This window comes from Polaribacter sp. Asnod1-A03 (genome assembly GCF_045063585.1).
In the GTDB taxonomy this organism is placed as follows: domain Bacteria; phylum Bacteroidota; class Bacteroidia; order Flavobacteriales; family Flavobacteriaceae; genus Polaribacter.
Map to the genome: position 1 here is coordinate 1 of NZ_JBEFOE010000008.1, position 57,671 is coordinate 57,671.

The 57,671-nt window shown below is 32.7% G+C and carries 35 protein-coding genes (1 of these 35 running past the window's edge); 1 reads left to right on the forward strand and 34 read right to left on the reverse strand.

Going from position 1 to position 57,671, the window contains the following annotated elements; genetic code table 11:
• The first annotated feature begins 186 nt into the window (after positions 1–186).
• On the forward strand, positions 187–1,086 hold the full coding sequence (locus ACJJVY_RS00120) for a helix-turn-helix domain-containing protein (RefSeq protein WP_405603898.1): 900 nt from the start codon (positions 187–189) through the stop codon (positions 1,084–1,086).
• A gap of 223 nt (positions 1,087–1,309) precedes the next feature.
• Here ACJJVY_RS00120 and ACJJVY_RS00125 read toward each other — a convergent pair whose 3' ends face one another.
• The 34 genes from ACJJVY_RS00125 to ACJJVY_RS00290 all read right to left on the reverse strand — a co-directional run.
• Positions 1,310–1,468 carry a hypothetical protein gene (locus ACJJVY_RS00125; RefSeq protein WP_405603900.1) on the reverse strand — a complete coding sequence of 53 codons (159 nt, stop codon included), beginning with the start codon at positions 1,466–1,468 and terminating at the stop codon, positions 1,310–1,312.
• A gap of 96 nt (positions 1,469–1,564) precedes the next feature.
• Positions 1,565–2,605, reverse strand: a complete 1,041-nt coding sequence (locus ACJJVY_RS00130; protein ID WP_405603902.1) for a family 43 glycosylhydrolase — start codon at positions 2,603–2,605, stop codon at positions 1,565–1,567.
• A 32-nt stretch (positions 2,606–2,637) separates the two neighbouring features.
• Positions 2,638–4,110 (reverse strand): sulfatase, encoded by a 1,473-nt coding sequence (locus tag ACJJVY_RS00135; RefSeq protein WP_405603904.1) that lies wholly within the window; start codon positions 4,108–4,110, stop codon positions 2,638–2,640.
• Between the two features lie 34 nt (positions 4,111–4,144).
• Positions 4,145–5,350: a DUF6786 family protein gene (locus ACJJVY_RS00140; RefSeq protein ID WP_405603906.1), complete on the reverse strand. Its 1,206-nt coding sequence runs from the start codon at positions 5,348–5,350 to the stop codon at positions 4,145–4,147.
• A gap of 125 nt (positions 5,351–5,475) precedes the next feature.
• Entirely contained in the window at positions 5,476–7,794 is a 2,319-nt protein-coding gene (locus ACJJVY_RS00145) for a sialate O-acetylesterase (RefSeq protein WP_405603908.1), read from the reverse strand.
• A 43-nt stretch (positions 7,795–7,837) separates the two neighbouring features.
• Complete coding sequence (locus ACJJVY_RS00150; RefSeq protein WP_405603910.1) at positions 7,838–9,745, reverse strand: glycoside hydrolase family 97 catalytic domain-containing protein; 1,908 nt, start codon at positions 9,743–9,745, stop codon at positions 7,838–7,840.
• A gap of 31 nt (positions 9,746–9,776) precedes the next feature.
• Entirely contained in the window at positions 9,777–12,275 is a 2,499-nt protein-coding gene (locus tag ACJJVY_RS00155; protein ID WP_405603912.1) for a glycosyl hydrolase family 95 catalytic domain-containing protein, read from the reverse strand.
• Between the two features lie 16 nt (positions 12,276–12,291).
• Complete coding sequence (locus ACJJVY_RS00160; protein WP_405603914.1) at positions 12,292–14,211, reverse strand: glycoside hydrolase family 97 catalytic domain-containing protein; 1,920 nt, start codon at positions 14,209–14,211, stop codon at positions 12,292–12,294.
• Between the two features lie 23 nt (positions 14,212–14,234).
• A complete protein-coding gene (locus ACJJVY_RS00165) occupies positions 14,235–15,824 on the reverse strand; it encodes a sulfatase (RefSeq protein ID WP_405603916.1) in 1,590 nt (529 codons plus the stop codon).
• 2 nt (positions 15,825–15,826) lie between these two features.
• Positions 15,827–17,875, reverse strand: coding sequence for an alpha-galactosidase (locus tag ACJJVY_RS00170; RefSeq protein WP_405603918.1), 2,049 nt, complete (start codon positions 17,873–17,875; stop codon positions 15,827–15,829).
• 303 nt (positions 17,876–18,178) lie between these two features.
• The gene (locus ACJJVY_RS00175; protein ID WP_405603920.1) at positions 18,179–20,371 is read right to left on the reverse strand and encodes a right-handed parallel beta-helix repeat-containing protein; all 2,193 of its coding nucleotides are present in this window, start codon (positions 20,369–20,371) and stop codon (positions 18,179–18,181) included.
• Positions 20,372–20,416: 45 nt separating this feature from the next.
• Positions 20,417–22,285, reverse strand: a complete 1,869-nt coding sequence (locus ACJJVY_RS00180) for an alpha-L-fucosidase (protein WP_405603922.1) — start codon at positions 22,283–22,285, stop codon at positions 20,417–20,419.
• An 11-nt stretch (positions 22,286–22,296) separates the two neighbouring features.
• Entirely contained in the window at positions 22,297–23,265 is a 969-nt protein-coding gene (locus tag ACJJVY_RS00185; RefSeq protein WP_405603924.1) for a Kelch repeat-containing protein, read from the reverse strand.
• A gap of 32 nt (positions 23,266–23,297) precedes the next feature.
• On the reverse strand, positions 23,298–24,170 hold the full coding sequence (locus ACJJVY_RS00190) for a hypothetical protein (protein ID WP_405603926.1): 873 nt from the start codon (positions 24,168–24,170) through the stop codon (positions 23,298–23,300).
• A 28-nt stretch (positions 24,171–24,198) separates the two neighbouring features.
• Positions 24,199–25,830, reverse strand: a complete 1,632-nt coding sequence (locus tag ACJJVY_RS00195; RefSeq protein ID WP_405603928.1) for a family 43 glycosylhydrolase — start codon at positions 25,828–25,830, stop codon at positions 24,199–24,201.
• Positions 25,831–25,838: 8 nt separating this feature from the next.
• The gene (locus ACJJVY_RS00200; RefSeq protein ID WP_405603930.1) at positions 25,839–27,464 is read right to left on the reverse strand and encodes a family 43 glycosylhydrolase; all 1,626 of its coding nucleotides are present in this window, start codon (positions 27,462–27,464) and stop codon (positions 25,839–25,841) included.
• Between the two features lie 27 nt (positions 27,465–27,491).
• Positions 27,492–29,861 carry a PDZ domain-containing protein gene (locus ACJJVY_RS00205; protein ID WP_405603932.1) on the reverse strand — a complete coding sequence of 790 codons (2,370 nt, stop codon included), beginning with the start codon at positions 29,859–29,861 and terminating at the stop codon, positions 27,492–27,494.
• Between the two features lie 2 nt (positions 29,862–29,863).
• Positions 29,864–31,372: a sulfatase-like hydrolase/transferase gene (locus ACJJVY_RS00210; RefSeq protein ID WP_405603934.1), complete on the reverse strand. Its 1,509-nt coding sequence runs from the start codon at positions 31,370–31,372 to the stop codon at positions 29,864–29,866.
• Between the two features lie 64 nt (positions 31,373–31,436).
• Positions 31,437–32,921, reverse strand: coding sequence for an arylsulfatase (locus tag ACJJVY_RS00215; RefSeq protein ID WP_405603936.1), 1,485 nt, complete (start codon positions 32,919–32,921; stop codon positions 31,437–31,439).
• Between the two features lie 39 nt (positions 32,922–32,960).
• Positions 32,961–34,589 carry a glycoside hydrolase family 172 protein gene (locus tag ACJJVY_RS00220; RefSeq protein WP_405603938.1) on the reverse strand — a complete coding sequence of 543 codons (1,629 nt, stop codon included), beginning with the start codon at positions 34,587–34,589 and terminating at the stop codon, positions 32,961–32,963.
• Positions 34,590–34,642: 53 nt separating this feature from the next.
• Entirely contained in the window at positions 34,643–36,169 is a 1,527-nt protein-coding gene (locus ACJJVY_RS00225) for an arylsulfatase (protein WP_405603940.1), read from the reverse strand.
• Positions 36,170–36,210: 41 nt separating this feature from the next.
• Entirely contained in the window at positions 36,211–37,809 is a 1,599-nt protein-coding gene (locus ACJJVY_RS00230) for an alpha-L-fucosidase (protein ID WP_405603942.1), read from the reverse strand.
• A gap of 80 nt (positions 37,810–37,889) precedes the next feature.
• Positions 37,890–39,458: an arylsulfatase gene (locus tag ACJJVY_RS00235; RefSeq protein ID WP_405603944.1), complete on the reverse strand. Its 1,569-nt coding sequence runs from the start codon at positions 39,456–39,458 to the stop codon at positions 37,890–37,892.
• 225 nt (positions 39,459–39,683) lie between these two features.
• Positions 39,684–41,891: a right-handed parallel beta-helix repeat-containing protein gene (locus tag ACJJVY_RS00240; RefSeq protein WP_405603946.1), complete on the reverse strand. Its 2,208-nt coding sequence runs from the start codon at positions 41,889–41,891 to the stop codon at positions 39,684–39,686.
• Between the two features lie 3 nt (positions 41,892–41,894).
• Complete coding sequence (locus tag ACJJVY_RS00245) at positions 41,895–43,013, reverse strand: alpha-L-fucosidase (RefSeq protein ID WP_405603948.1); 1,119 nt, start codon at positions 43,011–43,013, stop codon at positions 41,895–41,897.
• A 17-nt stretch (positions 43,014–43,030) separates the two neighbouring features.
• Positions 43,031–45,682, reverse strand: coding sequence for a glycosyl hydrolase family 95 catalytic domain-containing protein (locus tag ACJJVY_RS00250; protein WP_405603950.1), 2,652 nt, complete (start codon positions 45,680–45,682; stop codon positions 43,031–43,033).
• 37 nt (positions 45,683–45,719) lie between these two features.
• The gene (locus ACJJVY_RS00255) at positions 45,720–46,889 is read right to left on the reverse strand and encodes a putative glycoside hydrolase (RefSeq protein WP_405603952.1); all 1,170 of its coding nucleotides are present in this window, start codon (positions 46,887–46,889) and stop codon (positions 45,720–45,722) included.
• Between the two features lie 31 nt (positions 46,890–46,920).
• Positions 46,921–48,513, reverse strand: a complete 1,593-nt coding sequence (locus ACJJVY_RS00260; RefSeq protein ID WP_405603954.1) for an alpha-L-fucosidase — start codon at positions 48,511–48,513, stop codon at positions 46,921–46,923.
• A gap of 73 nt (positions 48,514–48,586) precedes the next feature.
• Positions 48,587–50,152, reverse strand: coding sequence for an arylsulfatase (locus ACJJVY_RS00265; RefSeq protein WP_405603956.1), 1,566 nt, complete (start codon positions 50,150–50,152; stop codon positions 48,587–48,589).
• Between the two features lie 14 nt (positions 50,153–50,166).
• Positions 50,167–51,219, reverse strand: a complete 1,053-nt coding sequence (locus ACJJVY_RS00270) for a glycoside hydrolase family protein (protein WP_405603958.1) — start codon at positions 51,217–51,219, stop codon at positions 50,167–50,169.
• Positions 51,220–51,348: 129 nt separating this feature from the next.
• Positions 51,349–53,127, reverse strand: a complete 1,779-nt coding sequence (locus tag ACJJVY_RS00275) for an arylsulfatase (protein ID WP_405603960.1) — start codon at positions 53,125–53,127, stop codon at positions 51,349–51,351.
• Between the two features lie 39 nt (positions 53,128–53,166).
• The gene (locus tag ACJJVY_RS00280) at positions 53,167–54,591 is read right to left on the reverse strand and encodes a family 43 glycosylhydrolase (RefSeq protein WP_405603962.1); all 1,425 of its coding nucleotides are present in this window, start codon (positions 54,589–54,591) and stop codon (positions 53,167–53,169) included.
• Between the two features lie 44 nt (positions 54,592–54,635).
• On the reverse strand, positions 54,636–56,462 hold the full coding sequence (locus ACJJVY_RS00285; RefSeq protein WP_405603964.1) for an alpha-L-fucosidase: 1,827 nt from the start codon (positions 56,460–56,462) through the stop codon (positions 54,636–54,638).
• A gap of 11 nt (positions 56,463–56,473) precedes the next feature.
• Positions 56,474–57,671: the 3' portion of an arylsulfatase gene (locus ACJJVY_RS00290; RefSeq protein WP_405603966.1), read on the reverse strand. It continues 545 nt past the right edge of the window; 1,198 of the gene's 1,743 nt are visible here — the last part of the coding sequence; the start codon falls outside the window, past its right edge; its stop codon occupies positions 56,474–56,476.

The following is a 57,671-nucleotide window of genomic DNA, read 5'->3' on the forward strand; positions in this document are numbered from 1 at the left end:
ATTCACGTTGCCATAAATAACCTGCAACTTTAGATACTTTATTTAATTCTTCTGTTACTTGTAAAGGAAGATTTAGTGTTTTCATAATATTTAAGTAAATTTGATGTAACAAAGATATTAGTGATTTAAACGATTAAAAATATTTAAAATCCGTATTTTTGTATCTAATTTAAACATTATACCTTTTTGACATTTTCTAAAAACATAGCATTAGGAGACCCTTCTTCTAACTTTCAAAATTTTATAGATTTAAAATTAAAGTTGTTATGTTGTAGGTATTGGTTATTGAATTTATGGGATTGTCATGATATGGTTTTTCCGTTTTGGAGAATATATTGGAATCGAAATGAAGGTGGAGAACTGATTCATTTAGACGAAGTTTACAAAATGACGCCTGATACTTTATATATAATACCACCTTTTACTTCCTTCTCTTCTCGTTTTTCTAATACACACACATACGATTCGGGCATTCATGTTTCTGGAAGACATTTAACAAGTGATTATGATGAAAATGATTATTTAGACTCTTCTTTAATCCATTTCTTTATTCATTTTAACTTAGGTGTTCCTTTTGATAATGTTTACCCTGGTATTTTAAAAATAAAAGTAACTGATTATTTAAAAGATCGATTAGAATATTTAACAGGAAGGTTAAAAATAGAAAACACAGATTTTAAATTGACCTTCAATTTAAAGCTACAGGCATTTATTAAAGAAGCGCTTACCACTATTGGTCCAGAACTTTGGAAAGCGATAAATATTGATCAGCGTATTTTAAAAGTAATCCGTTATATAGAAACCAATATCAATAAAAAATTAAGTAATGCCGAAATTGCTGCTGTGGTAAATATGGCGCCTAATTCTTTTGCGCGTTTATTTAAAGATGAAATGCATATTACAGTTCATAATTTTATCCAGAATAGAAAAATAGCTAGGTCTTGTGAACTTTTTGAACACACCAACAAAACAATAGAAGATGTTGCCTTTCATTTAGGGTTTTCCGACAGATACCACTTCTCTAGAGTGTTTAAATTAATTACAGGGTTAACTCCCGGTAACTATAAATCTGGAAAATATACATAAATATCAAAAAAATGCCTTTTTTGAAAAATACTTCTCTCATTAATAACAAAAGACTAAACAACATTTTAAAAAACGAATGTAACTGAATTAAATCTGTATTATTTCCTTGCATATAAAGGATTTCTGCAATCGCTCTTCGCTCTTGTTTTATCAATGATTTTGAATAGACATTTATTACGTTTCTCTTTAACTTTAACTTTGACCTCCAATTCATACCTACCCGTTAAAATTCCATAACGAATTGATGTGTACATACAACTGATGAAGTATGAGCATCTGTAAATTTTACACCTTTTATAACAATTTGATCTAAATTGGGCGTTGCTATTTTCCCATCAAGGTTATAATTTTGTACATCACCAGAACCTAAATCATCTGCCAAATATAGATAGCATTTGGTTGTTGTTTTGTCTAAAATATTTGTTGTGAGCAGGTTTTGTAAGCTGTAGCAACCAATACTTATGCTATTAAGTTAATTTTAATTCATTTCAAATCTTACTAAATAAGCTTCTCCTTTTTTTACTTTCATGGCAATACCCCAACCAGGAGTTTCTAAGTTTAAATTATCGTCTTCTAAATCTGGTCTATATAATCCTGGAGCTTTAGGTATTTTTGATAAATTATCAACCAAAGTCGAAAAATGAACACCATCTTCTGCGTAATTTATAGATTTACTTATAGAAGCTAATGATGCAACTCCTTTGCCCTTTTTCCAAATTAATACTTCGTGACTTTTTTTTAATAGCGGGCCTTTATGTTTGGTATAAGGACCTTCTGGTTGATCTGAATAAGCAACACTCATTTCTGTTAATTTGGGTCCTTTTTTTCCATGCACAATTGACCTTCCTTTATAATACAACCAAATTTTATTGTCTTTAACTAATAAACTTGCATCATCTATTCTATAGCTATCAAAATTTTCTGGAGTTTTACTGTTTTCTAAAACAGGATTATTAGCAACTCTTTTAAAAGGACCATCTGGACTATCTGAAACAGCTAAACCTATGGCCGTAAAATCTGTTGTATGATTGCCTTCAAATTTTCCTTTTGTATTTCCTGGAGTGGGTTGTACACCTGTATAATACAAGTAATATTTCCCTTTAAAAGCCAATATATTTGGAGTAAATACTGAATGACTGTCAAAATTTCCTTGTTTTCCTAAACCAAGTGCTTCTCCTTGTTCTTGCCAAGTATGTCCTTCATCTTCTGAAGTAGCGTACCAAATAGTTGCCCAATATCCTGATGTTATTGGGCTATCCATTCTAGAATACCAAACATAATAAGTATCGCCTACTTTTATAATATCGCTATTATCTCTTCTGTTATAAATACTATCTTTTCCTATTCCTGATATTTCTTGATAAGTAAACGTTGGAGTAATCCCATTACTTATATGAACATTATTAGCAGTTACTTTGAGTTTTACTTTGTTTATAAAACTAAAGTTTGTTAAAAACACAAATATGATTAACAAATAAAAAATTGTAATAAATCTATTTTGCCTACTTATTAATTTCATAATTTTTGTCATCTATTTATGTAATGGGATTCTTAAAATTCTAATATTGATGATTTTGGAAGTGGCACTTTGTTATTTTTTCTCCAAGTAAGAAGTTCCGCCAATAATTCTGAACCTTTTTCAGGATTTTTATCAATTAAATTTTGACTTTCCTTTAAGTCTTCTTCTAAATTGTATAATTCAACTTTTCCATCATTTAAAAACTGAATCAATTTCCATTTCCCTTTTCTGATGACAGAACAAGGCGGATTTCTATACCTACTTGCCAAATGCCAAAAAAGTGGTCGTTCTTTAAAAGGTTTGTTTTTTAATAGAGGAACTATACTTTTGCCATCTAAAATTCCATCGTAATTTTTAACTTTTGCCAAGTCTAAAAAAGTTGGAAAATAATCCATCCCAGAAATAGGTACATCAGAGTTTCCATGTTTAATTTGTCCTTTCCAATTTACAAATGCAGGTACTCTAATACCACCTTCATAAACCATTCCTTTTGCACCTCTTAAAGCGTTCGATTTACTAGTTAATCCATTAAAACCATTGTCTGATGTAAATATTACAATGGTATTTTCACGCAATCCTAATTTATCCAACTCATCAAAAATTCGTTTTATATTCTTATCAATAGAAGCAATCATACTTGCATAACCTGCAGCTTCACCTTTGTTTTTAATACCTTGACCTGTAATGGTATCAGCTGGTTTCTTCATAAATTTTTGATATGCTTCATCTGTCCTTGCTACAATTGGACGATGAGGCGCATAATAATGAAGATTTACAAAAAATGGTTGTTTTTTATTTTGTTTGATAAAATCAATTGCATCAGTAGTTAATCTATCCGTTAGCCATTCATCCTCTTTTTTATCTTCAATAAAAGGGTTTTTAAAAGGTGCTTTATAACCTCCGCTTTCAGATTTATACCCTTTTGTATAACCTCTTGCAGGATCTCCCCACCAAGTGCCACCAACATTTTTATCAAACCCTTTTCCTATGGGATAATATTGTTGAATTTCTGCTGATTGATGATTTGCTAGCCAATTTAAAGTTCCGTTTGCTGGTTGTTTTAAATGATTTTTAAAAGGATAATTTTTTTCTTCTTGAGGATTTGGGCCAACAACGTGCCATTTCCCTAAATGAATGGATGTGTAACCCGCCTTTTTTAGCGGTTCTGCATACATTTTATGTTCTAAACCAACTGTCCAACGTGAAAATATATTGTCTTGATTATTTCCTCTTTCTAAAACAGGTACATTATAAACACCTGTTCTAAAAGACTGTTTACCTGTTAACAAAGCTGCTCTTGATGGTGAACACGTTGGATACATATAAGCATCACTAAAAACAAAACTTTCTTTTGCAAATGCATCTAAATTTGGTGTTTCAAACCACTTACTACCCATAAAACCAACATCTTGCCAACCTAAATCGTCTGCCAGAATAAAAATAATATTTGGTTTTTTTTGTTCTTTTTGTTGACTATTACAAGCCAAAACTTTAAAAAGAACCATAACAATACATATGATTTTAGAAAGTTTTATCATATTATTTTAAAGCAGATTTAATTTTATCAATTGTTGTTCCAAAAAGTTGCTTTATAATAGGGTTCAATGTTGCTTCATCACCTTCAATATGGAAAGTTATTTGGATATGTGTTCCACTTTCTCCAGATTTTAAATCCATAGCTGGTGATGATGATTCTAATTCATAAAAAGGACCTAAAGGCTTAGCTCCTGGTTCTGGTGAACCATCATTGTAAGCATTCACAACATCACCTTTAAAAGGTTCATCTTGAATTTCCCACATAGAATTTACATAATCTGTAGTGTTTTCTGGCTTGTTATATTTTAAAATTGTTAACACACCGTTTTTAGAATCGTAAGAACCTGCAATATTTTTTGCTCTTTGTGGAGATAATCCTATTTTACTTCTATATTCTCCATCACCTTTAAAATAGATTACACCTTCTTTTACGACCAAACGATCTGAAGGTACTTTTCCAAAATATGCATCGTTAACAATAGCGCCTAACTGAGCTTCATCACCTTGAACATAAGGAACCATAATCGTTGTATTTGGCGAATGATTGTACATACCTAACATCCAAATAGATAATAATCCATTCTCTTTTTCCCAGTCTATTTCCCCAACATTGGTTACTATATTTTTAGTTTGATAAGCCACCGTTTTTAATTCATCAGGCAAGTTTGCTAAACCTAATTCTTTTTGAATATCATTTTTAGAAAGAATGGAAACTTCACGTTCTATGCCTAAATCGAATTGAAAACCTGAAAAGTTTTTTAACGAAGCCGTTTTTGTAAATACTACTTTATTACTTGTTTTATTTTTTACATCAAAAGGTTCTAAATCTATTAATTTTGGTGTGTACCAATCCTCTAAAGTGAATTCAGTTCCTTTTTTAAAGAAGATAGAATATTGTCCTCCTTCTGGACCTAACCAAAAACGTTCTTCGCCACCAAATACATTAATGTGTTCTAGCGTGTCTTTTGACTCAAATAATTCTTTGTTAATCCACCCGTAACTTCTTCCTTTATCACCATAAGCACTACTTGTCATAATTCTACCTTGTAGCGCTGCTGAAATTGCTACTTTTGAGTTGTTTGATGCGTCTGTAAGTTGAATTACTTTGATATAATCCTCCATAAAACGAACATCATCTGCATATGTATTTATGCTTTCATTTTTATGATTATCAGTTATTACGTTCTTTAATTTATTTTGATTCTCCATTTTTGATTTTTTTTTTGAACAACACGATAGCACTAATAAAAAAGAGCATACAATGATAATAAAGGTGAATGATTCTTTCTGTCTCATATATTCATATTTTTTGCTGTATTTGACCATTACTTTAATTATTCTTCTGAATCTGTTCTAAACGGATATGCAGGTAAACCTGCTTTGTTTACCAAATTTACATCTGGTTTTCCAGAAAAAGCATATCTAATATATAAAGGTTTTTTAATCTCTTTGGAACTTAAAACCACTGTCTCTCCTTTTATTTCTGCATTTGCAATTTGCCATTTCATCGTTTTGTCTGCGATCCAAAATCCCGTTGGTAATTTACCATCTATTGTTTTTAAACCTTCAGTATTATCAAAATATACAATTAGTTTTCCTTTTTTAATATCTACGGATTTCATTTTTGGCCCTTCAGAAATTATATTCTTCTTAAAGGTTTCTTTAGTTGCTGCTAACGCTAAACGTTTCCCAATTGGAAGTTTATCTTTTGGATGAATATTTTTTATAGCACCCAAATCAATGGTATTAATAACACCTGTGTGTGGGATTTTTAAGACTTTAAGTTGCGATTCTCTTATCCACGCCCAAGATTCTTCTGTGGGATCTTGTGGATCTATATTTGGCTTTTTTTCTGTGCCTTTGCCATAACCTGGCAACATAACCACCATAAAATGCATATTTTCTTTATCCCATTCTTTTCTATAACGTTTTATCCAAGCACTCAAGATATCTCCATATTCTTTCATACCAGAAACCTTGTGAAACCAATTGGTTTCTGTTACTTCTGGAACACCAGAAAGGTACCTTGAATTTCGCTCACCTTGATACCAAACTAGACCTCTTACAGCAAAAGGTGCTAAAGGTTTCATCATTGCATTGTATAAAACATTTGGTTGCCTGCGTAGAAAAACATCTTCTTTTTTAGTTCGGTTGTCTTTTTTTGCAATGATGCTTTTAATGTTATTTTGAGTTGCTATATCCGCATCAAAATCTTGCATTATGGTTTTAAAATAATCAAAATCTTGTGCCATATCTTTAGGCATCCAAGCTTCTATAGAAGAACTTCCCCAAGAAGTATGAATTATGCCAATAGGTACATCTGCAGCTTTCTCTAAATAATAAGCAAAAGCTAGAGAAACCGCACTTGTTGGCGTTTGTGTTGACCATATACCTATAACCTCATCTTCTTCCTGTAATGAAACTGTTCTATTCACTTCAAAGCTTCGAATATTTTTTGCTTTGGATACCAATGCTTGAACTTCGGGGACTGCCCTTACTTTCATTTGCATATTCGATTGACCAGAACAAATCCAAACTTCACCTACCAAAACATCGGAAATAACAATTTCGTTTTTTCCTTTTACTATTAAATTTTTTCCTTTTTTAGAAGTTTTTAAGGTATCTAATTCAATTTTCCATTTTCCAGATTCATCTGCAGTTGTACTTTTTTGTTGCCCTGCAAACTCAACTAAAACTTTTTGACCTGGTGTTGCAGTTCCCCAAACAGGAACTTGCATACCACGTTGTAATACCATATGATTGCTAAAAACGTTAGAAAGTTTTAATTCAGAATTATTAAATCGAGCTTTTACAAAGGCATAGCTTTTTTCCATTAATTCATCATAAATTACTTTATCAGCCTTTTTTTTGCGAAAAAAAGGACTGTTAAAAAAACCATGGTCTTTTCCTACATAAGATTCTAATTGACAAACATTTCCAGCTTCATTCATTAACACATTGAAACGTTCTGCATTTTCAAAAGGTACTGTTTTGTCTGCTTTTCCATGAAACACTAAAGTGGGTACAATTCCTTTTTTTATTTGATGATTTGGTGAAATATCTGTTTTTCGTTCTTCACCTACTTTCGCCATTCCATACCCTTTTTCGGTAGTATCTAATACAGGATTGTACAGTATCATAAGATTAGGTTTAGAACTGACAGACAAATCCTCGTTGTCATCTTCATAACCTTCAATAACACCTGTACATGCTGCTACATGACCACCAGCAGAACCTCCTGAAGCCACTATTTTATCAGGATTAATTCCCAGCTTTTTTGCGTTTTTACGAACCCATCTAATTGCCGATTTTGCATCACTTACAGCATCGAATGGTGTTGTATTATGCTTATTCTTAACTCTATATTCTGCTGAAATGGCAACAAACCCTTTTTTTGCAAAATAGCTTGATTGTTCATAAAACTGTTTAGGGTTACCACTAGTCCAACCTCCACCAAAGAAAAACACAATGACAGGAACTTTATCCGTTATTTTATGTCCTTTAGGATTAAAAATATGGAGAGACAACTTGGTATTATTTATGATTTTATAAACCACGGTTGAATCTGGTTCAATTGAACCTTTAATGGCAGCTGATTCTGCATTAGCAACTAAACTTGTTACTAATAATAATGTTAATAGAAATTTCTTCATTTTATGTATTGTTTTTAAAAGTCTTACGTTAAAATTTTAAAACTTATTGTATGGTTTCTAATTTTACACAAACACCTCCACCAGATGCTATATTTAGTTTTAATATTTCATTAGCCTTAACAACTCTTTTTTCTTTTTTATATACTTCTCGATTTTTTTCCCAAGTAGTGTCATTTCCATCTAAAAAAATAGTTGCTTCATAATTTCCTTTTCCTAAAAATTTAAGCGGAATTTCAATCTCTCCTCCGTTTTCATTGGCAACACCACCAATCCACCAAGTAGTTCCTTTTCTTCTAGCAATCAAATACGTTTTTTCTATTTGTCCAATTATTACTTTAGATTCATCATAAGTAAGTGGCAAACCTTTTATAAATTCAAATAAATCAGGTTTTCGTTGGTAGGCTTCCGGAATATCTGGCAAACATAAAATAGGTGAAAAATATGTTATGCTCATTGCTATTTGAGCAACAATCGTTGATTTTAATTCACTTTTAACATAAGTTCTTTCTATCATTTTATTAATATCAAAAAAACCTGGAGTAACATCAATAGGTCCAGCGACATTATTAAGGAATGGCGTAATCGTATGGTCTACAGGAGATGCAATATAACCTCCATCCATTAAAGAGTGATTATACTCTCTTGTTAAAAAATGTGGCCAAGTACGTTCTATTCCTGATGGAATTACAGCTTCATGACAATTGAACATCAACTCATAATTTGCACATTTTTCTAAAACTTGTTGTAAAAATTCGACGCTTCTTTGGTCTTGTTGTCTTAAAAAACCAAGTTTTATACCAACTACTCCCCATTCTTTATATTTTGATAGCAATTTATCAATATCATACTCTTCAAAAGCAACACGATTTATATAAAGCCATACACCTATACTTTTTTCTTTTGCGTTTTGCATGATCAATGGTAAATCAATATCAGGAATAGTTGTAAATGGATTTGTAGTTTTTTTATGTTCTGGCCCATACCAACCTGCATCTATCATAAAATATGGTAAACCTAAATCCGCAGTTTTGTCAATAAAACGGATCATACTTTCGGTATTCAATTTGTATTCAAAACCGTTTTCTATGGCACCTCTTGCTCTCCAATCCCAAGTTGTGATGCCTGGCTTAATCCATTTTGTATTTTTAATTTTTGATGGCGGATTCAAATTTTGAACTATATAATTATGTTCTACAAAGTAAGCGGGTGAATTGGCTACCATAAGTACTCGCCAAGGAGTTTCAAATTTTGATGGTAAGTTTACATCACCAACTATATCAGCCGTTAGTATATCTTTTTTTTTTGTAGAAAGATGAAGGCTTCCGTAATTATATAAACCAGCTTCTGTTATAAAAATATAGCTTCCTGTTTCTGATTTAGACAACAGTGGTAAACTAGCATTTTTTATTTGAGATATTGGTATATCCTTTTTATATTTCTTACCCCAAGGATGAGCTAAAACCCAAGATTTTGAGTGTTTAGAAACTCTAAACTCTGTTTGTTCTGTTTTTAAAGTTAGTTTCGGTATCCCTTCAGTTTCAATTTTATATTTAAAAGCCAAACCTTCATTATACATTCTTAGTAATATTGTATAATAATTTGAATTTTTACCTTTTAATTTTAGGGTTAGGGCATTATAAATCTCTGGATAAATTTGTTGTGTTCCCCATAAAGGTTTCCAATTAGAACGTAATGAATCTTTTTTTACCTCATTTATTGATAAACCTTTCCAGCTGATTTCATTTAACTCAACACCCAACAATGACTTTTGGATTACTGGAATTCCATCTTTGAAAAAAGAATAACTAACAGCATCGTTTTTCAACTCTAGAATGACATGTTTCGTTTTGTCAGGTGAAAATAATTCATATTTCTGTGCAAAACAGCTACCTAAACCCAGGAATAACAACACAAAGCACATTATCCATTTGAAAACATTTGTTCTATTCATATCCAAAATTCTAAAATATTTTCTTCCTGATTTAATTATCATTCCAAATCATAGATTCTCCTTTTTTCAAAGAAATTAGTTTACTAAGAGTTCCTTCAGAATAAATTCTAAAGTCTCCATCATTTATAGCGTGTATTTCTGCTTGTACTAACTTCCCTTTCTTCCATTTAACATCCACTTCAAAACCTCCACGCGCTCTTAAACCTTTTACTTTTCCATCTGCCCAAACAGATGGTAAAGCTGGAAGTAAATGCAATATGTAAGGTGCATCTGCTAAAGATTCATTGGGAGATACAGGTACATAATAATTCGTGTTTTCTTTATCTTTTTGATAGCCTACAAAAGCAGCTTTTTCAATTGTACTTGCATCATTATCAATACTTCTTAAATGACTTTGTAGTAACATTTCGCAGACGCCTGCAGTTCCTCCAAAATTTCCATCAATTTGAAAAGGTGGGTGAAAATCAAACAAATTTGCATAAGCACGTTTTGAAGTTAAAAATTGATAGAATTGATGTGCTTTATCGCCATTATGCAATCTTGCCCAAAAATTAGTTTTCCAAGCAGTGCTCCATCCTGTAGAAACATCACCTCTGTGTTTCATCGTTACTAAAGCTACATCAGCAATTTCTTTGGTGGTTAAGGGTGAAAAATCACGACCTGGATGCAAAGCTATTAAATGAGAAATATGACGATGTTGGTCTGTAGGACTATCCCAATCTTCTGGCCATTCTTGTAATTGACCATATTGTCCAATTTTTTGAGGACAGAGTTTAGGTATCATCTCTTGCAAAGATTTTCTAAATTTTTCATCTCGATCTAAAACTATAGATGCTTCTATACAATCTGTAAATAAGTTTAAGACTAACTGTTGGTCATAGGAAGCTCCATAAGTTTGTTTGTTTAATTTTCCAAATTCTTTTGACAAATATGTGTTTTCTGGTGACCACGTTGGATAGACCACAAGTGTTCCGTCTTTCCAAGGAGCAAGGAATTCCATATAAAATTCTGCTGCACCTTTTAAAATAGGATAAATATCTTCTAAATACTTTTTATCTTGATTAAATGCATAATGTTCAAAAAGGTTTTGGCATAACCAAGCTCCAGATTGTTGCATACGTCTTCCGTGAACATTAGGAGCTGTAAAACCAAATACATTTCCATTAAGCCCTGCACTCCAACCTTTGTTAATCCCAAAAGTTTCTTTGGCAACATTTTTCCCTGCCTCAGATAATATTTTAAGCCATTCTATATATGGTGTAAAAGAATTTGGGAGATTTGCAGTTTCTACCATCCAGTAATTCATCGCAACATTGATGTCATTATGATAATCTGAATTCCAAATGGGTTTTAAATATCCATTCCACAATCCTTGTAAATTTGATGGTACTGGTGCAGTTCTGGAACAACTTAATTGTAAATAACGAGAATAATTAAAATACAAATTTTCTAATTCTATACTCGCTCCATTTTTTACCAATGCATCTGTTGTTAAACCAGAAGATTTATAATCCAACTCTAATTGGCATCGATTCATCAAACTAGAAACATCTTTTGTATGTTTTTCTTTTAACTGTTGATAACCAATTTTAACAGCAGCATCCATTGTATTTTTAACATCTGACTCATAATCTCTTCCTTTAAAAGTTGGATAAACAGGTAAATAATCTGAATATGCTGTTAGATAGATTTTAACATCTGTTGCATCTGTTACTTTTATAGAACCATCATTTTGAGCTATTACTTTTCCTTTTCCAGCATCAATATATATTAGCTGTTGAAACTTGACATTGTCTTGAACCATTGAAGCTTCACCTTTAAGCACAATCAAATTTCCAGTAGATGTTACATTGTTGATTTTATGCAAAGTGGTCGCCTTTATTGTGAGGTTCATTTTAGTATTTTCGGCTCTATATCTTACAGCAATTAAATCATTTGGATGACTACAAAAATATTCTCGAGTAAAATGTCCTTTACCAATAGTATAGTTAACATTACCAACTCCTATTTGGGCATCTAAAGTTCTTGAGTAATTACTTACTAAAGCGCTATCGTGTTCTGTGGAAATGTACAAATCTGTAAAAGGTGCATAATTCCCTATAGGTTTAGTACTGCTCAAATATTTTGTAGAGATTGATTCCATACTATTTTCTGAAGTACCATATTTACCTTGTCTGTACGCTTCTCTTACTTTTTCGAAATTTTTATGAGCTCCCATTCTTGAACCAGATTGCGCAACTGAATCTAAACCACGATTGGTGTTCATCCACAAGGTAATGTCATTTATCATTATATGTTCTTGACGAATACCTCCAGTAAACATTGCGCCTAAACGTCCATTACCTATGGGTAAAGCTTCTTGCATAAAGCTAGATTTTATGCCTCTTTTTTTGGGGTTTTTAGGTAAATAATCACTTGCCGGAGTTGTATAACTCAACGTATAAGATTGTTTTTGACCCCAAATTATTGTGGTCAAAAACAAAAATATTATTGTTAAAAAATTTACTCTTTTACCTGATTTTTTCTTCATATTAAAGCTATTTTCATCAATTTGTAGGTCTAATCCACATACAATGTCCTCCACCAGCTACCATATTCGCTTTTATAACGTCACCTTTTTTTACAGTTGATGTTCTTACTTGATACGCTTCTGGGTTTGTTTTACTATTTGTTTTTGCAGCATCTTCATAATAGGTAATTGTATAACTCTTATTTTCTTTTAGAAAATCTAAGGGAATATCTAAAATCCCTCCATTTACATGCACTGAACCTATAAACCATTCTTCTCCAGATCTTCTTGCAGTTGATAAATAGCCATCTATTTTGGCGTGTAACACTTTACTCTCATCCCATTTACCTACTGGCATTTTTTTGATAAACTCAAACAGGTCTTGTTTGGCATCATAAGCTTCTGGTGCATCCGGAAGCACAACTAATCCACTAAAAACAATAAGTGTTCTTGCAGCCTCTGCTGTTACTGTTGTGTGTAGAGAGTTTGGTTTTCTTGGCCCTTTTTCTCTTTCTCCTACATTTACTCCTGAAATATCAAAAATTCCATTATTCATATCTAAAGGCCCTTGTATTGCATTAATTAATGCCATTCTCACAAAAGTTTTAGGCGTAAAAGCTTTTTTAGAATCTTGTTGTGCATGACAGTATTCTCTAGTTACTGCATTAGGATATGTTCTTGTAATTCCTGCTAAAGGAACTGGACCATCGTGAAAATCGATTAACAAATTACTCTCTGCACTCGATTCAATTGCATTTCGTGTAAAATCTGGTTTATTTCCCATAAAGCCATACTTAATACCTTTTACTCCTAATGATTTATAATATTCAAATAATTTTTCATCACCATAATTTCCTTTTCTTCTATCGTAATACAAAAATATAGCAACGTCTTTCTTTTTAGCGTATGCTATCACTTTTGCTAAATCTAATTTTTCTGACATTTCAATATTTCCTGGTTCTACATCCGTGTACCAAGCATCATCAATCAAAAAATATTCAATATTATTTTCTGCAGCAAAATCTATAAATCGATAGTAACTTTCGTTATTTATACCATAAGTAAATCCGTCTTTTGCTGTGTACCCGTGCACTCTCCAGTCCCAGAGAGATTTTCCGGGTTTCACCCAATCTGAATTTTCTAATTTATTGGGTGTTGCTAGATTTATAGCTACATTATTTACAATTAAATCTCCCATTGTTTTACCTAATAAAATAACACGCCAAGGAGATGTAAGACCTGTTGATGTTGCTACAGCACTATTTTTTGATACAATAGCATTTGTTTTTACATCAGCTTCTATCTTCATTGTTTGAAATCCTTTTGCTTCATATAAATCAGATTCAAAAATTGCCATATACAAATCATCTGGCGTCTTTACAGCCAATGGAATTCGTAATTCTCTTTTCTTCCCTTTTCTTGAAGTTTTTAACTGTTCTAAATTTAATCCTTCTATTGTTAATGGGCCTAATGGTTCATTTTCGCCATTTGGCAAATAGTAATGACTTTTTTCTTTTGGGCTATAAGTACACTGCCATAAAACATCTTTAGTATTATTTTCTTTGTCCAAAATAAAACGGAATGCAACTCCATCATTATAAACTCTTGCTAAAAACTTAGATTTTTTATTATTTGAAGAAATAGAAAGTTCTAATTCTTGGTAATGATCTCTCATATTTTTTTGTTGACCCCAAACGGCTTCCCAATGTTTATCTTCATTAGAAATTTTGTGACTCTCTACAATAACTTCTTCACCATTAAAATATTCTAAAGTAGATGTTTCGATCATTTTTTTACCAGACCAAACTATTTCATAATTGAGCTTATTATTTTTCAAAAAAACTTTTAAAGCTACATTTCCATCTGGTGATTTAACTTGGTAATCGCTTAAAGCTCCTTGCATTACAAATGACGAAATAAAAAGGACTAAAAAGGATATAAGTGATTTGATTTTCATTGATTTATGCTATAATATTATTATTAATCTTTGGTTATCATACTTCCCCACCAATTCTTATTTGGTTGAAAATTATTAGACAACATTTTTATTCTTTGCTTCTCTAAAGAAGGCATTTTTTTGTGTTCCACATTGTATAGATAATCCTTTGCTTTAGTTTCTGAATAATTTGGATCATTCATAGGGTATTTTGCTTTTACCTCTTTTAAATAATCAAACAACTCTTTGTTTAATTGTGTAACTTTATCTGGGTAAGTGGTTGCTACATCATTGGTTTCACTAATGTCTTTTGCAATATTGTATAGTTCTTTTCTACCATCTTCGTAATAGTGAATCAATTTCCAATCTCCTTTACGTATGATTGAAGAAGGCTCTCCTCCTTGATTTCCATAATGAGGAAAATGCCAAATAAGTGCGCGTTCTTTTAAACTTTTTCCTTTCATTAATGGAAGCAAACTAACTCCATCATTATGTTCATCAGGCAATTGTTTTGCTCCTGCCAAATCCAAAAATGTTGGATAAAAATCTGCTCCAGATACTGGGTAATCAATTTTATCACCTTTTTTAGAAATTCCAGGAATTTTAATAATATAAGGTTCTCTAATTCCGCCTTCAAACTGGTATCCTTTTCCTGCTTTTAAAGGTTTGTTACTTGTAGAAAAATTATCACCTGCTGCTACACCTCCATTATCAGATGTAAAAACTACAATGGTATTTTCGTCTAACCCTAAAGCTTCTAAACCAGCAAGCACTTCTCCAACAGCATCGTCCATTTGCTCTACTAAACCAGCATAAATAGGGTTATCTTGCACTTGACGAATAGGTAAATATTTCCCCATTTTATAACCTTTTTTTGCAATTCCTTGTGATACAGCTTTATCTTGATACTTTTCCCATTTATCCTTAGAGGTTTGAATAGGAGAATGAACAGCATAAAAAGAGAGATACGCAAAAAATGGTTTTCCTGTTTTTTTAGGATCATTATCTTTCATAAATTTCACAGTTTCTTTTGCCAAACGATGAGATAAATTTTCTCCATCTTCTAAATTTTCCAAGTTTGGGTTTTTATACGGTGAGAAATAACCACCACTAGGACCTCCTTTTGTCCAACCGCCAACATTAATATCGAAACCATGATCTTCTGGCCACGAACCTTTTGGTCCTAAATGCCACTTTCCTGTAAAAAACGTTTTATAGCCTGCTGCTTTTAAAGCCTCTGGCATCGTAACAAAATTGGCAGGTAATTGATGCGTGTATTCTGCGGGAAGCATTTTGGTGAATTTATTTCTTGTTCTCCAAGCTTCTCCTGAAGGAGATCCTATATGAACTGTAATATCGTGTCTTGCAGTAAATTTCCCAGTCATAATACTTGCTCTTGATGGACTACAAACACGACTATTTGCATACCCATTTGTAAATACGGTTCCTTCGTTTGCAATTTTATCAATATTAGGAGTTTCATAAAATGTACTGCCACTAGAACTCAAATCTGCATACCCTAAATCATCCGCTAAAATGAAAAGAATATTAGGTTGGGTTTCTTTTTTTTGAGCGATGATTGTGATTGTAAAAATCAAAAATATCCCTGTTAATAATGTATGTGATTTTTTCATATCTAATTTTGATTGCTTTCAGTTATTTTAAAAATGGCACTTTGTAATGGTTTTCTTAAATTGATCCAAATTCCTCTATTCATTAAAACTTCTCCAGATATCAATTGATTACTAAAACTAATATGAAGTTTCTTACTATCCATATTTATTTCCTCTACCTTATACACTAAAGTGGGGTCTAAACCTTGCAGTTTTACAAAGTTTCGTTCGTATCTTCTATGGTGTGTATGACTATATACCATTAATAATGCCGATTTTTTATTTTTAGCTACATAGTTAATGGCAGCAAAACCATCATCATAAGGAGAAAGTAAACGATACAAATCTCCAAATTGCACAATTGGACGAATATCTTTGTACAAGGTAATCGCCTTTTTTGCAAATTCCAACTCTTTTTTATCCAAAGCATCTGGACTCAATTCTATTCCTAAACGACCTGCCATTGCAACATCGAATCGAAACTTTAACGATGTTTCTCTTTTTGTTTGATGGTTAGGAGATTTGGTAACGTGAGCAGCTGTTGCTATTGGTGGATAAATATGATTGGTTCCCCATTGAATAAATAAACGCTCATAAGGATCTGTATCATCACTTGCCCAAAATTCGTGCATGTGTTTCATAGAACCAAAATCTACACGTCCACCACCAGAAGCACAAGCTTGGAAAATAGTAGAAGGATATTTTATCGTTAAACGTTCTAAAACTTTTTCCAATCCAAGAGTATATTCAATAAAAAGATGAGATTGTTTTTTTGCTGATAAATATGTAGAACCAAAATTCTGTAAATGTCTGTTTGCATCCCATTTTACATAGGCTATTTTTGGATGTTTCTTCAAAAGATTATCAACCACATTAAAGACAAAATCTTGAACTTTTGGGTTTGATAAATCTAACAACAGTTGATTGCGCTCTAACAATTTCTGTCTATCATTTTGTCTTTGGATAATCCAATCTGGATGTTTTTCTGCCAACTCACTTTTAGGATTTATCATTTCTGGTTCTACCCAAATTCCGAAACGCATTCCTTTAGATTCAGTATAATCAATTAAATCTTCTAAACCTTTTGGTAACTTTTTTTGATTCACTTGCCAATCACCCAAACCTGCATTGGCTCTGTTTCTAGGGTATTTGTTTCCAAACCATCCATCATCCAAAACAAAAACCTCCACACCCATTTCTGCAGCTCCGTCCATCATACTTTTTAACTTGTCTGCGTCAAACTTAAAATACGCGCCTTCCCAACTATTTAAAACAATAGGCCTTAATTCATTTCCTGCTCTTAAATTGTATTTTTTAGCCCAGTTGTGTAAATTTATAGACGCTCTGTTTTTACCTTCATTACTATAGGTTAAGACCATTCTTGGTGTTTCAAATTGTTCTCCTGAAGCAAGATAGTAATTAGATGCAAAAGGATTGATTCCTGCAGTTATTTGGCATCTTGCTTTGTCATCAACCTGAAATGCTAACCTAAAATTACCAGACCAAGCCAAAGCTCCTGCAATTACTTCACCTGAATTTTCTTGAGCAACACCATCAAGTGATAACATAAATGACGGATTTTCATATTCTGTAGTTCTTACACCACGTTTTGTTTCTATGCTCTTAATTCCGTTTGTTAATCGTTCTTCTGAAAGCATCATTTCTTTAGAATGACTTCCGTAAAAATGTGATAAATAATAGTTGGTTGCTTTAAAGCCGATAGCAGAAGAAGCATATTGAGATAAACTTATTTCCTTCTTTTCTTTGTTGTGAATAGTCGTAAACTGTTCTATTACATTTTCATTTGCATAGGCTTTAAAATGCAAATCGACATACAATTCTTTTTTTTCATCCTTTAAATGAATGATTGTTGTTTGTATATTTTTATCTTCTTTTTGTTGATGAGAATGATAAAATAAATCGGTAGCCATGGTTCCATCATCATGCGTAACCATTAAGGCAACTTCATCATTTGTTCCGTTTCCAAAACTAGGATATATCTCGTTAAAAATAACAGACATATTTTCTAATCCCTGAGTATTTTTTATAGATTTCCCATAATGAGATTGCACTACTTTATTTTTTTTAGTTACTTGAAATATGAGCGAGTTTTGTTGCGTTTTTATATGAATAAGTTGCGCAAACAGATTGCTCTGAATGAAAATAAAACCAAGAAAAAGAAAAACTATTTTTTTCATTATTATATATTTAACACCAAGTAATAAGAGATTATATCCTTAAAAGTTCGATTATTTTTCTTCATCTTTAAAAATGTTTTATTAATTAACATTCCAATCGAAATTTAAAAATTATCATCTATATCATTAATAAAACTAGAAATCTAGCTTATAGCATTCAAAAAAATTCTAAATCTCCTACTTTGATTCTTTCGATCTAACCAAACCTATTTTAGATACATCAATAGGTATGATACCCATTTTTATAGCAGGAGAATCTGGTTTAAATCTAAAATCTCCATTTTCAGGATCCATAAATAATGGATCCGTGGCTTTACTATTTTTATCTGAATTATCTCTCTTTTGCAAACTGCTTAGCGCATTCTCTGCCACACTATTATCATTTTTACAATAATAAATATTGTAATCTGAATCTACATCTTTCATCGTGGCTCGCACTCTCCCTCTACTATCTTCTCCTACCAAGCCTTTTCCTTCTCCTGGTTGAGAAATAAATTTAGAATCATCATCAATAGCGTAAAAAATATTTTTTTTGTTAGATGCTCCTTTCATAGGTCCTTCTACTATTTTTAAATAAACTTTACGAGTCGTTAGTACATCTGCAATAATATTATTCTCAAAACGATTGTTTAATTTTAAGGTCATACCTTGTGAAGTACATTTATAAATAATATTCTCTGCGATGTAAGTATCTAACTGTCCTCCATCTGTTCGAATACCACTTTGTTTGCCTGTTTTAGCCACCAAATGGTGAATGTAATTACGACGAATAATATTACCTGCCCCTGCTGCTCTAATATAAATTCCGTTCCCATCTCCTAATTTCTTCATTACATGGTGTATTTCATTATACTCTATAATATTATTTCTACTATGCCAATAAGGTCTAACGTCATCGGCGGTTGGATTTTTAGGTAAATCTCCTATTTCATGCCATCTAATAGCTCTATATTGTTCTCGTTTGTTAGCGTGCTTAAAAAAACGAGTAACACATCCTGAAATGATTATTCCACAATAATTGGTGTCGTGAATTAAATTGTTAGACACATGATTTTCTCCACTATTCCAAAGAAATATCCCCGGAGATTGCCAATAGATCTCTCCAATATCATGCACATAATTATTGTATACCGTATTGTTCTTATTTACATCTTTAGTTCCTGGCCCGTAACCGCATAATAATATTCCTCCGCCTCCCATATGTTCTATATGGTTATTTGCAATTTTATTCTTAATACCATATAAATCAACTCTAATCGCTCCACTACCTCCATATAAAAAATGGCAATCTTCAATGGTACAATTTTCTGAACCTCTAAAACGAAGCATAGCATTGTCTTTATCAAGCATATCCCAATCGTGTTGTAAACCTGCATCATCTTCAGTTAAGGTATAACGTTCTGCATGTTTAAAAGTCAGTCCCTTGAAACGTAGGTATTGCACTGGTGTATCTGTAGCACCTTGTTTTCTAATTTTACCTTCAACACGAATAAGCTCTAATAGTTTTGGAGCCATAACCTTAGATGAGTTACGCGGCCATAAGTAGACTTTCTTTTTTTGAGTATTAATTACCCATTCTCCTGGTTTATCTAATTCTTCTAAAACATTCTCTACCCAAAAACCTTTTTTGGTCATACCATAAGTAGCCTTAATCTCTGTTCTTGCCTCTCCTTTATCAACATCAATAGAAGCCAGAGGCAACATATTTACTATCCAGTCTCGAGTAGGGCGAACCAAAATTTCTACATCGCTAACATTAGACCAATCTTTTATCTCTCCTTCTTTAAAAAGAAGTTTATTACCATTACTTCCTTTTAAAGGTGTGTGTTTTTTGGATTGCGCTCTTGGCAACATTCCTTCATCATCATACAAGGTTAAAAATTTGTGTGGAGCATCTGCCACCAACACTTTACCTTGTGCTTTATCTGGTAAACCTGCTAATTTTTCGGTAGACTTTTTCCATCCTGTGATTTCTTCCCCTGAACTAAAAACAGGTTTTTCATTGGGATATGCTGCATAAGTAATGGTCCTATTTTTCTCACCAGAATCTTTCAAGTCAAAAACAACAGTTTTATTTAACTTATAAATTCCTTCTCTAATGAGTACAACAATATCTTCTGATTTTTTCTTTTTTAGATTTCTAACAGCCTTACGAGCATTATCTAAACTTGCAAATGGTCCATCTGTTTTATCTGCATTTGGCACTGCGAGTTCTCCAGACCATTCGTCTGAACCTTGCGGAGATACATAAAAATCAGCTTTTACCTCATCAATTTTATCTTGCGCATTTATAGCGAATATAAAACTGACTAATAATATTATTTGTATTAAAAACGATTTTGGTATTGGTAAAAAAATTGGCTTTATCATATATTTTATTTAATAAGAATATGTTTTAAATTTTTGATTTCATTATTAATTTTTAATTGTTACTTCTAAGACGTAACCATTATTTCGAATATTGACTCCTGCTAAATCCACTTTCAAATAATCTTCTGTTTGTTGCCAAGTTATCTTTTCTTTATGCCCTAAAACTTTTACACTTTCAATCTCTCCATTACTAGTTTTTAATGATTTTACTCTGATTGATTGTTCTGGAGTTGCCAAAGAAATTGCATACACTTTATTCTCTTTAGCTGTAAACCAAAAATCGTTGGCAGAAAAAGAACTTGTAAAGCCTTTTTTTGCGCGATGTTCTGTACCACTTAATAAAGTTCCATCTTCTCCTTCTTTTATTATCTTCCAGCTAGAAGTACCATAAATAGCATCACCGTTTATTTTTAACCATTTTCCTATTTCTCGAAGTCCGTTTGCACTTTGTTCTGGAACATGACCTTTACCATCAGGTCCTATATTTAACAAATAATTCCCTCCTTTTGATGAAATATCTACTAAGTAATACAACATTTCTTGAATGCTTTTAAAATCTTTATCATACGATTTATAAGCCCAAGAATTATTGGTCGTACCACAGGTTTCCCAATGCTTTGTTAACTTGGTATCAGCAGATGGAATTACATTATCTCCTGCATCTAAATAATCACCAAAATCGTAACCTACTCTTCTATTTACTATCACATTTGGGTTGATGTCAAAAACTGTTTTATAAAACTGAAAAGATTGATCTTCGGTAATATACCCATCACCATCAAACCAAATTAAACGTAATTCTGGCATTGCTTGTAGAAGCTCTTTTACTTGAGCTATGGCTTTGTTTTCTACATATTCTGCATGTGTGTTTGGACTTGGATCCCATTGATTTTTCCCTAAAGGATGAGAAAGAACTCCTAGAGAATCATTCACTTTTTTTACGTTGGCAAAATTACCATCAGTACCATTAAACCAGTCATTTCCATGCGAATAATACACGCCAAAACCTATACCTTCTTCCAAACAGGCATCATATAATTCTTTAATAGCATCTGCTTTATATGGTGTTGCATCTACCATATCAAATTCTGAAGATTTAGAATCGAACAACGCAAAACCATCATGATGTTTTGAAGTTATTACCATATATTTCATTCCAGCATCTTTGGCAAGTTTTGCGATATTTTTTGCAAAAGATTTATCAGGATTGAATGTTTTGGCAAGTTCTGCGTATTCATTTCTTGGGATTTGAAATTTAAACATTAGCCATTCTGAAACCTTTGGCCCGATATTTTTGGACTCTTCCATACGTTCGCCTTCCCAAATACCTCCTGCTTGTGAATATAATCCCCAATGAATAAACATCCCATATTTTGCATCTTTGAACCAAGAAAGTGCTGCTTGCTTCTCAGGAGCGTTATGCATTACTTCCCATTCAGTTTTATATTTATCCGTGCCAAAACCTAATTTACCTCTATAATTAGGCATAATACGAACTTGGTCAATTCCTTGTGGGTTATTAATTTTAAATGATTTTAATCCTGATTCTTTAAATAGTATGGTCTTATTAAACTGATAAACGGTTTGCTTTTGACCTTTAGCATCATCGATGACAAAAATTTTATTTGGCATTTCGTTGATTTTTATTCCATCTGATTCAAGTTCTATTTCAGAAAAATCATCAGTGTGATCTCCATTTTTTATTAGTTGTACATCATATTTACCAGCTCTATGTAATTCAAAGTCCCAAGTCAGATAATTTTCATTTGCCTGTGTCTTATCATTTTTAAGAACAATCCAAAAATTAGCATCTTGGATATTTTTTGGTAAAACTTGTTCTGAACAAGCCACATAAAAAAATAAAATGGTTGTTACTGCCGAGATGAAAACTATATTTCTCTTATGATTTTTCATTTTTATTTTAATTATTTGGTAAAGCATTCAATACTTGTTATTTCGGATCCACCTCCTCTTTTTGAACATCCAGAAGCGATATACAATTTCTTTTTATCCCAAATAAGTTGAGTTCCATGACGACCTTGAATTAAGGAGGGTAATGTGCTCCATGTATTCGTTTCGGTATCTAAACAATCTATTTCCTTATGTGCTGAAACTTGAGACATACTTTCACCACCTGCAAACAAAATTTTATTTCCCACACATATTGCTGTAGCTCCTGCACGTTGTGTTGGCACCTGTGTTTCTAAAGTGCTCCAAGTAGCTGTTTTAAAATCGTACACATCTACCTCTGGTATGGTTAAATCTAAGACTTTTTTAATCTTTCCAGAAGATATTCTTCCACCAATCATATATAATTTATTATTACAAATTACTGAGGTAGCGTGGTCTCTAGCACGAGGAGCATCTGGTAATTTCTCCCATTTGCCTGTTTTAAAATCGTAGCAATCAAACCATTTTACATGACCATCCCAATGACCATCTAATATTCCACCGGCTATGTACAGTTTATTCTTATACACACTTGCAGTTGTGGAACCTCTTAACCTCCCTTCAGGTAAATTAAAACCTTTAGACCACGTATCTGTTTTTGGATGATATATGTACGTATGGGTTGATGGTTTTTCATGCGGATATCTACGACCTGCGTGAGCACCCACAACATAAATATTTCCTTTATATGAAAACCCTTGAAAATGATGAATTTCAATTGGTGGTTTGGCTCCACTAGTCCATGAGTTGTTTTTGGGATCGAAAATAGAAACTTCTTGGATTCGTCTGCCACCAACAAGGTAGAATTTGCCATCTGCTTCAATAAAAGCTGCTTCATGACGTTCCTTAGGCTCTCCTTTAGTTGTTAGTGTTTTCCACTCATATCCATCAAAAGATTGAGAAAAAAGTTGCTGGGAAATAAAAAGCAGAAAAGTTATTTTCAACAAACTAAGAGATTTACATAGTTTTATCATCTTTATTTCTTAATCGTTTTGTTTACATCATTTGTTACGTATCTATTCCAGAATGAGTCTAAATCATTAGCTTTATTACCTAGTTGAAATATTTCCCAATTCTCTACACAGTCAGAAAAATCTATACCGCCTGCAGCTATCCATCTATTGGTCCAAGTTGATTCCCATCCATCACAAACTTCGTCTGCTAGCGTCCATATTTTTTGGGCTTCTTTATTTGGATTTTTGTCTGATTTTGCAATTTCTAACCATTTTGCATCCTTAGTTCGATATCCTGGTGTTGCGTTATCACTCGTATTACCATCTTCAATTTTTTTATATATTGTATTTTCCTTTAACCAAATTAATTCTGATGGTGTGGTCTGTTTCTCATTATACTTACTGTGCTGTACAATAATTACATTGGATTTTAGAGTAGCTAATGTTATTCCTTCTTTAAGTACAGCTTGTAATACATCAAAAGTAAAATTTGACTGACCTGCTTCTTGTACAAAAACTTTTCCACCTGATTTTAAAACTGGTAGCACTCTCTTTTTGGCTCTAACAACAGATTCATTCCAATACGCATGTGCATTTGTCCAAAAATCATTCTCAGTACCAAACAAAGCATTATAATAATCTGGGATTCCATCTGTAATAAAAATGTGCTTTTGGTCTCCATAAGCACCAATTACTGCGTAATAATTTACACCTTTTAAATCGGGATGTTTTAACATACAAGCTAAAGCTGCAGTTGCCATTACATCATCTTCATCTGGTTTCAAATCAAAATTCGCGAGCAATATATCTGTACTTTTATTAAACGTTTGTGAAAAAGTATGATTGAAACTTATTAAAGCAATAAGAATAGTTATAGCCACAAATTTTGATTTCATAATTGTATTATTTTATAGTTTAAAAAAATTATTCAACGGTTTTTAGAGATACATTATCCCAAAAACCAACTCCCGTAAAATCATTAGATGTAATACAACGTAATTGTAAATTAGTAATTTCACCACTATTAAAAGTACCTTTATAGGTAACCCATTTGTCTGTTTTGTTTGTAGTGTCTAACTCAAATTTACAAGTTGCATCAAAACTTCCATTCGTGTCAAAAATGACTTTTCCTTTTGTACTTGATTTTATTTTCAATTGAATACTTAATTCATATTTAGTCTTTGGTTTTAATACTACTTTTTGAATTAAAGGTTTCATTTTTCCATTTCCTTGGTATTGAAGTGCAAAATATCCTTTTGCTGTGTTGTCTTTAAAAGGAGAAAATCCTTTAGAATTTCTGTTATACCAGTTTTTTACTTGACCTTGAGTAATCAATTCAAAGGAAGGGTTTTCTACCAAATTTTCAATATTTGATTTTGATACTTTAATAGATGTAATTTTGTTATTTGCTTTAATAACATTTAAATCGATTCTATTTTCTTCCAAAACCCAAGATTTTCCTTTGAAATTATCTTCTTCAAAACCTTCAACTATATATCCTTTTGGAATTTCTATTGACAATATTTCATTTGGTAGAATACCTTGTTTTTTCAATTTTTCCTGATTGTAATTTCCTTCTGATAATGCACCCATCATTTCATTAAAATTGATGTCTTTATGAAAAGTTGGCAATGCTACACCTAATGTTTGTTTTACCATATTTATGGTGCCATCTTCATTAAAATAAATAAGATCAAAACAAACTGAACGGTTGGTTGCTATACCTCCAGACAAGTTTCCATTATGATAAAATACATACCATTGGTCATTATACTCGACAACAGAACCATGCATGGTAATAATATCTGTGCTATCTACAAATACACCTTTACATTCATAAGGACCATAAATATTATCACTGATGGCATATCGCATTTTATTTCGTTTTGGAAAATCATCAGGGTAAATAATGTAATATTTCTCCTTACGTTTAAACATCCACAAACCTTCTCTAAAACCATCTAAACCTTTAATTGAATGAGGTTTCCCTTCAATCTCCATCATATTATCTTTCAGTTTATATCCTGTAGGATCTCCTTCACCACCAATAAACAAATAAGACTGACCATTATCATCGGTAAAAACACATGGATCTATTAACGACTTTAAACCTTTAATATAACCTTGTTCTTTAAAACCAGAAGTAGGGCTTTTACTGGTTGCAACCCCTATTTTCCAAGTATCTCTACCTTGCCCTGATCTATGAGGAAAATAATAGTAATACGTTCCGTTTTTATAGGCAGCGTCAGGTGCCCACATAAATCCGCCTTCTTTTCTTCCCCATGGTACTTGACTAGAATGTAATATTTCACCATGGTCTTTCCAAGTAATCATATCATCTGTAGAAAATACGTGATAACCGTCCATAGTTTTATATCCTTTTGAAGGAGCTGGATCTGAAGATGGATATACATACAAACGACCATCTTGCCAAACGTGTGCAGATGGGTCTGCAGTAAACATATGACTCACGATAGGATTTGAACGACGATCTTGAGCTTCAATCTTTACGAAAGAAACCAACAATAAAGCGACGAAAATTATTTTTGTTTTCATATTAGAAATTATTCTTTAATTTTTATAAGTGATACATTATCCCAATAACCAACACCATCAAAATCTTTAGAAATGATAGAACGTAATTGTAATTTGGTTGTTTTTCCACTATTGAATTCAGCTTTGAAAGTTATCCATTCTTCGGATTTGTTTTTAGCATCTAACTCAAACTTGCAAGTTTTATCAAAAGCTCCATTAGTATCAAAAATGACCTTCCCTTTTGTACCCGATTTTACTTTTAACTGAACACTTAATTCATATTTAATATTAGGTTCAATCTCTAATTTTTGAATTAAAGGTTTTGGAGTTCCTTTACCTTCGTATTTTAATGAATAATATCCTTTTGCTGTTTCATCTCTATATCGAACATAAGGTTTAGGTCTTTTATTGAACCAATGTTTTACCAAACCTTGAGTAGCCAATTCAAAAGAAGGATTCTGTACCAAATTTTCAATTTTTATTTTTGATATTTTTATAGAAGAAATTTGATTGTTCGCGCCAATTGCGTTTAAATCGATTCTATCTTCTTGAAACGTCCATGATTTTCCTTTAAAATGGTCTTTTTCAAAACAGGTAACTTCATATCCTTTAGGAATTTGAATAGATGAAATTACGTTGATTTGGATTCCATTTTTCTCTAAATCTGATTTTGTGTATTCACCAAAATCTAATGTTCCAAACATTTCATTAAAGTTGATGTCTTGATGAAAAGTTGGTAATGTAACACCTAAACTTTGCTTTACCATTTGGATAGTTCCATCTTCATTAAAATAAACAGGATCAAAACATATAGACCTATTAGTACCTATACTTCCTGATAAATTTCCATTATGATAAAACACATACCATTGGTCTTTAAACTCAACCAAAGAACCATGCATTGTAATTACATCTGTATTGTCTAAAAATACTCCCTTAAACTCCCAAGGTCCTAATGGGTTTTTGCTCATTGCATAGCCCATTTTATTCGTTTTTGGAAAATGATCTGGATATATTAAGTAATACATGCCTTTTCGTTTGATAACAAAAGGACCTTCTCTATGACCTGTAGCACCGATTTGTTCGGTCATTTCTCCTTCAATCTCCATCATATTTTCCTTTAATTTTGCAGCATAAGGTTTTGTATCTACTACCGCATAAATATAAACTTGCCCATCATCATCTAGAAAAACACCTGGATCACAAAATTTATTCAGGCCTTTTACATATCCCTGCAGTTTAAAATCTGATGCTGGTTTTTTGCTAGTTGCTACACCTATTTCCCAAGCACCTTTTTTGTTTTTATGTGGAAAATAAAAATAATACGTACCATTTTTAAAAACACAATCTGGCGCCCACATAAATCCTCCTTTTTCAATTCCCCAATCTACATCTCTAGAATGAAGTATCTCTCCATGATCTTTCCAAGTAATCATATCATCCGTAGAGAAAACATGATAACCATCCATGGTACTATAGCCTCTTGAAGGAGCTGGATCTGAAGATGGATACACGTACAAACGACCATCATTCCAAACATGAGCTGATGCATCTGCAGTAAACATATGGCTTACAATTGGGTTTGAACGACGTTTTTGTGCATTCATTTGCAACCCAAGTAATAAAAAGAAGGTTACTATTTTTATTTTCATCATTATATATTTTTTAAGTTAAAGCGTTTTTTATAAAGAAATATTCATTTCTATCTCTTTCTGTTCTCTAACTACTTTTAAAATGACTTCTGAGCCTTTTATTTTATTCATAAATCGAAAAAACTGTTTTAGATTCATAAATTTTTTGCTATTTACTGCCAAAATTAAATCTCCGTCCAATAATCCAGCTTTAGCTGCTTTAGATTTTTTAGGCACTTTAATTAAGGCAATACCTCCATCTTCTTTAGAAACACCATAAGCAGAAAATTCCATACCTGATAACCCATTAACAGCGGCTCCTAACCAAGTAAGCTTTCTTCCTTTTTTTGCTGCTCTTTTATTCTTAAGTACTTCTGAAACCCCTAAAGCAGGTATTATTGGAGTTCTTGCAATTGCTTTTAGACTCGGTTTTTTTACTCCAAATTGATCCATTGGAAAGTTTTTAAACCCAATATCAAAAGCAGGTGAACCTTCTTTTACTCTAAAATCTCCATTGGCAGGGTCTATAAATTGAGGGTCAGCCACAATTGAGTTTTCATCCCATCCAAATTTTTGTGTTAAATCTGAATTAAAGATAAGGTTACTATCAACACGTTTTCCTGTATTATTTGCCGTTGGTACTTTTACACCTTGATATACAAACATAAAAATGTTAGAAAAAACCTCATCTCCACTATTTTCAAACCATACATGTGGATGAAAAGTATTGTTTACAGTTATATTATTCCAAGCACGTCTTCTGTATCCTTCTCTAAGTTTTAAACCACCAGACAACATCAAATTATTATAAATATCGTAATTGGTAGAACCATCATCTAAATCAATATCCCAACCATGATCGCATCTCCAGCGACTGTTACGAATTACAGTAGTTTTTATGGCATCTGCAAATGGTAATTCTGGATATTTACTCATATCTGCATTTTTAAGGCGCCAAAAACGGTCTCTTCCCCAAGAATTAAACGAACCATGATCGTGTGTTTCTAATACAGTGTTGAACACATCACAACGTTCGATTAAATGACCACCAAAGGCACCATCACCAACATTAATTCCAGAGCGAGCACAATCGTAAATGGAACAATCTCTAACGGTTATTTCCATCGCCATCTCAATCTGTACTCCTGCTGGTTGACGCTCAACTGTTCCTATATTATGAATTAAACAATCTTCAACAGTACCTAATGCAGGATAATTTTCTGTTTTAGGACCGGGAGTTTTATCAACAGTATTCATATCATTTTTCTGTCCATATTCAAACAACGGATCACGTAAAGCTTTTGGATCTCCAACAAAACAAATTCCACTTGCTCCTGTATGATGGATGTAATTTCCTTTTATTAAAGTGTTTCTATTGTAGTTATTTACAAAAATGGCATTTCCACCAACTTGATCAAATTCACAATCTAAAATTTTTATATTTTCTGTTCCCGTTAACATAAAAGCACCTCCTCTAAAAATGGTCCAATCTGAACGCACCATAGGTTCTTTGGTTTCCATAAATGTTCTAGCAGCGTGTTTTATCACAAAACCTTGTAAAGCAATATGTTTTACAGGGTTCTTTATGGAACCTTGAAAATCTATCAATTGCTTTAATTGAACCACCTCTACTTTTACTTTTTTTAAATCTATAGTTGCTTCTGGTTTATAGTACAAGGTTTGTGTTTCTTGATTATGAAACCATTCTCCAGGAGCATCTAATTCTTCAAAAATATTTTCAACCATTCTGTATTCTGGATGCATCCCCATTTGCCTGTTGTTCTGCCAACCTCCTTCATAAGTAACTTCTCCTTCTTTATTTTTACCTGTGATGATATAATGATAACCTCCCCATTCTTTAGAATGCATTGCATGAATATAACCTCCTTTAGGATTTTTCCATCCTGCAGCTCTTTCCTTTGAAAAAGCATCAGCAGCAAAACCTTGATAAGGAGCAGTTTTTTTGCTGGCATCATAATTAGGATAACGTGCCATACGTTGATTTAATCCATCAATAAAAACTTGATCAATTTGGATTCCTTTTGGTGTTTTTGCTTTGAAAATTCCATTTTGATAGGGTTTCCAATTCAGTTCTAATTTCACACCTCCGCTTAAAACAGCTGCTCCTTCATTTTTAGCACGATAAATAATTGGAAATTGTTTTGAACCTGAATCTTTTGGATTAAAAATGATTGTTTTAGGCAAATAATATACACCATCAGCAAAATAGATGGTCACTGCTTCTTTGCCTGCAAATGCTCTTGCTTTTTGCTGTGCTGCTGCAAATGTTGCTAAAGGATTATTTACATCTCCACTGTTTTTATCTGAACCATTTGGACTCACATAAATATCTAAAGCGTAGGTTGATGTTATAAAAAAACCTATTAAAATGTAAAAAAAGTTCAATATATATTTTTTCATAATTAATTTTGTTGAATTCTTTGATATGTGTTTTTCGTTTCTTTTCTAAGCTTCGTTACTACTTTAGTATACTTTTTATCATTTACTAAATTATTCATTTCATGAGGGTCATTTTCTAAATCATATAATTCTTCAATTACAGGAGTATGTTCATAATAAATGATGTATTTATATTTATCATTCCTAACACCTCTTGATCTATAAGATTTATTGGCTTTAATGATCTCTTGATTTGCTATTTCAAAATCTGGATATTTTCTTTTAGAATGTAAATTGGTTATAAAAAGACTTTCTGAATAGACGGATTTCTGCCAATTCTCCATATTTTGAGTTTTATCTAAGATACCTGTAAAACTTTTTCCTTGCATCTTATCAGGTGTTTCTATACCTGCAAAAGACAATATAGTAGGTGCTATGTCTACAGAAGACACAAATGCAGCTTCTCGATACCCTCTTTTTTCTTTGGCTTTACGACCATCAAAAACTATTAATGGGGCTTTTATAGATTCTTCATAAAGAATAGCCTTATCATATAATCCTTGAGAACCATGAAAACGTCCATTATCACTGGTATAAATAATTATGGTATTATTAAGAATCCCCATTTCTTTTAATTTTTCAACCAACCTTCCTACTTGCTGATCTACTGTATACCCTTGTGTGGCAAATCTTCTTACTAATTTTTGATATAATTCGGGTGTAGATGTTCGTTTTTTATGAAGTGGAACACCTCTCCAATTGTCTAACAATTTAGGTAGTTTCGTGTTTTTCCCTTCAACCCAATTTTCTGGAACACTAAAATTCTGGTTCTCAAATACCTTTACATGAGGAGGATACATGTCTCTATCTTTGTCGTTTTTTACTGCATAAAAACTAACTGACAAACAAAAAGGTTCATCTTTTGGTTGCGTATCTAAAAAATGAATCATCGCATCTCCAGTTTTTAACGTCCTTTCATTTAGAGGTCTATCCTTGTCATAAATTTTCTTTAAGGTTGAATCTTCTGGCCACATTTTAAAAGCTCCTCTAAAATGGACTCCATTACCCACAAAAAAATCAAAGTATTCTCCTAGATTTTCTTGCAAATCATAACCAGAAACTCCACCTTCCGCATGGTAAGCTTTTTCAGTAACGGGGAAACCAAACTTACCTACAAACCCTGTACGATAACCTGATTTTTTTAGTCTAGCCGGATATGAATCTTTAAAATCTGTCTTTGAAAAAGTAAGATTATTTGGATAAGAAAAGCCCACTCTATGATTAGACAAATAACGACCTGACATTATAGTAGCTCTACTAGGCATACAAATTGCAACAGGATAATAGGCTCTATCAAAAACAACTCCTTCCTCAGCTAATTTATCTATGTTTAAAGTTTTAAATTCTAGTCTTCCATAACTTCCAAAATTATCCCAACGTTGGTCATCTGTCATCAAAAAAATAATATTTGGTTGTTGGGCAAAACCTACCAAACTAAATAATAGATAAAATACGAATACAAACTGTTTCATTTTAAAAGTCTTACATTTATAATATTGTTAAATTACTAAGGTTACAAATTTCATTGTAAAAGTTTTATTCAACTTTTTTTGGTGCCCATTCAGGAATACCAAATTCCTTTAGTTGTTTATTATAGCGCTTTGCAAAAGGTTGATCTTCTGGAGCTACTTTAGGTAAACCTTCATTTACCATTAATGGTTTTGCATATTCCCACCATTGATCGAAAGACTTTTGCAATTCTGCAATTACCTCTGGATGTTCTGCTGCTACGTTATTCTTTTCTGAAGGATCTACAGAAATATCAAAAAGTTCTTTGTTATTATCAAAACGCCATTGTTGTGTGCGTACTGCTGATTTCGCAAATTTTGATTCCTCTCTTTGACCATCTTTCCAACGACCACAGTGTACAAACAACTCTCTATCTGACCATTCTGCGTTCGGATTTTTTAGAAGAGGCACCAAAGAGCGACCACTAAGTTCTTGCATTTTTTTTGGCAAAGTAACACCAGCAATTTCACTGAATGTTTTATATAAATCGATATGAGAAACCAATTTATCTATATCAACTCCTGTACCTAATTTACCTTTCCAATACCAAAAAGCAGGTACATGTGTACCACCTTCAAAAGGTGAGTTTTTCCCTCCTCTTAAATTGGCATTAAAATGTGATACTTTTTTACCATTTAGGCTACCTTTTAAATGAGTGGCTCCATTATCTGTCATAAAAATAACGAGTGTGTTTTCTAGAGCATTCCAAGATTCTAATTTTTGCATCATAGCTCCAAAATTATCATCGATGTTTTCAATCATTCCATAACGACCTGCTGTACCTTTATCATATCCCAAATCTAAAAAACGTTTTTTATATTTTTCTGGCGCTACCAACGGTGCATGTGGTGCATTTAAAGCTACATACGCAAAGTAAGGTTCATCAGAATCGTTTTTTTCTTTTATCCATGCTAAAGCTGCATCAAAAAAAACATCTGTACAAAAACCTTTCGTTTTTACAATAGTATCATTATGAAGTAAAACATTATCGAAATATAAGTTTTCTGCATTAGCCGGAAAATCACCATATCTAGTTTGCCCTATTCCACCACCACCATGCATCAATACTTCGTCAAAACCTCTATTAGTTGGTAAATATTCTTCCTCATCTCCTAAATGCCATTTCCCAAAAAGTCCTGTTTTGTATCCTGCTGATTGTAGAGCTTGTGGCATTGTAAACACCTCCTGAGACATTCTTTCTCGCTGTAAAATTGTATGAGTTACTCCAACTTCAAAAGGACGATTTCCACTCATAATTGCAGCTCTTGTTGGCGCACAAGTTGGACTTACTTGAAAATCCGTAAAACGTGTTGATTTTTCATAAAAAGCATCAATATTAGGTGTTTTTAATACTTGATTTCCCATACAAGCCAAATCTCCCATTCCTTGGTCATCTGTCATTACCAAAATAATGTTGGGCTTGGTGTTTTTAATAGATTTATTTTGACTTATTACTGAGCAATTAGCAAATAAGATCAGTAATCCAATTTGAATAAATTTTAGTGATTTCATTTTTATATTTTCTTTGTTTAATTAAATTTTAAAACATTTTTAATGCGCAGACAATGCGCCTTTTGGATCTGGAACACGATTTGAAGTAGTTGTAGCATCACCATACCAATAAACACCTACTCCATAAGCCATATCACAATCATTCCAACTCCAAACTTCCATATCTAATTGAAGGGAACTCCCAAAAGGCATCACATCTAAGGAACGTGTACGAGTTTCTGTACTGTATCCTTTGGTATTTCGCTCTCCTATAATTGTTTTTCTATTCAATTTATTATACTTGTGGCTGTATGGTTGCGCATGAAAAGGATGTTCGTAGAAATCAGTGCTCATACCTCCCCAAGAGTATCCATAATAATCTTCTGTTCCAGTACCGAAAATAGAAGGAAAATCTTCTCCATCTACCCATATTTTTTCATCTCCTTCTCCCCACCATTTTTCTACAGGATTCATAATTGTTAAAGCATCACCTACATAAACGCCACGGCCTTTAAGGGTTACATAATTCCAATCAGAAAAAGGACGTGTAGGAACAGGATTTTGCCCTCTCCAAGCGGCATTAAAATACATACTATTTTTATCCCATTTCCAATCTCCAGTAACAGTATTCAACTCAACATCAATAGGTTCTTTACTTAAGTTGAGTACCGATATTTTAGCAGATTTTTGATAAGGCATTACCCAACGACAAGACATAGTTCCGTCTTCTGAAACAGTTCTATACCATCCTTGGAATGGATTTAAACCAATTCCTGAGCCAAAAAAATCACCGATAGGACACCAAACTGTTTTTTTTCCATCAAACTCCATTTTAAGAATAATAGAACGTGTTATTAATGAATCTTGAGAACTCCCAAGCTTCAATGAAAGTGCACGAACTGCTGCAGTCCCTTTTGGCAAAACAATAGATTTTTCCTGTTTAGAGTTTACTATTTCTTTTAACATTACGGTTGTTCCTTCAGTGGTGTTTTCTGGAGCTATTAGAGTTTCACAAACCTGTTTTATTTGGTTTTTTGCTTTATGGAAATCATCCAATGTAAAAGTCTTCACTTTTGTTCCTTCTATGTATTCTCTATATGTAAATTGATAGAAAAACGGTCGTTCTGTTACTGTAATTTTACAACTTTTTGCATACGGAATTGGAAAAAATGAAACTGCCGAACGTAAAGATTTATGAGCCAATGGAAAAGGAATCAAACCTGTTCCGTTTAAAAGATTAAGCATATTTCCTTGAAGTGTTGGTTCTGTAGCTCCATCCAAATAAATCTTAATAATACTATTGGTGTTTACTCTTTTCGTAGATCTAAAAGGCATCCAAGTACGTACAATAGCTCCAGCTCCTTGATGATCCATTAAAACCCACTCTTTTTGTCCATTATTTTCTTCAATTCTAATAAAGTTTCGGTCTTTATCATTATTGTTTAAATCTTTGTTCGTAAACCATCCTACTGAATCTTTTGGACTCACAGATGCCCGGTTATAACTGCTCTCTTGTTTTAAACGAAAATCTTTTTGTGGAAAACTTGCTACTATATCACGATCTATCATTTCGTGAATAAGGGTCTCTAAACTGATATTTTTTTTTGATTGAGAGTAAGAAAATGAGGCTGTTGTTATTGATAAGAGCAGGCTTAAGATTAATATTTTAGTTATTTTCAGATTTTTCATTGTATACTTTTTAAAATAATTTTTAATTGGCAAGACTAATTTAATTGGTTTCTTTACTTTTTACTTTGATAAGATTTTAGTAATGCTTTCATCTCTATTACTTTTTCAGGATATAGACTATACAAATTTTTTGTTTGATACAAATCCGTTTTCAAATTGTACAGCTGTGCAGGTTGTGCATCTGCTTTTATTTTACCATCCTTAATATCACTATTAACTTCTCCTGCAAAAGATATGGCAGCAGGTCCTCCAAAAGCATGATGTCCCTGTTTTCTAGATCCAAAACCTCCTCCGCCTTGAGCTCCTATATATAACCAATTTCCTTTACGAATAGCCAAATGAGAATTTCTTTTAGGCGCTAAAAGCACTTCGTCTCTTATCTGTTTATTAGTTTTTCCAGTAATTGCTCCTAATATGTTTTTACTATCCTGTCCTTGTCCTTGCTCCAATTTCTGTTCTGTAAGTGCTGCGAATGTTGCTAGCATATCCACGTTACAAATCAATTGATCAGACACCTCTCCAGGTTTTATTTTATTAGGCCAATGAGCTATAAATGGAATACGATGACCGCCTTCCCAAGCATCAAACTTAAAACCTAGTAAATCACCATTTAATTTGTGGCCATCTTTCCATGCTTTTTGTCCAGTGGCATTAAACATCCCTCCATTGTCACTTGTAAATATGACCAATGTATTATCTGCCTCTCCCATTTCTTTCAAGGTTTTCATAACCTCTCCAACAATCCAGTCTAATTCATGAACAAAATCACCATACAAGCCAGATTCACTGGTTCCTTTAAATTGTGGCGCAGGTGTAAAAGGGTGGTGAATATTTGTTGTGGCAAAATACAGAAAGAAAGGCTTTTCTTTTTGTGCTTTCATCCAACCAATTGCTTTCTCTTTTAAATGAGTTCCTACTTGTTCATCAACATATAATGCATGTGCTTTATCAGCTCCTCCAATATGATCCAAATTCATTTTTTCAAAAACTTCTTTTGTTTTTGCCTTTTGTCCATAAATAAATGGATCATCTTCCGTTAGTCCAACCACATTATGGTTCTCTACATATACAAAAGGAGGGTGACTATTTACGACAGGAACACCATAGTAATAATCAAAACCAAGTTCATTTGGTCCAGGAGTTAAAGGCTTGTTCCAATCAACAGGTTTTTTTGTACCAAAGCCTAAATGCCATTTTCCAACACAAGCTGTTGCATAACCTGCTTTTTTTAATACTGATGCTATGGTTTCTTTTTGGGTATCAATTACTAATTTGTCTTTAAGAAAAATAGGTCTGTTTAAATTTCCGTATCTAATAGGGTACTCTCCAGTAAGTAGCGCATATCGTGATGGAGTACAAACAGCAGAAGCCGAATGTGCATCCGTAAACATTCGTCCTTCTTTAGCTAATTTATCGATATTCGGTGTTTGAAGTTTTGTTGCTCCATAACAACTCAAATCGCCATAACCTAAATCATCTGCATTAATTAAAACAATGTTTGGAAGTTTCTGCTTATTTTGAAAAGCAAAAGATGACTGAGTCAAAATTAAGATGGCGAAAAGTCTAACAATATTTTTCATTTAGTATATATTTTTTTTATAAAACATCTCTTCTATTAAGACTATTTCATTAATGTAATAATCTCAACAACAGGATTTTTTCCTGTAGTACATACAACTTTATATTTGTTATCTTTTATCAATTTGAAATCGGGAACTATCTGAATACTTCCTTTATCATTGATACGATATTGTATTTGTTCATTTATACTAAATGAATGCTGCTTTTTTTGATCATTCAACACAAAATTAATGCCATCAGATTCAAGTAATATTCCTGAAGTTTCTTTACGTTTTGTGTGATGTATACTTGGAGGAATCCATGTTGGTCCTTTTTCTATATCTACTTCTAATTCACTAGCCAACTCTAATACAATTACAGGTAATGTTTGATTAAATATTTCCCTTGGAATAGTTGCTATTATAGTTGCTTTGTTTGTATTTTGAGTAAAAAGCACAGGTGTATTATTGCCTAAAACGTAGGCCTTATTTACTTGTGTCTTTATACCATCTATATTGATAGTTTTATTTTCATCACCAAAAAGATGTAAATAAACTTTTTTCTCCTGAGTAGTTATAGAACCCCATTTATATTCACCCTTAAAAGGAGAACCTTTGGTTTCATAAATAGATGCTCCATTAGCTTTTGTCCATTTTGCAATATCTTTTAAACGAACAGTTTCTTCTGGAGTAAAACAACCATCAGGTCCTGGACCAATGTTTAATAAAAAGTTTGAATTTCTGCAAGCACATTTAGACAACATTGCAATTACCTCTTCTGAAGGTTTCCAGTTTGAATCATTATTATCATAACCCCAATTATGTCTTAAAGTCATAATCGATTCAAGATATCCTTCAGAACCAGGAGATGCTAACTCACGATCTCCTAGATTTTCATAATCTCCTAGATTATTTCCTATACGGCTACTGACAATACAATTTGGTTGGTATTTTCGAACCAAATCATAACACATCTTATTTAAATCTGCATGTCTTTTTACTCCCATATCAAACCAAATTAAATCAATTTGACCATAATTGGTGAGCAATTCTTCTAAATGCGTTTTTACTATTTTTTTATAATCTTCTGGAACTTCAGCAGCGTTTCTTCTTACTTTTTTATAGTGATACCAATCTTTTTCATGTGAATAATAAATTCCAACACGCATTCCTTGTTTATGGCACTCATCTATATATTCTTTTAGCAAGTCTTTTTTATAAGCAGAGGATTTTACAATATTCCAATCAGATGCTTTTGTATTAAACATAGCAAAACCATCATGATGTTTTGTAGTTAGCACCATATATTTCATACCTGCATCCTTAGCCAATTTTACCCATTCTGCAGGTTTATAATCTACCGGATTAAATTGTTGTGCTTTTTTTTCATAAGCTTCTTTAGGAATATCAGCCAAAAGATAGATCCATTCTGCACTTCCACCTCCCATTTCTTTACCATAATCAATACCATTCCATTCTCCTCCAAAAGCAGAATAAACACCCCAATGTATAAACATACCAAACTTAGCATCTGACCACCAACCCATCCGTTCAACCTTTTCAGAATCAGTTTCACTCCACACTTGTTTTTGTGAGAAACTAACTTGAATGACTAAAAGTTGTACTAGTAATCCAATTATTATTTTTTTTCTTAGATACATTTTTTTGTTTGATTTATAATTGGTTTAATTAGGGGGTATATTTTTCTTTCTAAAAACAATTATCTATAAAAACTCTTAATTTATTTTATTGCAAAAGCAGCTTGTACCCATGGAAAATCAATGGCATCATTCTTTTGTAATTTTCCTGGAGTACTTCTTCCATCATTAATTTGTTTGATTAATAATTGCTTCAGTTCAGTTACTTTTTCAGGATGTTTTTCTGCTAAATTAATTTGCTCTTTAACATCTGTTTTTAAGTTATACAATATAATTTCTGGCAAGTCATTTAATTTCTTTAACGGTCTGCCCATAGCATTTAACCCTTTGTTTGCAGATACAATTAATTTCCAATCTCCTTTTCTTATAGCAAAAACACCTTCTTTGCTATGGTGAATAGTTGCTTCTCTTTCATATCCTTTTTCTTGCAACAACAAAGGCAGCATACTATAACTATCTTCTGCTTCATTATCTTTTAAATTATAATTTACAATATCGGCAGTGGTTGCCATAAAATCTGTGGTACAAATGGTTGCATCGGAAATAGTATTAGGCTTAATTTTTTCTGGCCATTTTACGATAAAAGGTACGCGATGTCCTCCTTCTAAGTAGCTTCCTTTGTTTCCACTATAAATATAACTTGGATTGTGTCCTTTCGCTTTTAATACTCCGTAATTGGCATTTGCTGCACATCCATTATCACTTGTAAAAATTACAATTGTATTGTCTTCTTCTCCACTTTCTTTAACTGCTTTAAATATTTGCCCCATTAAATCATCAATCATTAAAACAAAATCTGCGTAAGGATTTATTTTACTTTTTCCTTTCCAAGGTGCCGTTGGTAAAATTGGATTGTGTGGTGCTGGTAATGGTAAGTAGATAAAGTAAGGTTTATCGTCTTTTGCGTTTTCTTTTATATAAGAAACTGTTTTATCAACAAAAACAGGTAACACTTCTTCATGTTTAAAATCATTAGAAATTGGTCCCTTTATCCAATACGCATATTTATTTGATTTTCTTTTTTGTTCAGAAATACCTGTTGGCTGCATCACCACTTTATCATTCTCTACATACACAAAAGGAGGCATGTTTAGTGATGCTGCTAATAAATAAGAATAATCGAAACCTAAATCTAAAGCTCCTTTTTTTAAGGGTTTTGTATAATCTAATTGTTCCATTGGATACTTATCTTTAACACTAGAGTAATGTTCTAATTCTTTGCTAGTGTCTTTTAGATCCCAATTTAACCCCAAATGCCATTTACCAATATTTGCAGTTTTATAACCATTTTGTTGTAACAAATCGGCTACAGTGAAACGATCATCTTTTATCAACATTGGTGAAGTACCCCAAGTTACAAATTGTTTTAATGGTGTTCTCCAATTGTATCTTCCTGTTAAGATACCATATCTGGTTGGTGTACAAACTGAAGATGAAGTATGTGCATCTGTAAATCGCATTCCATCATCAGCTAACTGGTCTAAATGTGGGGTATGTATTTTACTTTTTTCATTATAAACACTTAAATCTCCTATTCCTAAATCATCTGCTAATATGTAAATGATATTAGGTTTTTTGTTCTGAAATTTATTTTGACCACTAACTGAATAAATTAAAAATAACGTGAAGACAACTAATAGTTTTTGTTTCATTTTGTAAGTACATTTTAAGGAGTAATGCAATACTATATTTTGAATACTTATAGCTTTTTTTACTCCTGATTAAGAATTTCTATTTATTACAAATTTGCTCTTAAATATCTTAACATACTTGCTCTTAACAACTATTAATTTGCTAAAAACTACCATATTTGAATTCTTATGACCTCAATTGTGCTATCTTACAGTTTAATCAAGAAAAGCCAGAAAAAATTTAATTTAGTTTTTTATCATTCCCATCTTGCTTACATCTAATGGTTCTATACCTAGTTTTAAAGCTGGACTACCTTCTTTAAACCCAAAATTTCCATTTTCTATATCGATAAACATCGGGTCTCCAAATTGACTCATTTTCTCTTTTCCCTTTGAACGAATTCTTTTAAAATGTGAAGTCATCCAATTTGGATTTTTAGGATGATAATACAAATTTCCATCCATATCAGTTTGCTCTAAATTTGGAAGGTTTTTTACTTGGTCTTTACGAGGTCTTTCTGCATAAGCATTTCCTCCATCAGGATGAGAAATAATAATATTTTTATGTGCTTTTGATCCGGTTACAGGAACCCATTCAAAACTGATATATCCAAATCGTGGTGCTACTCTTGGCGCTACAATAATATTGTTGATGATATCATTGACTCCTTTAGAAGCAATTCCCGCACTAAAAGCGTAATTATTATAAAGTACATTTCCGAAAATCAAGGTTTCATGTTGATCATCATCACAACGAATAGGTGCCGGCATTGAATGTTCTAAATTGTCATGTAAATAGTTATAACGAACAATATTGCCTGTTCCGGCACCAGAAACATAAATACAGTTACCATCAGACAATAATTGTACTGCATGTGTAATTTCATTATACTCTACAATGTTGTGTCTTGAGTGATTAAATTTTTCACGGACTTTCCAGTTTTCGTAGTTCTCTTTTGTGTTTTTAATAACCTCATCAGGAATTTCATGATGTCTTACTGTTCTACCTCCCTCACCATTTAATCTTCTATCTGGCTCAATACGATTGGTAATTAAAATTCCTGCATAACCACTATGATGTATATAATTGTGTGCAATTTGATTGTAACCACTTTGCCACGCCCAAATACCTGGAGAATGCCAAGTTATTTCACTAAAGTGATGAATATGATTATTGATAATTTTATTATGATGATTGACATCTTTAGTTCCAGGACCATAACCTGCCAATAAAATTCCTGCTTCTCCTAGATGAGCAAACTCGCAATTTTCAACCTTATTCTTCTGAGCATGTAAATCAAAACGAACACCAGATCCACCAGAATTCAAGAACTTACAATTGATGACTTCACAATTTTCTGCTCCTCTAAAACGTAATGCTGCTGTAGGTCTATCAAACATATCCCAATCATGTTGCATACCCCAACCCAATTGATCTTTATCATCTACCCAAGCTCTTCTATCTGCATGAGAAAATGTAATCCCTGAGAATGAAATACCTTTTACAGGTTGGTCTTTAGTGCCTTTATAATCGATATTTCCTTCTACGCGAATTAGTTCACTTGTTGTTGGTGCCAAAATTCCTTTTGGAGAACCATTATCTGTTGTATTGACTGGCCATAGGTAAATTTTTCGTGTTTCAGTATTTACTACCCATTCTCCTGGTGTATCTAGGGATTCAAGTGTATTTTCAATCCAAGCTGAATTGCCATCTTTTTTATGTACCCAATGTGCTAATTCTCCCATAGTATACGTTGATGATACTTTTGTTTTTGCTACTAATTTTTCTTCATCTACTGATTCTAACGGCAACATATTAATCATCCAAGCACGAGTAGGTCTTATATTTAATTCAACATCTTTAAGATTCTCCCAGTTCTTTATTTTTCCTTTTGGAAAGTGAACTGTTTTTTTATCACCCATTTTAGTGGGTATAAAACCTTCTGCTCTGGCACGATTTAAGCGTCCGTTTTCATCATACAATGTGTAAAATTTATCTATACCTTCTGGAATATCTGCCACCCATACTTTTCCTTTTGCTACTTCTGGTAATTCAGAATGCGATTGTAATAATTTCCAATCATTTACGGAAACTCCTGCACTCACAATAGGGTTTTCGTTAGGGTATGCAGCAAAAGTTAACTGTGTTGATACTGAATTTGATTTCTGATTTCCGTCTTCTATAACTAAAACAAGTGTTTTATTTAATTGATGACGTCCGCCACTTAAATAGATAAAAGCTGGTTTTGAATTTCCATTATCACGAAATTCTCTAACGATTTCAAGAGCCTTTGGAATACTTGCTAAAGGAGCAACAGTGGTTCCAGATGCTTTATCATCACCTGAAATGGAGACGTATAATTCTATCTTTTCACTCGAATTGTTACATCCTGTTAAAAGGATTATACAAAGTGAAAAAAGCATCCACTTAAATTGGATTAAAATCGTTTTCATCGTTTATTTCTTTAAGCGTTTTCCAACTTCTTTTAACGTTTTAATGTCATCTGGAAAAACAGTTCCATCTGGCAATGGCCCAATATTTAATAATAAATTAGCATTCATTTTTTTTGTGTGTGATAACATTTCCATCACTTCTTCTGCTGTTTTGTGTCCTACATCGTTATCTCTATCATATCCCCAAGCATAAGGTTGCATGGTGTTACAAATTTCTAAAGGCACATCAGATTCTCCTGTAAAATGACGCTCTGGTGCTTTAAAATCTTCTGTTCCAAGTACGCCTTGCTTGTAAGAAACAAGTACCTGCGGTTGAAGTGAATGTATATGATCGTATAACTCTTGTATTTTCAACTCATCAATTTTTTCTGGTGTAGAATTAGGCACTGCTCTACCATCTAACCAAATTCCTGCAATAGGTCCATATTTGGTTAACAACTCTGTCATTTGATTCTTCATAAAATCTACATATAACTGCAAGTTTTGTTCTTCACCATATTTATATGACTCTTCTTTAGGATTATAATCTGGCTTTGGATTTCCACCCCAGTCTTCTCTATTAGGCGAATGTGGATGTTTCCAATCTCGCCCATGAGAATAATAGAAAAATAAGCCTAAACCTTTTTTATGACACTGTTCTGCTAATTCAGCTACCAAATCGCGTTTTGCAGCACTATTTGTACTTTTAAAATCGCTAAATTCTGTATCGAACAAACTAAAACCATCATGATGTCTGGTAGTAATATTGATGTATTTCATACCAGCTTCTACAGCCAAATCTGTGATTAAATCTGCATCAAAATTTTCCGCAGTAAATTTATCTGTTAATTTTGCATATTCATCAGGTCTAACTTTTGCACGTAATTGCACCCATTCCGCTGGTTTTGAATGTATTTCTCCCCAATATCCTTCCGTTAAACTAAATAATCCATAGTGAATGAACATACCAAACTTTGCTTCTTCAAACCATTGCAAAGCAGCATCTCGTGGATTTTTTGCATAGGCATCTTCATATCCTTTTAAATAGGATGGTACCTCAATTTGTTTTTTGCAACTAGTAATACTCAAAAAGATAATGAATACACCAATAAACGACCAGCTAATATTTTTTAATATTTTCATATGCTATAATTTAAATTTTAAGGTAATAGCAAAATTGCAGTTGCGCCTTTATCACTTTCACGTCCATCTGCTCTTACTGCTGTAACCTTGAGTGTCATCTGACTGAACTTTTTCGGGTCAGAAAGTTTATAAACAAAATCAGTATTTGTAATTTTAGAAGTGACCAACTCATAAGTTGGTGAGTTGCCGACAGCGCTATAAAGATTGTACGAAACAGCATCCTTACTTTTATTCCAAAAAAGTTTAATTTCATTATCTTTATTATCAATCTTCAAATTCGAAGGTGCATCCATAGAAGTAAATTCTGGAATAGCATTGATAACATAAGTTTGCCCTACTTCTGTTTTAATCATAATTAAATCATTATCCTTAGCAACAAATTTCACAGCTTTACCTTTTGATGTTTTAATAGTTGCTTTTGCAACATTTGGATATCTAAACTCTAAGGTTCCTCCTGATTTAGACAATACTTCAAACTTCTTAGCTTGACCTTTTGACCACGCTGCAGAAACTTCAAAATTACCACGTGCCAACAGACCGTTAAAACTACCTTCTGACCATTCTTTTGGTAAAGCTGTTAATGGTGAAACCACATAATCTTGACACTGTAATAACATCTCAGATACTCCTGATGTTGCACCATAATTTGCATCAGCTTGAAATAATTGACCTCCTCTGTGATCATTAAACAAGTTATGCATATAGTTTTCACTTAATAATTCTTTGTAATATAAATACGCTTCTTCTCCATTGTGTACTCTTGCCCACATTGCTATTCTTTCTGCACGTGCCCAACCAATATTGGTTTTATGATCACGTTTTATCAAACTAACTTCTGCTGCATCTAACCAAGCTGGTGTTTTATCGGTGATTAATATTCCTGGATACAAACCTAATAACATAGAAGCATGTCTGTGATTAACATCAATAATCTTATTAATTTTAGGATCACCAAACTCATTAAAATGTTGCTCTTGACGGAACTCTTTAATTTGTCCAGATTTACCCACCTGAATAGGATCTAATAAAGGAAGTTGTTTTTCAAAAGTAGATAAACGAACATCCGATTTTCCTAAAATTTCTGCACTTTTAATTACATTATGATGGTTCTCATAAAACATTTGTTGGTCAAATGTAGTACCAATTGTGTTTCTTAACTTTTGCTCTGGACTAGAAGAAGGATTGGCTAATAAAAATCCATCTGTTTCTGTTACGAATCTAGATACAAAATTTGCTTGTTCGTAAATTACTGGGTACACTTTATCTGCTAATACAGAATCATCACGTATATAATCATAATAATCCCAAAACATTAAACCAATCCAAGAACCTGTACCAAATCCAGCAATTTTAGTTTTACTAGGAACATCATAAGGATTACTCCAAAATGGACCAGACCAACCATTATCTCCATTAGGATCTAACTGAGAACTATTATATTGTTTAATGTATTCTGTTGCATATAAACGTTGACGTGGTTCAAAAACCTTAAAATAATCTACATAAGATTCAAACAACTCAGACAAGTTGGTAGAAAAAACAGGTGCGTAAGCCATTTGTACATTGGTATCGTGTAAATACTGAGATGACCAAGGTGGCCTTTGGTAAACATTCCAAATTCCTTGAAGATGTGGTGGAAGTGTTCCTTTTCTAGAAGAACAAATCAGCATATAACGTCCAAATTGGAAAGCAAGCTCTTCAAGATATTTATTTGTACCATGATTAGGATATTTATCAATTAATTCATTAGTAGGCATATCTGGTTCAATAGCTCCAATATTAAAATTAACTCTATCATAAAGTTCTAAGTAATCTGCTTGATGGTTTGCCAACAATTCTTTATGAGATTTTGCAGCTGCATCTTTCAGATATTGAGTTACTTTAATATGAGGATCTGGAAATCCATCTAGTTTTTTTGTTGGATTTTCTGTTAAAAAAACTTGAGAATCTAACTTATAATTGGTGCCGATTGCAATTAAAATAACAGCACTATTTGCATCAGATATTTTGATGGTCCCATTTTTGTTAGTCTTCATTTTTCCTCCTTCAGGAATGACCTTAAATTGCCCTTCAAACTTAATTTTGTAGTAATTCATTATACCGGAAAGAGTAATAACATCTCCCTTTGCAGATACAGATCCTGATTTTCCTTCTCCCACAAATGGAATGGTAGGACGTAATGTAAATGACAGTTTTCCTTTTTTTGATGCACTCAAACGGATTGCCATTACCTTATCTGGATAACTGGTAAAATATTCTCTAGAGTACTTTACACCATCATTTTCATATTCCAAAGACGAGATGCCTTTATTTAGGTTCAATTCGTGTTTATAATCTTTGACATTTTTATGATCAAAATCAATGAATACTTCTGCAAAGTTATTTACTCCTCTTCGCTTCAATCCACGGTCTTTACCCCAATCATATAAACTATTTTCAGTAATTTGGATTCGTTCTGAAGTTGTACCACCAAATACATTAACCCCCATATACCCATTTCCCATTGGAATAGAACGATTTACCCAACCTTTGTCAGTATTTGGAGTAGGTTCATCATACCAAAGTCTTAGTGTTTTATTCTGTTGAGAAAACCCAAAAAAAGTAGCACTAAAAATCATCGCTATTAACAATTTTTGCACAAAAAATATTATATTATTTTTTATCTTCATCTTTTAATTATTTTGTTTTTAATCTTATCTATTTACCTTACTTCCAAGATATTTTAGCTTCTCTTTTTTCTGTATTTACCCAAACACTTGCATGTTCAAATTCACGAGTAAACGCCCAACCTTCTGGTGTAATTCTTTTGTATTCTCCTTTTGGTGCTCCAAGAGGTTTTTGTAATTCAGGATAATCTACTAAAGGGCCTGTTCTCAATTTCCATCCCCAACTGTACATAAAATAGGAATAAGGTTGCGCTCCAATTAAATAACAAGCTAGAGCAAACTCTAATTTTTCTTGAGATAATTCAGGCATATTAGGCTTAATATTTCCTCTTCCTGCTCCATCCACTCCAAGACGAAAAACAGATATTTTTCCTTCTTTGGCATTTTTTAGCATATCTCCCCACTCATTTAATAAGCTTTCTTTAGTATACCTAGCTTTTGAATAGTTTTCAAACATTACAGCATCGCAAACAGGATACACATAACCTGCATCTTTATTATTGGCATTGTTACCCAATAGTATTTTATCAGCTCCCATTTTCTCTTTAAGCGCTGCCATCATTTCTCCCATTGCAATTTCAATTGCTGGTTTATCTTTTATTCGAAACCTACTATTTCCATGCATTTGATCGATAAATACTCCATCACAATTAGATTCTCTAACTCCTTTGGCAACTGTTTCAACCCACCATTCTCTGAACTTAGGGTTTAATAAATCATAACAATATGCTCCAAAATGTTCTGCTAACTTTCCTGTTTTTTTATTAGTAATCAAAAATTTCTTTAACTCTGGGTGTTTCTCAACACCTTTCTTGGTGAAATTTTTGGTATACGAAGTATATGTCCAAGCATAAGCTGCATTGAAATAAAACAATACTTTTATGTCTGGGTTTGCCTTTTTAAACGCTTTTGCTTCTTCCTTTGCTCCTAATTCTGCAGCTCCTAATTGTTTTTTTCCATGCGATTTTTCGATACAAATAAAATCGGTTCTTGGAGCAATAAATGCAACTTCTTTGGGAGTTAATAAGCGATTCTTATCCTGAAACATAAAATACTGTGGCGTTGTTTCCCAGCTAAATTTTGGATAAAAATCTTTGGGCACAAATGTACTTCCATCACTATTCTTGTATGTTGTTTGTGAAACTACGTTGTTAAATCCTGTGAATATCACACAGAATAACAAGGCTACTAAAACTTTAGTTTTTTTCATTTTTGTTATTATTATATAGTCATTTTTCATCTTAATATCCTTTAACTGCTTTACGTACCTTTTTCATAATTTCAATACTTTCAGGATTAAAAATGGGATGATCCTTGGTTACATCTGGTGTCATTGCCAAATTGATTGTAATCGGCATATTTGCTTTATCAGCTTTCTTAAAAATCTCAATATATTTCTCCACTGAAAATTTAGGTTTTTGTGTAAACTTTCCGTTTTTTACTCTACTAGACCATCCATCCATATAAAACCAACTAGCAGGATATTGTTCTTCTAACTGGCCTCCTTCTTCAAATAAGAAATCAGGTTGAATTTCAGGTATTCTACCAGAACCATCAGAAACAACCATATCGCTAAAAGGCGTTAAATTTGCGAATAAATTTTGACTAAAACCCACAGGTGCATTTGGATTCCCTGCCTTTATAGCTTTCGCAAATTTTTCCCAAGGTGGATCTAGTTGATACATTTTCCAACCACCATCATCGATATAACCTCCTGTGGTTGCTAAATCTTTTCCATATCGTAAGCTTACTTCACGAAAATGATTTTCTAAGAATTGAAAATACCCTGAAGGATCTGGAGTTTTACCATTTCCATAGGTATTGCCATACAAATCTTCCATACCACTATTAGGATTGTAGTACAACATTAAACGAATGTTGTGCTTGCCTAAACCATCAATGAGTTCTCTGATTAAATCTCTTTCACAAGTAAATCCTGGTTTTATGCTATCTATAGTTTTGCTAGGTGCTGGCCAATGTTGAGTTCCGTGTGCACAGGTAAACGTAACCCAAGAAGCACCAATTTCAACCACTTTTTCTACAAAAGCATCCACATCAAATTCATTTACCAATTTTTGATATTGTTCCCCTAATTTTGGCCCTCCATTATATGGCCTTGATCCTGATGAGAAATGTACAAATAATCCATATTTTCCATCCACCATCCATTGTATATCTGCCTTCATTGCCTTTGCTCTGGCTTTGATTGCTGCATGTGCTTTTGGACGTACCAATTCTATGGACCAAAAAGCAAAAGGATTTGGCTTTTTATTTGTATTGGCTTTTATTTCTTTATTTTCCTCCGCTTTTTTTTCTTTGCCAAAAGTCAACAAACGAAAACTGATTTTATTAATCCCTTTTTTGAGTTTTAAATTTTGTTTTAAATAATGTCTTTGAACAATAGGTCTTGTTTCCCAATTTTTGATATTGGCTTTTTCAATAATTGTTGTATTCCCTGAAGTAACTTCAAAGGTTGATTTTGAAAGGATATCATTACTTCCAGTATACAGAAGCGCTATGCTATATTCTGCTTCAAAAGGTGCTTCAACCTCCCAAGTCATTACATCCTCTTTGGTATAAAAACCACGAATAAAAGCATTGTTCACTACTTCTGGTGTTGGTCTTTCAAGGTGATTCAAATTACCTGTAAGTTCAGCTCTAAACCCCATAATGCTTGTAATATCATCTGCTCTAAGTTGCCAAGTTTTTGGAGCCCAATACGAATGAATTATTCTTTCTTTATGTTGTATTTTATCTTGCCCTGATAATTTTGTAAAAGAGCATAATACAAAAACCAATAAAGTTACATTTATCTTATTTTTATACAAATTCATCCAATTCTAGTTTTTACAACTCATTTTACTTTTATTCTCTATTAGCTTATTTAATTATCTCGTTAACAGACAATTAATCAACAATACTGTTAATTTGAAACCAATTTTTACTTTTCTCATTCTCTTGAATTTCACCAGGAGTACTTCTACCATCCAAAATTATTTTTTTTAATGCGGCTTTTAATTCTATCACTTTTTCAGGATATTCAGTAAGTAAGTTTTTAGTTTCACCAATGTCATCTTTTAAATTAAACAACTGCATTGGTGGCAAATTCATCTTATTTTTTCTGATATCTCTTGGTCTAGGATCACTCCATCCTCCAGAACCTGGACAAAAAGATAGTTTCCAATCTCCTTGTCTAATGGCAAATATTCCATCTATAGAATGATGAACAATGTATTCTCTAATATCTTTATCATCCTTCCCTGTGATGAGTTGCAACATACTGTAACTGTCTTCACCTTCTGTATCTTTCATTTTATAACCCGTAATATCTGCACAAGTAGCAAAAAAATCAGTAGTACAAATCATGTTGTTAAAACTTGCCTTTTTTAATGATTTAGCCGGCCACTCAACTATAAAAGGTACTCTATGACCGCCTTCATAGATATCTGCTTTATATCCACGAAATTGAGCACTTGGGTTATGATTGTATGTTGCTAAATCTTTAAAATCTGCTTTTGGAGAACAACCATTATCACTCGTAAATACCAAAAGTGTGTTTTCTGATATCCCTTTTTGAACCAAAATTTCGCGAACCTGACGAACAACATTATCTACCTGCATTACAAAATCTCCGTATATATTGGTTTTACTTTTTCCTAAGAATTCTTCTGTAGGTAAAATAGGTGTATGTGGTGCTGGCAGTGGAAGGTATAAAAAGAATGGTTTTTCTTCTTTCGCTTTTTCATCAATAAAACCGATTGCTTTATCTGTAATATCTTGCAGCACATCATTATGAGAAAAATCATCAGCAGTCAATCCTTTTCTCCACATCTTCATTCCTTTAGACCTTGTATATTTTGTAGGTACCATAGTGGGCAACCCATTTTCTACATATACATAAGGAGGCATGTCTAGTGAACCACAAAAACCAAAAGCATAATCGAAACCGTGAGAATTTGGACCGTTTTTAATTGGTTGCGTAAAATCTACAGTTTCACCATTTATTTTTTCCGAATTTTCATCTTTTAATGTCCAGTCCCAACCCAAATGCCATTTTCCTATAAATGCTGTGCTATATCCTTGTTGTTTTAGCATTTCTGCAATGGTTACACGTTCTTGTTTAATGAGTCCTTTTGAATACCCATTTAATACATGTTTCTTCAACTTAGAGCGCCAATTATATCGACCAGTTAGTATTCCATATCTAGTGGGTGTACATACTGATGATGAAGTATGAGCATCTGTAAATACAACTCCATTTTCAGACATATTATCAATATTTGGGGTTGGGATTTTCCCTTCAGGATTAAAATATTGCACATCACCATATCCTAAGTCATCCGCCAATATATATATTATATTTGGAGCTTTAGCCTCTTCTTTTTCTACCTTCTCGTTTTTTACCTTTGTAGTTTTACATGAGTTTATTACAACTAATAAAACAATTAATAAAATTTTACTATTTTTTTTCATCTTGAATAATTTAATTAATCCCAATTTTCAATCTTTAAGAAATAACCCGCTGTTAGATCTTCATCATGACAAGCCAAAAACAAATATTCAGGCTTTCCATCTTTCCATAAAATATTAGGTCTTTCGCTCCTTGCTAATTCGTGATTAAAATAATGACTGTTTGTATTGTATCCTATTTCTGGTCTATCCCAATGGATTCCGTCTTTTGATTTATAAATTAATCCTGGTCGTTTTCCTCCGAGTTGCTTTTTATCCAAAATTTTAGGATTTCCTTCCAATGCACTTTTTACGTCCATACGATCTTCAACAATTAGATAATACATCCCTTTGTAATAAAAAGCATAAGGATCTTCTATGTCTAAGCCCATATCTGCATAAGAAATTAATGGATTTTCTTTATAATTTTCATAAGGACCTTCTAAATTATCACCAATCGCTAAAGAAATTTCTCTAAAATCTTTGTGATTATCTGTAATTGACTTGTAATAAATTCGATATTTACCATTTTCATCCACCAAAAAAGTAGGGTTAGAAGCGTGAATGATATTTGCTCCATCCATTTTTCCTGATGCTTTTATAATTGGATTGTGTGGACTTTCTACCCAAGGTTCATCCAAAGATTTTGTAGTTGCAATACCTATTTGTTGTGACAATCTTGGCGTTGTTCTTTCTTTTACCAAATACACCATTAAATAAGTATCACCTACTTTAGATACTTGCGGATTGTGATAAGTTGATGATTTACTCGAAAATGTGGTGTCAATAAATTGATAAGGCCCTTCTGGTGTATCTGCTGTAAAATGAACAATTTTACTGTCTTTTATCCAACGTCCTTTATTCGGAATTGTAGACATAAAAACGTGTAATTTTCCGTTTTCATCATAAATGGGAGACATCCCCCAGTTCCACCAACCTTCTTCTGCTGGTAAAATAAATTTACCTGGTACTAGTGATTTGCTAAAAGAAGATTCTTTAATAGTTAAGTTCGGCTTGCACGAAAATAGCATCAGTAATGCAACTGAACAAATTACTATTTCTAAAAAAGGTTTTATTTGTTTACTATCCATATTTATTCTAATAATTATTCATAAAATTGATTACTCTAAATTCTTTTGAAAAACCCTTCCTTTTTTAAGGGAATAAATTTGCTTTCATTTCGGCTATTCTTTAGGAATATGTTATTAAACCTTCTTATCCTATAATGCCTCTACTTCTGTAAAATAAGCTCCTCCCATTTTTCCTTCACTCGTATAGAGATAGGTAATAAGTTCCGTTTTCCCTGCAGGGATTTCCAACTCAAAAACAACTTCTTTGCTTCCAGGCTCCACAGTCATTTCTTGATCTTTTCCAGCTATCTGAATTTTGGCTCGTACAGCCTTAACTATCTTATCTGCTTCTTCAGGGAATTGACGAAGTGTAAATCGGTACAAACCTGCTTTTTTGACGTTAACCATCCAGGGTCCCGTAACTGATGGAAGCCTTTTGATTGAACCAAAATTCCAAGGTGGATTTCCACTATCCAAGTACCAATCTTGTGAACATAATAATGTAGGATTATCTTTGGAATTTCCAAGATCAATAGAAACAGGAGTCATACGTCGTGAAACAGATTTCCAAAACGGTGAATAAAGTGTTCGCAACTCTGCTACCTTTTCTGAATTGGTAGATGAAATATCTCTTTTTTGACTAGGGTCATTTTGAATGTTGTAGAGCTCTGAGCCGTTAATTAATCGCCAGTTATCTTTTATTACACATGTAAATTCCCACTCTTTTGGTGGACCTTTAAAAAATGGCCCTCCTTGAAATTGTACTACAAGATGGTCTCTTTTTTTTGCATTTTGAGAATTTTCTAAAACAGGTTTAAAAGATACTCCATCAGGATTGTGCGAATCTGAAATTGGTATTCCACATAAATCAGCTAGCGTTGGCAATACATCAATATGAGCTGCAAGTGCATCAACATCTCTTCCTCCTAGCAGACCTCCATCAGGCCAACGAATGAAAAAAGGTACACGATGACCTCCTTCATAAATCGAAGATTTTTTTCCTCGCATACCAGCATTATATCCCTTTATTGGCTCTGAATTCAGTCCTTTAAAACTTCCCCCTTTTGCTGTACCATTATCAGACATAAATACTAAGATGGTGTTATCAGCTATTCCTAGATCTTCAAGTTTATTTCTCAGAATCCCCAAGTTGTAGTCGAAATTAGCAATCATACCATAAAACTCAGGACCCGATTTCCATTTAGCCTTATTTCTATAAGGTTCGCTCCATTCCTTACCTACAATATAAGGTCCATGTGGTGCATTAGTAGCTAAATAGAGTAGAAATGGCTCTTCCTTGTTTTTCTCTACAAAATCGATAGCCTCATCAAACCAAACATCGGTACAATAGCCTTCAAATTTTTCATTTTTACCATTTCGCTCATAGGTATCATCAAAATAGTCATTACCCCAATAATCCGCAGCTTGACCAACTCCTCCAGATTTATGCCAAATTACATCTTGAAACCCTCTGTCTTGTGGTCTATGTGGGGCGTTGTCACCAAGATGCCATTTTCCAACCATTCCTGTAGTATACCCATTTTCTGAAAATACATTAGCCATTGTTTTCTCATCGGTATGAAGTAAGGTACGTCCGCTACTGGTACGGTATGCTCCAGTTCTGCCAGGATAACGTCCAGTCATAAGTGCTGCTCTTGATGGTGTGCAAAATGGACTTACATGAAAGTTGGTTAGCCTTACCGATTCACTATGTAACTTATCCAAATTGGGTGTTTTTAAAATAGGATTTCCAAGACATGCCAAATCTCCGTAACCTTGATCATCGGTCATAATCAGAATTACATTAGGTTTTTTAACCTTTAGTTTACTAATTTCTTTTTTTTCTTCAACTTCCTTTTTTTCTTTAACTGAATAGCACGCTCCTAGTGCTATTAACATTAAAATCACGATACCTTTATGTAGTTTCATTTGATTTATTTATTTAATCTCAAATTATGTAACTAAGTTTTATTTTCCTTTTTTCACAGCTGGTGTCCATTCAAACCAATTTAAATTAAACAAACTCCCTTCATCACTTTCTGAACATAAGTAAATTGTTTGAGCTCCTCTAACTCTATTTAGTGTTGTTGATATGGTTTTGTATTGATTCCATCCTCCTGTTGATGGTATTGGAATCGTTTTTAAAATAGCTCCTGTTGGACTATTCATTCTCACCACAATTTTATTTCCTTTTTTTGGTGCTGAAACATTTACACGAAAAGAAAATGATTCAGCACTTTTGCCGAATTCAATTTCAGTATAACCCAACCAAGATTTATTTGAAAGCTGAATTATACTTTCACTATTCTCATCAATTTTAATTTTTTCTACTTTTAAATCACCTGATATTGAACTAAAATCTTCGGATTCATAACGAATACTTTCAGTTGCATCAAAAACCACTTGTTTTCCTTTAGGATTGTACTTTTTCTGTTCTCTTCTTTTTCGTTTTGGATAAACTGGTTTGGTTATTTCCACATTTTTATCCAATGTATATACAATTGGTTCTATGGTTCCGTCTTTTCGAAATGTGATCTTATCATAACAAACTGATCTCTTATAACGATTACCATTATTCACATCTCCTCTATGATAAAAAAGATACCATTGGTCGTTAAATTCGATTACAGAAGTATGATTTGGAGATTCAGGAGAATTGGGAGCAAGTTCTCCTTTAAATGTCGCATAGTTTTTTGGTAAAGGACTATCTGCCATCCAATATTTAGTAATTGGTCCAACTCTAGCGCTGAAATAAAAAATTCCATTTCTTTTAAAAACGTGTACAGCTTCGTTTACAGTTTCTTTTGTTAAACGAACCCAAGGCCCATCTAATTCAACCATATTATCTTTTAATTTGGCACCCATAATATGTGAACCTTTTTCGCCAATATCTACCCAATGATCGTTACCAAAAATGTATGCTTGACCATCATCATCAACAATAACTGTTGGATCAAAAATTGTAGTCATCTCATTTGTAACTGCAGATTCCCAAGGGCCTGTTGGAGATTTGCTTTTGGCTACACCTACATGCGTAATATCACTAGGAAAATACCAATAATACCATCCGTTTTTATAAGCAGCATCTGGGGCATTCATATTAGATTGTGCATATTCAAAACCTTTGTCTAATTGAGGATCTAAAGAAACTCCGTGATTAATCCAATTTTTTAAGTCTGATGATTCTAAAATCACATAATCTTTCATACCCTCATAATTAATAGCATCTGGTTGATCATGTGAACAATAGAGATACACTTTCCCGTTAAAAACCTCTGCAGCTGGATCAGCTGTGTATAAGAAATTCGGATTGCCTTCTCTAAGAATCGGGTTTTGTTGTGCAAAACTAAATTGCCCAATTACGAAAAGAAGAAATGTTATTTTTTTAATCATTTTGATTATTAATTATTATGAAATTGAATATCTCCAAGACTGTGTTATTCTGTTAATGGAATTAACTCTAGCCCCTTAAACTTATACCTCTGTTTTGTTTTTTTATTAGTTTTTACCTTTGGATAAACTCTAATTTCATGTATTCCTTTGCTTAAGGTTACATTACCTTCTTGTTCCTTTTTTGTCAAACCTCCAATGGTTCCTTTAGCATTTAGTTCAATCGTTTTTTTAGGTGTGATTAAATTGTAGGTAAAATTATCATCACCTGTATCTTCACTTACGATTTTAAAAATTCCAGGTTGAGTTACCTTAACCGTCCAAATTAAACCTTGTTTGGTATTTTCGCCCCAGCGATGTGTTACTTTTTTATCGTAATCATAACTTATTCTTCTAATAGCAAATTCACATTTTGAAACTGGTAAATTTATCGTTCCATCCTTTTGCTGTTGAATAGTTTCGTCAATTATTTTGGCTTCTTTATCTTCTATTTCCAAAACAACAACAGTTACTCTTGGTTGTTTTAAGTGATTAGGAACTGTAACACTAATTTGTTCACCTTTTTGTTTAAAAGTTAAAGATTGTTTAGACGCATCTGCCAAAACATAAGCCTTATTTACTTTGGATAAAATGCCAGAAACTTCCACTTGATCTTCTTCTAAATCCTTAAAATGTAAATACACTTTTCCAGGTTTACTAGTGATTGCATAAGGTGGAAATTTTAATGGACTTGGATCTGCTCCGTAAATTGCTTCTCCATTTACTTTTAGCCAATCTCCAATAGCATTAATACTGTTTACTTGTGATTCTGGAATGGTTCCATCTGGTCTAGGTGCTACATTTAAAAGATAAACACCTCCATTACCAACGATTCTACATAAACTATAAATAAAATCTGAATAATCCTCAGAACGATCCAATTCTGCTCCACGTGATGTATAACCCCATCCATTTTTTGTAACAGATTCATGCGTTTGCCAAGGCACTTTTAAATCTGAAAGCCATGTTGCTTTGCTTACGCTTGGTGTTGTACCATTATCAATCGAAACATCAAAATGCCCATATCCATTTCCAAGTCGTGCATTTACTAATGCTCCTGGTTGATTTTTTTTCACAGCATCCATCATCATTTGACTTTGTTCATCTGTAATTTGAAAAGGTGTATCAAACCAAACCATAAAAATATCGCCATAATTGGTGGTTAACTCATTTATTTGTGCAACCGCTTTTTCTCTAAAATAGGTGTCAAATTCATCAGCTGGTTTTATAACACTGCCAAAATCCCAATCATTACCAGCACCACCTTTCTCATGCCAATCTTGATCTTGTGAATAATAAAAGCCCAACTTCATGTCTCTTTTTTTACATTCTTCTGCCAGTTCTTTTAAAATATCACGATTAAATCCTGAAAAGTCATATAAGTTATAAGGATGTTTTGATTTATACATAGCAAAGCCATCATGATGTTTTGCTGTAAGCACGATGAATTTCATTCCTGCATTTTCGGCAATATCTACCCATTCTTTCGCATTGAATTTTTCAGGTTTAAACTTTCCAGCAGCTTCTTTTTCATACGCTGTTACAGGTATAAAACTTCTTCTCATAATCCATTCTGCAGCACCTTCATTACCTTGCCATTCACCTTCAAGTTGCGCATATGGTCCGTAATGAACAAATAACCCGAATTTATCTTCATACAATTTCTTCATGTTCTCCCTAATTTCAGGAGTATAGTCAGACATTTTTGTTTTTCCAAAATCAACATCTCCTATTGTTTCTGTAACAAAATCAATTGAAGTTATATCATCTTTTTTATTGTTTTTACAGCCCATTATAATTAGGGTTAAAAAAATAATAGCTATTAACTTTTTCATAGTTTCTTTTTTTATATTTTTTCTATGTAAACATAGTATGCTGGGTAAACTTTCCCCGATTTATCTATCAATTGTGCTTCCATATCATATTTACCAGCAGGTATGTTTCCAGTAAATTTTACTTCTGATTGCCCTGTATTAATTCTTATCTCTTTGTTGATATTTGCCACATATAAATACGCTTTTTCAAAATCTGATTTTGTACTACCAGCCATTGTTTTTTGCAATTCAATTCTTTTTTCTTGCCCTGGAAAAGTTGCATTAATTGCCAATCCACTTTCTCTTGGAAATCTTCGTAAGTAAATGGCATATTTTCCATCTTCTACAAATTCTATTTTCCATCTACCTGAAGCTTGTACTGCTTTTGAAGCTCCATCTTGATGCCACGCTCCATTGTGTTTCCCTGTAAACATATCGTGCGCAGAAATTCTACTTGGATTTTCTTTTGGAGAACCCACTTTTATATAACCATATCTTTCATTTGGATTTTCTGACATGATGGATTGCCACCATTTTTCATATCCTTCTATCAAACGATTAGCAACTTCTAGATGTTCTTTAATGATGTTTTTTGTTTGCCCTTTATCAGCATTTATATTGTACAATTCTTTTCCATTTACCAAACGCCAATTGTTGTCCATTACTGAGTAAGTTTTATATTTTATCAGGTTTTGTAATCTTTGAGTATCTACATACAAAATACGATTTTCCCAATTTGATTTTTTATCATCAAGTAATGGTTTTAGACTTTTTCCATCTAAAGTTTTCATCGGGTTAAAATCAAAATCAAATAAATCTACAAAAGTGGGCAGCAAGTCGTAATGTGCTACTAATTCATCAATATCTTTTCCTCCAGTTACTTTTCCATTTGGCCATCTTACAAACAAAGGTACTCTGTGACCTCCTTCATAAACACTTCCTTTTCCTCCTCTTAAACCTGCATCAAATATTCTTTGTCCTCCAGCACTTCCATTATCAGTAGTAAAAATAACGACTGTGTTTTCTTTTAAATTTAGGGCTTCTAACTTTTGCTCTAACAATTTAAAATTGTCATCTACATTGGTTATCATTCCATAAAAACGCTTATACGTTTCTCCTACACCTTTTGCATTTTTATAAATATCTAAATACTCTTTAGGAAGATTCCATGGTTTATGAGGTGCATTTGTTGAAATGTAACAGAAAAAAGGATTGTCTTTATTTTCTTCG

What these genes read in the sequence shown, in the direction of transcription:
- ACJJVY_RS00130 (WP_405603902.1), bottom strand. Translation starts at nt 2,605, where the DNA reads ATGAAATTAATAAGTAGGCAAAATAGATTTATTACAATTTTTTATTTG.
- ACJJVY_RS00135 (WP_405603904.1), bottom strand. Translation starts at nt 4,110, where the DNA reads ATGGTTCTTTTTAAAGTTTTGGCTTGTAATAGTCAACAAAAAGAACAA.
- ACJJVY_RS00140 (WP_405603906.1), bottom strand. Translation starts at nt 5,350, where the DNA reads ATGGAGAATCAAAATAAATTAAAGAACGTAATAACTGATAATCATAAA.
- ACJJVY_RS00145 (WP_405603908.1), bottom strand. Translation starts at nt 7,794, where the DNA reads ATGAAGAAATTTCTATTAACATTATTATTAGTAACAAGTTTAGTTGCT.
- ACJJVY_RS00150 (WP_405603910.1), bottom strand. Translation starts at nt 9,745, where the DNA reads ATGAATAGAACAAATGTTTTCAAATGGATAATGTGCTTTGTGTTGTTA.
- ACJJVY_RS00155 (WP_405603912.1), bottom strand. Translation starts at nt 12,275, where the DNA reads ATGAAGAAAAAATCAGGTAAAAGAGTAAATTTTTTAACAATAATATTT.
- ACJJVY_RS00160 (WP_405603914.1), bottom strand. Translation starts at nt 14,211, where the DNA reads ATGAAAATCAAATCACTTATATCCTTTTTAGTCCTTTTTATTTCGTCA.
- ACJJVY_RS00165 (WP_405603916.1), bottom strand. Translation starts at nt 15,824, where the DNA reads ATGAAAAAATCACATACATTATTAACAGGGATATTTTTGATTTTTACA.
- ACJJVY_RS00175 (WP_405603920.1), bottom strand. Translation starts at nt 20,371, where the DNA reads ATGATAAAGCCAATTTTTTTACCAATACCAAAATCGTTTTTAATACAA.
- ACJJVY_RS00180 (WP_405603922.1), bottom strand. Translation starts at nt 22,285, where the DNA reads ATGAAAAATCATAAGAGAAATATAGTTTTCATCTCGGCAGTAACAACC.
- ACJJVY_RS00190 (WP_405603926.1), bottom strand. Translation starts at nt 24,170, where the DNA reads ATGAAATCAAAATTTGTGGCTATAACTATTCTTATTGCTTTAATAAGT.
- ACJJVY_RS00195 (WP_405603928.1), bottom strand. Translation starts at nt 25,830, where the DNA reads ATGAAAACAAAAATAATTTTCGTCGCTTTATTGTTGGTTTCTTTCGTA.
- ACJJVY_RS00200 (WP_405603930.1), bottom strand. Translation starts at nt 27,464, where the DNA reads ATGATGAAAATAAAAATAGTAACCTTCTTTTTATTACTTGGGTTGCAA.
- ACJJVY_RS00205 (WP_405603932.1), bottom strand. Translation starts at nt 29,861, where the DNA reads ATGAAAAAATATATATTGAACTTTTTTTACATTTTAATAGGTTTTTTT.
- ACJJVY_RS00210 (WP_405603934.1), bottom strand. Translation starts at nt 31,372, where the DNA reads ATGAAACAGTTTGTATTCGTATTTTATCTATTATTTAGTTTGGTAGGT.
- ACJJVY_RS00215 (WP_405603936.1), bottom strand. Translation starts at nt 32,921, where the DNA reads ATGAAATCACTAAAATTTATTCAAATTGGATTACTGATCTTATTTGCT.
- ACJJVY_RS00220 (WP_405603938.1), bottom strand. Translation starts at nt 34,589, where the DNA reads ATGAAAAATCTGAAAATAACTAAAATATTAATCTTAAGCCTGCTCTTA.
- ACJJVY_RS00225 (WP_405603940.1), bottom strand. Translation starts at nt 36,169, where the DNA reads ATGAAAAATATTGTTAGACTTTTCGCCATCTTAATTTTGACTCAGTCA.
- ACJJVY_RS00230 (WP_405603942.1), bottom strand. Translation starts at nt 37,809, where the DNA reads ATGTATCTAAGAAAAAAAATAATAATTGGATTACTAGTACAACTTTTA.
- ACJJVY_RS00235 (WP_405603944.1), bottom strand. Translation starts at nt 39,458, where the DNA reads ATGAAACAAAAACTATTAGTTGTCTTCACGTTATTTTTAATTTATTCA.
- ACJJVY_RS00240 (WP_405603946.1), bottom strand. Translation starts at nt 41,891, where the DNA reads ATGAAAACGATTTTAATCCAATTTAAGTGGATGCTTTTTTCACTTTGT.
- ACJJVY_RS00245 (WP_405603948.1), bottom strand. Translation starts at nt 43,013, where the DNA reads ATGAAAATATTAAAAAATATTAGCTGGTCGTTTATTGGTGTATTCATT.
- ACJJVY_RS00250 (WP_405603950.1), bottom strand. Translation starts at nt 45,682, where the DNA reads ATGAAGATAAAAAATAATATAATATTTTTTGTGCAAAAATTGTTAATA.
- ACJJVY_RS00255 (WP_405603952.1), bottom strand. Translation starts at nt 46,889, where the DNA reads ATGAAAAAAACTAAAGTTTTAGTAGCCTTGTTATTCTGTGTGATATTC.
- ACJJVY_RS00260 (WP_405603954.1), bottom strand. Translation starts at nt 48,513, where the DNA reads ATGAATTTGTATAAAAATAAGATAAATGTAACTTTATTGGTTTTTGTA.
- ACJJVY_RS00265 (WP_405603956.1), bottom strand. Translation starts at nt 50,152, where the DNA reads ATGAAAAAAAATAGTAAAATTTTATTAATTGTTTTATTAGTTGTAATA.
- ACJJVY_RS00270 (WP_405603958.1), bottom strand. Translation starts at nt 51,219, where the DNA reads ATGGATAGTAAACAAATAAAACCTTTTTTAGAAATAGTAATTTGTTCA.
- ACJJVY_RS00275 (WP_405603960.1), bottom strand. Translation starts at nt 53,127, where the DNA reads ATGAAACTACATAAAGGTATCGTGATTTTAATGTTAATAGCACTAGGA.
- ACJJVY_RS00280 (WP_405603962.1), bottom strand. Translation starts at nt 54,591, where the DNA reads ATGATTAAAAAAATAACATTTCTTCTTTTCGTAATTGGGCAATTTAGT.
- ACJJVY_RS00285 (WP_405603964.1), bottom strand. Translation starts at nt 56,462, where the DNA reads ATGAAAAAGTTAATAGCTATTATTTTTTTAACCCTAATTATAATGGGC.